This window comes from Chitinophaga qingshengii (assembly GCF_014529935.1).
In the GTDB taxonomy this organism is placed as follows: Bacteria; Bacteroidota; Bacteroidia; order Chitinophagales; family Chitinophagaceae; genus Chitinophaga; species Chitinophaga qingshengii.
On sequence record NZ_JACVFC010000001.1, the window covers coordinates 3748645 to 3806315 of the forward strand.

The 57671-nt window shown below is 47.4% G+C and carries 43 protein-coding genes (2 of these 43 only partly in view); 27 read left to right on the top strand and 16 right to left on the bottom strand.

What is annotated here, in order from left to right; genetic code table 11:
• The 6 genes from ICL07_RS14675 to ICL07_RS14700 form a co-directional block, all read left to right on the top strand.
• Nucleotides 1-330, top strand: partial view of a retropepsin-like aspartic protease gene (locus ICL07_RS14675; protein ID WP_188088640.1) — the end only. It extends 456 nt beyond the left edge of the window; the window shows 330 of its 786 coding nt (coding positions 457-786); its start codon lies off the left edge, out of view; its stop codon occupies nt 328-330.
• A gap of 148 nt (nt 331-478) precedes the next feature.
• Nucleotides 479-1723, top strand: coding sequence for a M16 family metallopeptidase (locus tag ICL07_RS14680; protein ID WP_188088641.1), 1245 nt, complete (start codon nt 479-481; stop codon nt 1721-1723).
• Nucleotides 1724-1759: 36 nt separating this feature from the next.
• Nucleotides 1760-3040: a M16 family metallopeptidase gene (locus ICL07_RS14685; protein WP_188088642.1), complete on the top strand. Its 1281-nt coding sequence runs from the start codon at nt 1760-1762 to the stop codon at nt 3038-3040.
• Between the two features lie 11 nt (nt 3041-3051).
• A complete protein-coding gene (locus ICL07_RS14690) occupies nt 3052-3870 on the top strand; it encodes a class I SAM-dependent methyltransferase (protein WP_188088643.1) in 819 nt (272 codons plus the stop codon).
• Nucleotides 3867-4265 carry a lysozyme inhibitor LprI family protein gene (locus ICL07_RS14695; RefSeq protein WP_188088644.1) on the top strand — a complete coding sequence of 133 codons (399 nt, stop codon included), beginning with the start codon at nt 3867-3869 and terminating at the stop codon, nt 4263-4265. Before ICL07_RS14690 ends, ICL07_RS14695 begins: the two co-directional genes overlap by 4 nt.
• A gap of 95 nt (nt 4266-4360) precedes the next feature.
• On the top strand, nt 4361-4771 hold the full coding sequence (locus ICL07_RS14700; RefSeq protein WP_188088645.1) for a hypothetical protein: 411 nt from the start codon (nt 4361-4363) through the stop codon (nt 4769-4771).
• Nucleotides 4772-4894: 123 nt separating this feature from the next.
• Here the strand turns inward: ICL07_RS14700 and ICL07_RS14705 are convergent, their stop codons facing one another.
• The gene (locus tag ICL07_RS14705) at nt 4895-6034 is read right to left on the bottom strand and encodes a formimidoylglutamase (protein ID WP_188088646.1); all 1140 of its coding nucleotides are present in this window, start codon (nt 6032-6034) and stop codon (nt 4895-4897) included.
• Nucleotides 6035-6150: 116 nt separating this feature from the next.
• On the bottom strand, nt 6151-6399 hold the full coding sequence (locus tag ICL07_RS14710) for a hypothetical protein (RefSeq protein WP_078669652.1): 249 nt from the start codon (nt 6397-6399) through the stop codon (nt 6151-6153).
• A gap of 377 nt (nt 6400-6776) precedes the next feature.
• Between ICL07_RS14710 and ICL07_RS14715 the strand changes: the two genes are divergently transcribed.
• Nucleotides 6777-7847 carry a glycosyltransferase gene (locus tag ICL07_RS14715; RefSeq protein ID WP_188088647.1) on the top strand — a complete coding sequence of 357 codons (1071 nt, stop codon included), beginning with the start codon at nt 6777-6779 and terminating at the stop codon, nt 7845-7847.
• Nucleotides 7848-7905: 58 nt separating this feature from the next.
• Here ICL07_RS14715 and ICL07_RS14720 read toward each other — a convergent pair whose 3' ends face one another.
• Nucleotides 7906-8235, bottom strand: a complete 330-nt coding sequence (locus ICL07_RS14720) for an arsenate reductase family protein (protein WP_188088648.1) — start codon at nt 8233-8235, stop codon at nt 7906-7908.
• A 97-nt stretch (nt 8236-8332) separates the two neighbouring features.
• Between ICL07_RS14720 and polA the strand changes: the two genes are divergently transcribed.
• The 3 genes from polA to ICL07_RS14735 all read left to right on the top strand — a co-directional run bounded on the left by polA (nt 8333) and on the right by ICL07_RS14735 (nt 13069).
• Nucleotides 8333-11152, top strand: a complete 2820-nt coding sequence (polA, locus tag ICL07_RS14725; RefSeq protein WP_188088649.1) for a DNA polymerase I — start codon at nt 8333-8335, stop codon at nt 11150-11152.
• A 145-nt stretch (nt 11153-11297) separates the two neighbouring features.
• On the top strand, nt 11298-11843 hold the full coding sequence (locus ICL07_RS14730) for a GNAT family N-acetyltransferase (protein ID WP_188088650.1): 546 nt from the start codon (nt 11298-11300) through the stop codon (nt 11841-11843).
• 83 nt (nt 11844-11926) lie between these two features.
• The gene (locus ICL07_RS14735; RefSeq protein WP_188088651.1) at nt 11927-13069 is read left to right on the top strand and encodes a C1 family peptidase; all 1143 of its coding nucleotides are present in this window, start codon (nt 11927-11929) and stop codon (nt 13067-13069) included.
• 192 nt (nt 13070-13261) lie between these two features.
• On the opposite strand, the gene ICL07_RS14740 is transcribed toward ICL07_RS14735, so the two are convergent.
• The gene (locus ICL07_RS14740; protein WP_188088652.1) at nt 13262-13657 is read right to left on the bottom strand and encodes a hypothetical protein; all 396 of its coding nucleotides are present in this window, start codon (nt 13655-13657) and stop codon (nt 13262-13264) included.
• Nucleotides 13658-13671: 14 nt separating this feature from the next.
• Nucleotides 13672-14289, bottom strand: a complete 618-nt coding sequence (locus tag ICL07_RS14745) for an L-threonylcarbamoyladenylate synthase (RefSeq protein ID WP_188088653.1) — start codon at nt 14287-14289, stop codon at nt 13672-13674.
• A 157-nt stretch (nt 14290-14446) separates the two neighbouring features.
• On the opposite strand from ICL07_RS14745, the gene mtgA reads away from it, so the two are divergent.
• The gene (gene mtgA, locus ICL07_RS14750; RefSeq protein ID WP_188088654.1) at nt 14447-15214 is read left to right on the top strand and encodes a monofunctional biosynthetic peptidoglycan transglycosylase; all 768 of its coding nucleotides are present in this window, start codon (nt 14447-14449) and stop codon (nt 15212-15214) included.
• Here mtgA and ICL07_RS14755 read toward each other — a convergent pair.
• The 4 genes from ICL07_RS14755 to ICL07_RS14770 form a co-directional block, all read right to left on the bottom strand.
• Entirely contained in the window at nt 15180-15701 is a 522-nt protein-coding gene (locus ICL07_RS14755) for an AAA family ATPase (protein WP_188088655.1), read from the bottom strand. The genes mtgA and ICL07_RS14755 overlap by 35 nt on opposite strands.
• The gene (gene pnuC / locus ICL07_RS14760) at nt 15698-16321 is read right to left on the bottom strand and encodes a nicotinamide riboside transporter PnuC (protein ID WP_188088656.1); all 624 of its coding nucleotides are present in this window, start codon (nt 16319-16321) and stop codon (nt 15698-15700) included. The genes ICL07_RS14755 and pnuC overlap by 4 nt, the downstream gene beginning before the upstream one ends.
• An 18-nt stretch (nt 16322-16339) precedes the next feature.
• Nucleotides 16340-18037: a PNGase F N-terminal domain-containing protein gene (locus ICL07_RS14765; RefSeq protein WP_188088657.1), complete on the bottom strand. Its 1698-nt coding sequence runs from the start codon at nt 18035-18037 to the stop codon at nt 16340-16342.
• A gap of 86 nt (nt 18038-18123) precedes the next feature.
• The gene (locus ICL07_RS14770; protein WP_188088658.1) at nt 18124-18720 is read right to left on the bottom strand and encodes a NifU family protein; all 597 of its coding nucleotides are present in this window, start codon (nt 18718-18720) and stop codon (nt 18124-18126) included.
• A 151-nt stretch (nt 18721-18871) separates the two neighbouring features.
• On the opposite strand from ICL07_RS14770, the gene ICL07_RS14775 reads away from it, so the two are divergent.
• From ICL07_RS14775 to ICL07_RS14790, 4 genes are all read left to right on the top strand, one after another.
• Complete coding sequence (locus ICL07_RS14775) at nt 18872-19387, top strand: ferritin (protein WP_188088659.1); 516 nt, start codon at nt 18872-18874, stop codon at nt 19385-19387.
• 54 nt (nt 19388-19441) lie between these two features.
• A complete protein-coding gene (locus tag ICL07_RS14780) occupies nt 19442-19894 on the top strand; it encodes a methylglyoxal synthase (RefSeq protein WP_188088660.1) in 453 nt (150 codons plus the stop codon).
• An 84-nt stretch (nt 19895-19978) separates the two neighbouring features.
• Entirely contained in the window at nt 19979-21838 is a 1860-nt protein-coding gene (locus ICL07_RS14785; RefSeq protein WP_188088661.1) for a mechanosensitive ion channel family protein, read from the top strand.
• 72 nt (nt 21839-21910) lie between these two features.
• Nucleotides 21911-23452, top strand: coding sequence for a glycoside hydrolase family 10-like protein (locus ICL07_RS14790; RefSeq protein ID WP_188088662.1), 1542 nt, complete (start codon nt 21911-21913; stop codon nt 23450-23452).
• A 102-nt stretch (nt 23453-23554) separates the two neighbouring features.
• On the opposite strand, the gene ICL07_RS14795 is transcribed toward ICL07_RS14790, so the two are convergent.
• Nucleotides 23555-23842 carry a hypothetical protein gene (locus ICL07_RS14795; protein ID WP_188088663.1) on the bottom strand — a complete coding sequence of 96 codons (288 nt, stop codon included), beginning with the start codon at nt 23840-23842 and terminating at the stop codon, nt 23555-23557.
• Nucleotides 23843-24474: 632 nt separating this feature from the next.
• Here ICL07_RS14795 and gltB point away from each other — a divergent pair.
• The 5 genes from gltB (at nt 24475) to tamL (ending at nt 39292) form a co-directional block, all read left to right on the top strand.
• The gene (gltB, locus tag ICL07_RS14800) at nt 24475-29004 is read left to right on the top strand and encodes a glutamate synthase large subunit (protein WP_188088664.1); all 4530 of its coding nucleotides are present in this window, start codon (nt 24475-24477) and stop codon (nt 29002-29004) included.
• Nucleotides 29005-29110: 106 nt separating this feature from the next.
• Nucleotides 29111-30586 (top strand): glutamate synthase subunit beta, encoded by a 1476-nt coding sequence (locus ICL07_RS14805; protein WP_188088665.1) that lies wholly within the window; start codon nt 29111-29113, stop codon nt 30584-30586.
• Nucleotides 30587-30888: 302 nt separating this feature from the next.
• Entirely contained in the window at nt 30889-31506 is a 618-nt protein-coding gene (locus ICL07_RS14810) for a hypothetical protein (RefSeq protein WP_188088666.1), read from the top strand.
• A gap of 260 nt (nt 31507-31766) precedes the next feature.
• The gene (locus tag ICL07_RS32705) at nt 31767-36833 is read left to right on the top strand and encodes a translocation/assembly module TamB domain-containing protein (RefSeq protein ID WP_188088667.1); all 5067 of its coding nucleotides are present in this window, start codon (nt 31767-31769) and stop codon (nt 36831-36833) included.
• A complete protein-coding gene (gene tamL / locus ICL07_RS14820) occupies nt 36833-39292 on the top strand; it encodes a translocation and assembly module lipoprotein TamL (RefSeq protein WP_188088668.1) in 2460 nt (819 codons plus the stop codon). Before ICL07_RS32705 ends, tamL begins: the two co-directional genes overlap by 1 nt.
• A 42-nt stretch (nt 39293-39334) precedes the next feature.
• On the opposite strand, the gene ICL07_RS14825 is transcribed toward tamL, so the two are convergent.
• Nucleotides 39335-41071 (bottom strand): thiamine pyrophosphate-dependent enzyme, encoded by a 1737-nt coding sequence (locus ICL07_RS14825; RefSeq protein WP_188088669.1) that lies wholly within the window; start codon nt 41069-41071, stop codon nt 39335-39337.
• Nucleotides 41072-41190: 119 nt separating this feature from the next.
• Between ICL07_RS14825 and ICL07_RS14830 the strand changes: the two genes are divergently transcribed.
• A complete protein-coding gene (locus ICL07_RS14830; RefSeq protein WP_188088670.1) occupies nt 41191-41556 on the top strand; it encodes a septal ring lytic transglycosylase RlpA family protein in 366 nt (121 codons plus the stop codon).
• Nucleotides 41557-41595: 39 nt separating this feature from the next.
• Here the strand turns inward: ICL07_RS14830 and ICL07_RS14835 are convergent, their stop codons facing one another.
• Nucleotides 41596-42150 (bottom strand): type 1 glutamine amidotransferase domain-containing protein, encoded by a 555-nt coding sequence (locus ICL07_RS14835; protein WP_188088671.1) that lies wholly within the window; start codon nt 42148-42150, stop codon nt 41596-41598.
• 287 nt (nt 42151-42437) lie between these two features.
• On the opposite strand from ICL07_RS14835, the gene ICL07_RS14840 reads away from it, so the two are divergent.
• Nucleotides 42438-43697: a DUF3472 domain-containing protein gene (locus tag ICL07_RS14840; RefSeq protein ID WP_188088672.1), complete on the top strand. Its 1260-nt coding sequence runs from the start codon at nt 42438-42440 to the stop codon at nt 43695-43697.
• A 241-nt stretch (nt 43698-43938) separates the two neighbouring features.
• A complete protein-coding gene (corA, locus tag ICL07_RS14845; protein ID WP_343071032.1) occupies nt 43939-45054 on the top strand; it encodes a magnesium/cobalt transporter CorA in 1116 nt (371 codons plus the stop codon).
• Here corA and ICL07_RS14850 read toward each other — a convergent pair.
• The gene (locus ICL07_RS14850) at nt 45051-45557 is read right to left on the bottom strand and encodes a DUF2480 family protein (protein ID WP_188088674.1); all 507 of its coding nucleotides are present in this window, start codon (nt 45555-45557) and stop codon (nt 45051-45053) included. The two genes, corA and ICL07_RS14850, sit on opposite strands and share 4 nt — an antisense overlap.
• 104 nt (nt 45558-45661) lie before the next feature.
• The gene (locus ICL07_RS14855) at nt 45662-47758 is read right to left on the bottom strand and encodes a peptidylprolyl isomerase (protein ID WP_188088675.1); all 2097 of its coding nucleotides are present in this window, start codon (nt 47756-47758) and stop codon (nt 45662-45664) included.
• Between the two features lie 765 nt (nt 47759-48523).
• Here ICL07_RS14855 and nadA point away from each other — a divergent pair.
• The gene (gene nadA / locus ICL07_RS14860) at nt 48524-49531 is read left to right on the top strand and encodes a quinolinate synthase NadA (protein WP_188088676.1); all 1008 of its coding nucleotides are present in this window, start codon (nt 48524-48526) and stop codon (nt 49529-49531) included.
• A gap of 1246 nt (nt 49532-50777) precedes the next feature.
• Here the strand turns inward: nadA and ICL07_RS14865 are convergent.
• Nucleotides 50778-51104 carry a hypothetical protein gene (locus ICL07_RS14865; protein WP_188088677.1) on the bottom strand — a complete coding sequence of 109 codons (327 nt, stop codon included), beginning with the start codon at nt 51102-51104 and terminating at the stop codon, nt 50778-50780.
• Between the two features lie 343 nt (nt 51105-51447).
• Nucleotides 51448-51684 carry a FeoA family protein gene (locus ICL07_RS14870; protein WP_078669684.1) on the bottom strand — a complete coding sequence of 79 codons (237 nt, stop codon included), beginning with the start codon at nt 51682-51684 and terminating at the stop codon, nt 51448-51450.
• Nucleotides 51685-51848: 164 nt separating this feature from the next.
• On the opposite strand from ICL07_RS14870, the gene ybeY reads away from it, so the two are divergent.
• From ybeY to ICL07_RS14885, 3 genes are all read left to right on the top strand, one after another.
• Nucleotides 51849-52280, top strand: coding sequence for an rRNA maturation RNase YbeY (gene ybeY / locus ICL07_RS14875; protein ID WP_188088678.1), 432 nt, complete (start codon nt 51849-51851; stop codon nt 52278-52280).
• 2498 nt (nt 52281-54778) lie between these two features.
• A complete protein-coding gene (gene mnmG / locus ICL07_RS14880) occupies nt 54779-56647 on the top strand; it encodes a tRNA uridine-5-carboxymethylaminomethyl(34) synthesis enzyme MnmG (protein ID WP_188088679.1) in 1869 nt (622 codons plus the stop codon).
• A gap of 558 nt (nt 56648-57205) precedes the next feature.
• On the top strand, nt 57206-57671 hold the 5' portion of the coding sequence (locus ICL07_RS14885; protein WP_188088680.1) for a sigma-70 family RNA polymerase sigma factor. 134 nt of this gene lie beyond the right edge of the window; only the first 466 of its 600 coding nucleotides appear in the window; it begins with the start codon at nt 57206-57208; its stop codon lies off the right edge, out of view.

A 57671-nucleotide genomic window follows, 5' to 3' on the forward strand; every position in this document is an offset into this window, starting at 1 on the left:
ACCCTGCCGGGACATTACCATATTACCACCGGCGGCGATTACGGTATCCTTTTCAACTGGCCCTATGTAGATTCCAACCGCATCAACAGTCTGCCTACGATCAATACCGACAGGGTACAGGACATGGTGCGGGTATTGTATTACATCAATGCCACTATTCCTGCGCTGCAACTCGGCGGGCAAACCATTCCCAATGTGCCCGTGAGCTATTGTAAGGATATCAATGACGTAGGCGTATTCACCCAGATTGCCGGGTCTATCGGTTATGAAATATGGAAACAGTTCACCCTCACGATCAATTATGAGCGAAAGGAACTATACCTCGAATGACGGCCCAAATTCATACTGATAGCACCCCGCAGCCCTTATACGCCCTCAAAATGCTTCCCGGTCATGGAAAACCCGTACCCTAATTCTTAATTCCTACTACGTTATTAGTCCATTTACCCTATTTTTACTCTTATACGAATATTATATTATGATTCATTATAATAAATTTACATTAGCTAATGGGTTACGGGTAGTGGTACATGAAGACCATACCACGCCCATGGCTGTATTAAACGTACTGTACGACGTAGGCGCCAGAGATGAGAACCCGGCACAAACCGGTTTTGCGCATTTGTTTGAACACCTGATGTTTGGCGGGTCCATCAACATCCCCGAATATGATGAACCGCTGCAGATGGCAGGAGGGGAGAACAACGCCTATACGACCAGTGATCTCACCAACTACTATATACAACTGCCCGCAGAAAACATCGAAACGGCTTTCTGGCTGGAAAGCGACCGTATGTTGTCGCTCGCTTTCAGTGAAAAAAGCCTGGATGTACAACGGAAAGTAGTATCCGAAGAATTTAAGGAACATTACATCAACAAGCCTTATGGCGATGTATGGCATAAGATGCGGGAGCTGGCCTACAGTACGCATCCCTACCGCTGGATGACCATCGGCAAGGAACTGTCGCATATCGAAAATGCGCAGCTGGAAGATGTAAAAGCTTTCTTTTTCAAATTCTACCGCCCGGTGAATGCCATCCTTTCCGTAGCCGGTAATGTTACCGTAGAACAGGTGAAAACACTGGCGGAAAAATGGTTCGGCGATATTCCTTCCGGTGAAAAATACACCCGTCAACTCCCGGTAGAACCGCCGCAGACGGCAGCACACAAGCTGGAAGTAAAAGCCAACGTACCGCTGGACGCACTGTACAAATGTTATCATATGTACGCCCGTTCAGACAAACGTTATTATGCAGCAGACCTGATCTCCGATATCCTCGGTGGTGGCAGCTCTTCCCGTTTGCATCAGGTGCTCGTAAAAGAGAAAAAGCTCTTCAGTAACATCGACTGTTATCATTTCGGCAGCCTGGATGCTGGTTTGCTTACCATTGAAGGCAAGCTGGTAAAGGGTGTTAAGATGAAGGACGCCGAAAAAGCCATCCAGATCGAACTGGAAAAACTCCAGGGCGAGATCATTGCCGACAGGGAACTGCAGAAGGTGAAAAACCGCGTGGAAAGCCTGCTGGCGTTTGAAGATATGAGCCTCCTCAACCGCGCCAACAACCTGGCTTTTTATGAGCTGCTGGGCGATGCCGGCCTGATGAACAAAGAGTTTGAAAACTATGAAGTAGTTACCGCCGAAGATATTCACCGCGAAGCCAAACTGATCTTTGACGAAAAGAACGCCAATACCATTTACTATTACGCCGAAAACCAGGGATAAACATCATCTCCGTCACACGGTATAAATGAGCTATGTATGAACAGAACAATTCCCCCTCCCATTAAAGATGCTGTGGAGTTTGATATAAAGCTGAAGCCCTACGAAAAATTCACCCTGGACAACGGTATCCCCGTATATGTGATCAAATCGGAAGAGCAGGATACCCTTCAGCTGGAACTGGTGTTCCCCGCGGGTTCGTGGTATGAAAGCGAAAGCCTGGAAGCCGCCGCTACCAACTTTCTCATGAAAAACGGTACCAGCAAACGTACTGCGCTGGAAATCAACGAAAGTGTTGATTATCATGGCGCCTACCTTAACCGGAACGCATATCATGAAAATGCTACCTTCACCCTGCACTGCCTCACCAAACACACCGAGGTGCTATTGCCCGTATTGCAGGATGTGATACAGGACCCTTCTTTCCCGGAAGAAGAACTGGCCCTTTACAAACAAAACCAGAAACAAAAGCTGGCCGTGAATCTGCAGAAATGCGATTTTGTGGCCAATCGTTTCATCGATAAATACCTGTTTGGAGATTTCCATCCCTATGGCCGCGTGAGCAGCATGATGGCTTATGATGCCCTGCAAACAGAAACGCTGCGCGCATTTTATCAGAAACATTATACATACAACAACTGCCGCATTTTCGTAGCAGGCAATATGCCCGCCAATATGCTGGCGCTGTTGAACAAACATTTCGGTACCACCCGCTGGAACGGCGAATCCAGCCTCATCAGGCCGGAACTGCCTATACAGCCCGCAGAAGAAAAGAAATTCCGCATCTTTAATGATGAAAACGGCGTACAGGGCGCGGTCCGCATCGCGAGGCCTTTCCCGAACCGTTATCACCCGGACTTCCCGAAGATGCTGGTACTCAACACCATCTTCGGCGGCTATTTCGGCTCCAGGCTGATGAGCAATATCCGGGAAGACAAAGGATACACTTATGGTATCTATTCCCAGCTGTACAACTTCCGGCAGGTAAGCGCCATCAATATCCAAACCGAAGCCGGCAGGGATGTGTGTGAAGCGACCATCGAAGAAGTGTACAAAGAACTACAGCAGTTGCAGAACGTACCGGTACCCCAGGAAGAACTGGACCTGGTACGCAACTATATGATCGGTTCCATCCTGGGCGACCTGGACGGCGCTTTCCAGGTAATACAGCGCTGGAAAAACCTGATATTGAACGATCTGGACGAAAACTATTTCTACAATAACATTCAAACCATCAAGAACATCACTGCGGAAGAATTGCAGCAACTCGCCAAACAGTATTATAATCCCGGCGATTTCTACGAACTCGTAGTGATCTGATGTGATTTATCATGCAAGACGAACAACAATACCTGGCAGCAAATAAGGCACTCTGGAATAAACGTACAGCCGTGCACGTTAACTCATCCTTTTATGACGTGCCGGCCTTTCTCGAAGGCCGCAATTCGCTGAATAGTATTGAACTGGCATTGTTGAGCGATGTCAAAGGAAAACGTATCCTGCACCTGCAATGCCATTTCGGGCAGGATACGCTTTCCCTGGCACGCATGGGTGCTGAAGTGACTGGTATTGACCTGTCTGATGCAGCCATAGACCAGGCCCGCACACTTACGGCCCAACTGGGCCTGGAGCAGCAGGCGCGGTTTATCTGCTGCGATGTGTACAGTCTTCCTGAACAGTTGAAGGACAGCTTCGACATCGTTTTCACTTCCTATGGCACGATCGGCTGGCTGCCGGACCTGGACAAATGGGCCGCTGTAGTACGGCATTTCCTGAAGCCCGGCGGTGCCTTTATCATGGCTGAATTCCATCCGGTAGTATGGATGTTTGACGATCAGTTTACCCGCGTGCAGTACGATTATTTCAATACTGAAACGATCGTGGAAAATAACAACGACACTTATACCGATGCTGAAACCGGCGCTGATGTAAAAGGTGTCGCCTATTCCTGGAACCATCCACTGAGTGAGGTAATCGGCTCCCTGTTGGCACAGGGACTGCAACTACAACTGTTGCAGGAGTTTGACTATTCTCCGTATAACTGTTTCCAGCATACCACCGGCGAAAACGGGCATTATCAGATCAAAGGCATGGAAGGCAAACTGCCGATGGTATATGCATTCAAGTTCCTTAAACCTTTACATACATGAAATCGGTTCTTATCACACTGTTATTCGTAGCGGGCAGTTTTGCCGGCATGGCCCAATCCCAGTCGGAGATGAACAAACAAGCCGGTCTGGAATACAAGGAAGCAGATAAAAAGCTGAATACCATCTACCAGGAGATCCTCAAAAAATACGCGGCCAATAAAACGTTTATCAACAATTTTAAGGACGCACAGCGGCTATGGGTACAACTCCGCGATGCCCAGCTGAAGGCCATGTATCCTGAATCCGCCAAAAGCTACGGCAGTATGTTTCCCGTGTGCAAAGCCAATTACCTGACAGAGTTGACCAATCAGCGTACCGATGCGATCCGCGTATGGCTTAACGGGCTGCCTCCCGGCGAAACCTGTACCGGCTCGGTAGGCGCTACCACAGAGTAACGGCATAGATTTAATGCCGGCTTAACACCGTAGAACACTTATATCACAAATTAAGTATATTAGTTTTTGTATATTTGGCGTACAACACAGCGCCTATGAAATTTCCTATGCTTATCCTGGCGGTTTTTCTGTGTGGTAATGTTTACTGCCAATCCTCCCGCCAAACGGCGCTGGACACACTGGAAAACCGATATCAGCGTTGCTTGTCAGCCGGCAGCAACAGCTACAACTGTGCACTTGTTTATTACAAGCAGCTCGACAGTCTCCTGTACACCACCTTACAGCACCTTTACAGTCACATCAATCCTAACAGGCTACTGACGCTTCGGGTGGAACAGGGCACCTGGGAAGAGAAAAAAGAAGCCTATTTCCGCAAGATAGATGAGCGGGTGGAGAAGATGCACAAAAGCACCATGAACGGGCTGGACGATGATATGATTTCTACCGACAACAAAGCGGCTTATGTAAAAGACCGTGTTACCGCGTTACTGGACATGGAAATATAATTTACGGATTTTTTGATTTACGGATTTTGGTATTTTATGCCTCTTTGCCTTAGCAAGAAAGCATTTAGGACAGCTATGTCTACTCAAAATCAAAAAATCCGTAAATCAAAAAATCACTAAATGCTATAGTCTTTCCTGGTGTCGTAACCAGCGCTCCGGCATTTCATTGTTGCTGGCCAGGAGGTAATCATTGTACGCGCAGGGTACAAATTCCCGGTCGGGTAGTTGCATCCACCAGCGTCCGGTACGTTTACTTTTCAGGAAAACGGTTTCTATATCGGAGAAGGCTATATGAAATTCCCAGAAGGCATCGCGGTCATCCAGCATGGCTTCCTTGTTTTTAACGGAGCGCCCATCCATGAAATACCACATCATCTGCGCAATCTGGCGGGCGGTCAGCTGTTCCTTGTCTTTTTCCGGGCGGTAACCATAGATACCAAAAGAAGACAGGCGGCTGCTCATACCGGCGTAGCGGGCCAGGGAGCAGGCTTCTTCACCACTGAAACCATTAGGGGAGAGCGTATTGGCCGGCGCGTCGGTATGCCGGATAATATTGATATCGAGACTGAATAAGTCGGAGTGACGCAGCACAGGTTCCGCTTCTTCCATATTCTCACGGATACGGCCTAAACGAAAACAATCGAAACGCAGTTTATCGAGCGTTTCCAACATGCGCGGGTGTACGAAATAACTCTGGAAACCAAGGTGGTTATAGTGACGCAGATAGTTGGGCTGTTCGGTGAGGATATCCATCAGGTACCGCTCGTTACGGTGCGAAGATTCCTCCTGTAAGTCTATCAAAGCATCGGCGACCGTAGCTTCAATGATCAACTGATGCGCTGCATAGGCTTTGTATTGCGGATAGGTGAGGTCATGGGACCCGCCCAGTATCAATACCGTTTTGTTGGCCTGCACCAGTTCTCCTACCACTGTTTTCATAGCAGCGTAGGCATCGGCCAGGAATGCGCCGGAGCGCAGGTTTCCTGCATCGGCCAACCGGATATCCCGATGCCAGTTGTAAAGTTTAAAAAACTCCCGCCGGATAGCATCCGGGCCACCGGTACCGGTTTTCCCGCTAACGCTGCCCCTTTCTTCTCCCACACCCAGCAATACGATATCAGCAGCATCCAGGTCGGGATGATGTTCTTCCTCATAAGCGTCGATAACACCTCCTATCTGGAAAGCGTCATACTCCTGATCGTCATTCAGTAATGCCTTGGAAACAGGTTGCAAAAAATCCTGCAGGTGCGAAAAATCTGCCATCGCTTAGTTGAGTTTGTTTGACGGCAAACGTACAACAAGAATTTAAAAAAAATACACAATGATGCAGATAAGCAGCGGGTTATGCTACTGTAACGGAAATGCCGGAAGTGCTACTCTTAGTTGCGGTGAATAATAAACTCGAAAGGCTTATGTGCTTTACGTGAAATGGCTTTCTCCAGCACCGATCGTTTGCTGGTAATTCTGCTTTTGTTACAATCTACTACTTCCATAACTGCGCACAGATAATCCATTGTTTCAATTAAAGACAACATCTCACTGATTTGCCTTACAGCAGACTGGATCTGCTGCTCTGTGTACCTATCTTCATGTAGCAGGATCAATAAATCTCTATCTACCGGTTTCATGAAAAAAATTTTGACTGTTCCCCGAATAATTGTTTGGCCAGGTTTTCATGGGATAATTCAAAAAAAGATAAGGTAAAAATCGTTCAATGTTGTGTTAGATGTGCCTTTAGTGCATTCGTTTTTTGTTCATAGTGGGACAACCGCAATCATTTTTCTTAAACACCTTGCAACCTGTCATCGTTAAACTTCCACAAAGAAAAAAGATCACCATCCATTTAATCCTTTTCATAATGCTAATTAAATACTTCCGGTTAAATATAAGTCCTTCCTAAATTAGTTTACCTTTTCTTAACAATCACCCTTTGTAATTTAAGCTAAATTCGCAAAAAAATTCAATTTATTTGTCCACAATCCTGCCTCCCGTAAAAATTTTAACAGTGCCTCTGGACTGGGGCCTGGGACACGCCACCCGCGACATTCCGCTGATCCATGAAATGCTAAACGCAGGCGCACAGGTTTTTATTGCCGCGGAAGGAAAACATGCCGCACTGCTGAAACAGGAATTCCCGGAAATTACCATTTTACCACTGCCAGGATACCGCATCCAGTACGCTCAAAAAGGTAAGTTCTTCGGAATGAAGATCATACAACAAATTCCGAAAATATATAAGGCGGTGAAATACGAGCAACGATGGCTCAAAAAGATCGTGAAAGAATATCAGATCAACGCGGTGGTCTCTGATAACCGCTTCGGCCTGTATCATAAAGACATACCTACCGTGTTCATCACCCACCAGCTCCTCATCAAAACACCTTTCGGCGGCTGGATAGAGCGGACACTGCAGAAAATCAATTATAATTTCATCCGTAAATACAGCGCCTGCTGGATTCCGGATTTCGACGGTAAGAATAACCTCTCAGGCGAACTGGCCCATCCGGCCAAATTGCCGCCACACACCACCTACATAGGCTGCCTGAGCCGTTTTGAACCACAACAGGCGCCTGCTAAAAAGTACGACCTGCTGGTACTCATCTCCGGCCCGGAACCCCAGCGTACCAACCTGGAAAAACTGGTGCTGGACCAGGTAAAGGACCTTTCACTGAAAGCACTGATAGTGAGCGGCAAACCCGGCACTCCGTTCAATGAAGCCGTGGCCCCTGGTGTAACACATGTTAACCATCTGGATGCCAGAGCTTTAAACGAAGCCATGCTGGCCTCTGACATGGTACTGAGCCGCTCCGGCTACACCACCCTGATGGACCTGGTGAAGCTGCACAAAAAAGCGATCCTCGTACCTACGCCCGGGCAATCTGAACAGGTATACCTGGGCGAATACCTCATGGAAAAAGGCTATTTCTACTCCCTGCCGCAGGAACAATTTGAACTGAAAAAAGCATTGGACGAAGCCGCACGCTTCCCTTTCAAATCGTTCCAGCACGAACAGGATATGTCGCTTTATAAAGAAGTAGTCAGACAGTTTGTCCAAAATCTTCAAAAAAAGCAGTAAAAAAAACAACACCACACTCTTCTCCGCTCATCAGCGAAATCAGCGAAAATCTCAGCTATCAGAGGTTCCTGACTTCCGCGCCAATATAAATCCGGTCGCCGGCAATGCCTACCGGCCTTTTCAGGAAAGAATATTCCTGTAATATCAGGTCGCGGTAATCCTGTTCCTTCAGGGTTTTCTCATGCAACCCCATGGGCCTGTATTTCTGCGACCTGCGGCTGAAAAGGGCTTCGTAGCTGCCTGCCAGGGTATGCATCTCGTCCAGTTGCTCCGGCGTGATCTTTTCCGTTTTGATATCCTGCAGGGTAATACCCCGCTCTTTCGCTTTTATTTCTTCCAGAATCTTCTTGCAGGTATTGCAGGTCGACAGATGATATATCTTATTCATACGCTATTTTTATTTCCGGGTTAAAAATACATTCTGAACGTATATTGTGCTACTATCTTAATTTTGTGCATTCAAATTAATTCTTGTAGGTTTAGTGATGCAAAAGAAATTATTTTTACTCGACGCTATGGCCTTGATTTACAGGGCTTATTATGCGCTGATCAGAAATCCCAGGTTAACCAGCACCGGCCGGAATACCAACGCGCAGTTTGGATTCACCACCACCTTGCTGGATCTTATCAATAAGGAAAAACCTACCCATCTGGCCGTTGCATTTGATACGCATGCTCCTACCGAACGTCATACAACTTTCACCGACTATAAAGCCAATCGTGAAGATGCCCCGGAAGACCTGCTGGAAGCTCTCCCTGATATAAAACGGATCATCGAAGGGTTTAATATACCAGTGGTAGAATTAGATGGTTACGAAGCCGATGATGTGATTGGGACCCTTGCCTGGCAGGCTGCTGACGCCGGTTATACCGTGTATATGGTAACGCCCGACAAAGACTACGGCCAGCTGGTGAAAGAGAATGTATTTATCTACAAACCACCATACATGGGCAGCAAGGAAGAAATTATGGGCCCTAAGGAGGTGTGTGAAAAATGGCAGATCAAAGACGTACATCAGGTGATCGATATCCTCGGCCTGATGGGTGACGCGGTGGATAATATACCCGGTATTGCCGGTGTCGGTGAAAAAACAGCCATGAAACTGCTGGCTCAGTATGAAACACTGGAAAATGTACTGGCTAATGCAGACGCCATTGGCGGTAAAATGGGAGAGAAGATCAAAGCGGGCCACGATAACGCCCTGCTATCCAAAGAACTGGCTACTATCATCACCAATGTGCCGGTTACCTTCCATGAAGAAGATTTCAGTCTGACGGAGATTCATAAAGAAAAACTGACGGAGATTTTTACCGAACTGGAGTTTAAATCCCTCGGTAAAAGAGTATTGGGTGACAGTTTCGCCTTCGGCGGCAGTGCTGCCGAACCGGCTAAACCCAAAGTGGTGCAAACCGACCTTTTCGGCCAGGCGGTGGAAACAGCCGTGGCAGAAGAACCGGCAGTCTCCGAAGCCACCAGCTTCCTGGCGCCGGATAAAAACATTCACAATACACCTCACGAATACCAGCTGATAGACACGCCTGAAAAACGGGCCGCACTGCTGGCCGATCTCCTGCAACAAAAGGAAGTCGCCTTCGATACCGAAACAACCGGTACTGATGCCAATGAAGCCGATATCGTGGGTATGAGCTTCGCCTATAAAAACGCGGAAGCCTATTACATTCCCCTGCCGGCCGATTACGCCACCGCCCGCGCTATTATGCACGAGTTCAAACCGCTGTTTGAACATCCGTCCATCACGCTGGTAGGCCAGAATATCAAATACGATATGCTGGTGCTGAAATGGTATGGACTGGAACTGACAGCGCAGCTTTTTGATACCATGCTGGCCCATTACCTCATTGAGCCGGAAGGCCGCAGAAGTATGGACGCACTGAGTGCGCAATACCTGCAATACGAGCCGGTAGCCATCGAAAGCCTGATCGGCAAAAAAGGCAAAGGACAGGGTACCATGCGGGATGTGGAAGTAGAAAAAATCAAGGAATATGCTGCTGAAGATGCCGACATCACCCTGCAGCTGAAACATACTTTTGTGCCGATGTTGCCCGAAAAGGCCGTGGAGAAAGTGTTTTATGAAGTGGAAAACCCACTTGTGAAAGTACTGACCGATATGGAGTTTGAAGGCATCGCTATTGATACGCAGGCACTGGCCGACTATTCCCGTGAACTGGAAACAGAAATCAAACGGGCGGAAGAAAGTGTATACGAACAAGCCGGCGTAAGGTTTAAACTGGCATCCCCCAAACAACTGGGTGAAGTGCTGTTTGAAAAATTACAGCTGGACCCGAAAGCGAAAAAAACCAGGACCGGGCAATATGCTACCGGTGAGGACGTGCTGCAGAAGCTGGCCAACAAACACAAGATCGTGGATGACATTTTGATTTTCCGCGAACTGAGCAAGTTGAAGTCAACTTACGTAGATGCGTTACCGTTAATGATCAACCGGCGTACCGGCCGTGTGCATACTTCCTATAATCAGGCAGTAGCAGTAACAGGCCGTTTGAGCTCTAACAATCCCAATCTTCAGAACATCCCTATCCGGACAGACAGGGGACGGGAAGTGAGAAAAGCATTTGTGCCCCGCAGCGACGAGTTTGTGTTGTTGTCTGCCGACTACTCGCAGATTGAATTGCGTATCATTGCGGCTATTGCGCAGGATGAGCAGATGATGGATGCCTTCCGAAGGAAGATAGATATTCACGCGGCAACCGCCGCCAAAGTGTACAATGTACCGTTGGAAGAAGTGACGTCAGATATGCGCCGGAATGCCAAGAGTGTCAACTTCGGTATTATCTATGGTGTAAGCGCCTTCGGTTTGTCTGAAAACCTGGGCATTGCCAGAAGTGAGGCTAAAACCCTTATCGACAACTACTTCGCACAATACCCGTCCATTAAAAAATATATGGACGACCAGGTACGGTTTGCACAAACTAACGGCTACGTACAAACGATGTTGGGCCGTAAAAGATGGCTGAAAGACATCAACTCTTCCAATGCAGTAGTACGTGGCTATGCGGAAAGGAATGCGATCAACATGCCTATACAGGGCACCGCAGCGGATATGATTAAGCTGGCGATGATCGCTATTCACAAGGCGTTTAAGGAAAGGGACCTGAAATCCAGGATGATCCTGCAGGTGCATGACGAATTGGTGTTTGACGCTCATCGTTCAGAACTCGACATTATTAAACCCCTCATATTGGATTGTATGCGTAATGCACTACCGTTGGCCGTTCCCGTTGAAGCTGAAATGGGACTCGGTGAAAACTGGCTGCAGGCGCACTAACTTTATTTGCTCATTTTTTCATGTTGTTATTTAATTATTGGGATCGGAAGAAGCCGATACCCCAGGCCTCTCCAATAGCCAAATAACCCAATGAAAAAATGAGCAAATGGTTGTATTTCCCAAAACAGTTTACTAGTTTCAAAACATGATCCAAACTCCTCGACTACAACTGTTGCCATGCACATTGCAGCATTTTGAGTCGCTATTACAGGGCAATGATACACTGGCCGAACTCCTTGGAATTTCAGTTCCGGAAGGATGGACCGAATATCCTGAAATGGTGCTGGTAGCATATGATAAATTACGCAACGATCCTGCTATGCTCGGCTGGTTCTTTTACCTCGTTATTCACCGGGAAGACAAACGCCTGATTGGCGCCGGTGGCTTTAAAGGTAAGCCCACCCACCAGGGATTCGTTGAAATGGGCTATGAAATTACAGCTGGTTACCGGGAACAGGGACTGGGCTCGGAAATGGCGCAAGCCCTGGTGCGCTTCGCTTTCGGGCATTCCTACGTCAAAAAAGTACTTGCCCATACCGAAGAGGAATACAATGCCTCAGTTAAAATATTACAAAAAGCAGGAATGCGATTTGTCGGCACTGTCAAAAACAAGGAAAACGAAGACCTCTGGGAGTGGGAAATTACCAGGGAACAATACCAGGAACAACAAAAAGCCTTCGAAAAGCTGTAGCAAGCTCCGTTCATCCATCTTTTTAAAGATGGAATACCCCGATTCCCTTATTTTTGGCCCTTGTCTAAAACCTGTCTTAACACATGAAGAAATGGATGATCAGTGCTGCCATGCTGTGCAGTACTGCAGTATTTGCGCAAACTAGCAGCAATGTGGAAGGTAGCCGCTACCAGTTTACCGTTATCAAAAATATGGACGCAGGAGATGTACAGAACCAGGGCCGCACCGGCACCTGCTGGTCTTTTTCCGGTCTGTCCTTTTTTGAATCTGAACTGCTCCGCAACGGAAAAGGTAAAGGTCTGAACCTCAGCGAAATGTTCGTTGTCCGCAAAATGTACCCGCTGAAAGCGGCCAACTATGTCAGAATGCATGGTAAAGCCAACTTCGGCGAAGGCGGCGGATTCCCCGACGACCTGCTGTGCCTGCGCGAATATGGTCTGGTGCCACAGAGCGTTTATGATGGCAACAAAGGCAAAATGTACAACCACGCCGAAATGGAAGGCCTGCTGGAAGGTATGGCAAAAACCATCGGTAACGCCAACGGTACCATCAACCCCGACTGGCAGAAAGCGTTCGACGGTGTACTGAACGCCTACATGGGCGAAGCTCCGGAGAAATTCCAGTATAACGGTAAATCCTATACGCCACAGTCCTTCGCTAAAGAACTGGGCCTCAGCGCCGACGATTATGTACTGATCTCCTCCTTCACCCACCATCCGTACAACAGCCAGTTCGTACTGGAAGTACCGGATAACTGGAACTGGGAAAAAGTATACAACGTAAACCTCGATGACTTTAACCGTATCGCGGAAACTGCCGTTACCAACGGCTACACCCTCGCATGGGCCGCAGACGTAAGCGAAAAAGGCTTCAACTTTAAAGAAGGCCTCGCTATCGTACCGGAAAAAGACTGGACTGATATGTCTGCCGAAGAAAGGAAAAACGCATTCCTCGAACCAGGAAAAGAAAAAACCATTACCCCCGAAGTTCGCCAGCTCGCCTTCGATAACTACGAAACGCAGGACGACCATGGTATGCATATCGTTGGTATCGTGAAAGACCAGAACGGTAATAAATACTTCCGCGTGAAAAACTCCTGGGGCACCGATAACTTCGGCCAGGGCTATTTCTACGCTTCCCTGCCATATTTCGCTTATAAAACCACCTGCTTTATGGTGAATAAAAAAGCTCTGCCGGCGGATATCGCAAAGAAATTAAAACTGTAATGGACATGATGAATGCTGATTTCGCTGATGAGCGAAGAACAGCGTGAAGATATAAGCGAAGGCTGACCATCAGGTCAGCCTTCCTTTTTTTTGATAAATACTGTTCTTTTATTTAGTTGACTTTGTCAACTAAATAAATTTGATTAAGTCAAATGGTTATTTATAATAATTTGATTGATAGATAATTGATTATTATTTTCCCTCCTGGCGCTGGGTGAGATCATAACTGCCCAGCCTTATTTTCACCGGTATCCCGGTCTGTTTCTGCCAGCTCCATTCCTGTTTACAGAAAAAACCGAAATGCTGGTCATAATAACTGTGAGGCGTCATTAAATATACCGGAGGGGGTGGGATTTGTTTTGGGCTCCCGGCAACTGTTGCCGATGCCAGATGAACTAAAGGAAAGCGATTCGAAGTTCCCTTTATGGATAACAAACCGGGAAAAGACAATACAGGTTTCCCGGCCTGCGCCGGAAACGCCAGCGAAACCCGCTGAGGCGGCACCTCCATCATCTTAGCCGCTGAAACCTGCGCCTGTACATATACAGGCCCGGACAGCAGCCAGCAACCCAATATCCACCTGTTCATCTTTCTGCAATATTTCAGGTAATGGCTTCAAAACTACCGATACCTTCACGTATCAGTTCCGGCTCAGCACCGGTACAATCTATCACTGTAGAAAATCCCATCCCGCCAGGACCACCATCCACCACGATATCCACTACTTTACCGAATTTCTCATAAATGATTTCCGGGTCCGTATATTCTTCTACGTAGTGATCAACAGGCAACGTGGTACTCATTAGCGGGTTGTCCAGTTCTTTCACAATCGTACGACAGATATTATTATCCGGTACCCTGATACCCACCGTGTCTTTTTTGGTCTTCAACAGTTTAGGCACCATCTTACTGGCAGGCAAAATAAAGGTGTAAGGCCCCGGCAACGCTTTCTTCAGCATTCTGAAGATAGGCGTGTCCACACTCTTGGCGTAATCAGATAAATGGCTCAGATCATAACAAATGAAGGAAAAATTCGCCTTCTTTGGATCAATCTGTTTAATCCGTGCAATACGTTCTATGGCTTTATGCTGGGTGATATCACACCCTAACCCATATACGGTATCCGTTGGATAGATGATAATACCTCCATCCTTCAGACATTCGATGATCGTTTTTATGTTACGGGGATTCGGATTCTCCGGATGTACGTTCAACAGCATAGTATCATGAATTAAGTAAAAACAGGGGCGCAACAACCGTGCTGCTATTGTAAATTTACCAAATAATATGCTCACAATAGAGGAATGACTAATTCGTAATTCATAATTCCACAATAACTTCCTACCTTTCAAGCCGATTTTTGTAAACCTACGCGGAATGAAGTTAAAAGGCATTGTCCCCAGAACGTGGAGGAGATTGAAGCGGATATTGCTGGTCCTGTTTGTCACACAATTTGTATATATCATCCTCTTACGATGGGTCAATCCACCGATCACCCTGACGATGTTATCCAGCTGGTTCAGCCTCTGGGGCACTGATAAACATCTGCAAAAATCCTGGGTAAGCTACGATGAAATATCCCAACATGCCAAACTGGCCGTCATCGCCAGTGAGGACCAACTATTCCCCGACCATGACGGCTTCGATTACAAGTCCATCGAAAAAGCCATGAAACACAATGAAACCAGCAAAAAGATAAGAGGAGCCAGCACTATCAGTCAGCAGGTAGCGAAAAACGTATTCCTCTGGCAGGGCCGCAGCTGGGTTCGCAAAGGATTGGAAGTATACTTCACCTTTATGATCGAGAAAATCTGGGGGAAACAACGTATCCTGGAAATGTACCTGAATGTGGCCCAGATGGGCGATGGCATCTTCGGCATAGAAGCGGCCTCCCAGGCTTACTACAAAAAAAAGGCCGCCAGTCTGAACCGGGAAGAAGCCGCTATGATAGCTGCCTGTCTTCCTAACCCGGTTAAATACACCGTAAATCCGCCAGCCCAAATCACCGCCTGGCGTCAGCGGAAAATCCTGGTACAAATGCGCAACCTGGCGCCGGACCCGGATATTATAGAACTCGTTTCGGGCGTAAAAAAGACTGTTGATAAAGAAACTACTCCGCCAGCAACCGGTTCACAGCCTCAATAGCCAGCGCTTCCCGCTGCTCATAACTACCTCGTATATCCGTCCAGGTTACCCCTGACTGCATCACGATATCGCGGTATACCTGGTAAAAATAAGTGCGCATATGGGGATCGGGATACTCGCGCTGAGGATCTTCTTCCCACGGTAAATCAACATAGGTAAGCAGATAATGATCACATTCCTGGGCCGCAATGGCAGTAAGGATACGGGGATCGCATTCCTGGTATTTATGCTCGCTCCATACTTTAATCACATACAGATCGGTATCGCATACCAGCAGCCCGTTTGCTTTGGCCGCCATTTTCTGTTCCAGCCGCTGCTGGCCTTCGGCAATTGAAAGCAGATCGGGTTGTTCATAGGCCCGCCCCAGTCCGTCCAGGTATTCCCGGGCATACTCGGGTGTCCAGACGGTATTAAAATGCGCAGCCAGCTTGGCGCTGAGCGTACTTTTGCCTGTAGACTCAGGCCCTATGACTACTACTTTTTTCATGAATGGGAAATTTCCTGTTCCAGCACGGCCTTACGCCAGCTGAAATAGCCGAAGACAGCAATGATAAATAAAAAGATGGTCAGCAGCGCGGTGAGGTAAAGGTGTTTGTAAAACAACAAAGGCACCGCTACAAAATTGGAGATATTGAGCAATATCCAGTTTTCCATCTTACGTTTGGCGAGCAACCACATACCCCCGCAGGCCATGGCGGAAATAAAGGCGTCCATGACAGGCACATTGGAATCGGAGAAATTCACCAGCAGCACATAAAAGACAGCCCATCCTGCCAGGGCGATGAAGATCGCCGTAGTCAGCTCCCGGGGGCTGCTACGGCTGATCTTCACGGCAGGTTGGGCCGGGCCCTGACGGGCCCAGTATATCCATCCATAAACACTCATCACCAGGTAATAAGCGTTGAGCGTGGCATCTGCATACAGTTTAAAATGCTCCCTTGACAGGAGATAGGTATAAATACCGGTACTGACAATACCGGTGGGATATACCAGTATGTTGTTTTTTTTCTGGAAGATGACCGACAATACTGCAAACAGCACAGCTATCGCTTCCAGCCAGGTCATGCCATGCAAACCGTTTTGCAGTCCGGTGATGAATTCATTCATACAACAAATGTAAATGGATTATTTTTTCCGGGTACCGATCAGTGTTCCGGATACATCCCAGAAACTTTGGCTGGTACCTGCCGGAGCGCCTTGCGGAATCGCCACTTTGATAGTGTGCTGTCCCGGTCCGAGATCCGGCAGGGAAATGAATACCGGCGAAGTAAGCGTACCGGGGCACCAGTTGGAACGGCTCAGATCTGAAGAAGACAATCCGTTACCAAAATTACCGGATGCCGGATTAGACAGGCGGTAAGTGCCGCAGTCTGTACGCCAGGGAATAAAATGATATACCCTTTTGCCATCGGCAAAAATTTCATTCTGTTTCGGGTTGAACTCATCGCCGCCACCCCAGCCACCATGGCCGGTAGTAATGTAACGCAGCTGCAGGTTTTTAATCCCTTCAGGAATGTTGACGGTTACGGTCAGGGAATCCTTATCAAAAAGGGTAGGATATTCCTGTCCGGCCATTTCCATGAGATTAGTGGTATTAAACAGCGGGTAACTCCAGTTGGGTTTATTGCTGTTCTCATCTTCATCATCACCCGGGTAATATTTAAAGCGCAGGCTTACCTTATGACCGCCCTTGTCATAGTTACCGATATACACACCCAGCCATACTTCGCCCTGTAAGCGGTGTTGCAGCTCCGTGATATCCTGTTTATACAATACCGAATCAGCCCAGTGGTATCCTTTTATTTTCACCTGGTCGTTGAAGTGATGCACGCCGAAAGGAGTGAAGAAGCGGAGGACTTCCAGCGCAGGCAGGTAGTTGTCGGTAGCCACCATGCCCTGATACTGTTTACCGTTTTTCGCGGTAAATACCGGCAATGCACCGGCGCCTTTGCGGAGACCATCCAGGAAGGAAGCGGCTTTGTCGGTAGGCACCATAAACACGGAACCGGTGCGGTCGTACGCGTCGCCATTGGAATACTGTACCAGTTCAGCGAACATGGTTTCGCCCTTTTTAGGAGCCGGCAGTTTCACTTTTTTAAGGATTACGGTGCCACCGGCGTAGCGGTAGGTAACACCGGTTTGTTCGGCTGCCGGATTGTTGATCGTATTTCCCCAGCTGATCTGCTCCTGGTCAAAAACCGGCAGCGTGGTATAACGGCTCTCTATCACTTCCCGCATATAGGCGGCATCATCTACCTGTTGACCCATTTGTACCGGCCACGCCAGTTCTGCCGGAGTAATTTTACGGTAGTCGATTTTTTTAGCGATGGTTTCGCTGTTGCCGTTACGGACTATTTTCAGCACCAGTCCCAGTCCCGGCGTGATGGTCAGGTTAGGTGTGCCTTTGAGGGCCATTTGTTTGGTATACCACACTTCAATGGTGTTGGAGCGGATAAAGAGCTTTGCTTTCTGGCAAACGATGCCGAGGATGGTGTCTGTACCGGGTAACAGTTCCGGCTGTACGTATTCTCCGAAGGGTTTCTTTAACGTATAGATGTTCCCGTTAGGAGTGCCAAGCACCTGGTAGGTGGCGTTTTCGGCCTGGTCCAGGTATTGTTGTTCTTTAGCTGCCGGTCCGCCCGGAACGATGTGCGCCCTGTTATGATCGATGAACAGTTGAAGGCTGTTGCCCACCTCTTTTCCGTTGCTGCGCATGCCGTAGGTAATAACGGCGGCGGCACTGTCGATGTTTTTTTTCTTCTGTGCCAATACCGGCTGGGCGGAGATAGCCATGCCGGTCAACAAAACCAGTAATCCTTTCATTGTCGCTATATCTATCTTAAAAAATAAAAAAGCACAGCCACTAAGACTGTGCTTTCATTTAACACTATCATTCACTCAACTATGGCTTATTCGGCTTCTGCCACCACTTCTTTCACTTCCGGGATCATACGCTTCATCATGCCTTCGATACCGGCTTTCAGCGTAATCATGGAAGAGGGGCAGCCAGAGCAGGAACCTTGCAGCATCAATGTTACAGTGCCAGCTTCGTAGTTTTTGAACTGAATGGCGCCGCCATCCATTTCTACGGCTGGTTTCACATAGTTTTCCAGCAGTTCCTTGATCCTTTTTACCACATCGCTGTCATCAGCGCTCACGGTGTTGCTGGCAGTATCTTTGGTTACTACCACTTCATCTTCGTTGATAACAGGGCGGTTATCCTCCAGGTACTCCTTCAGGAAGGATTTGATGGTAGGAATTATATCGTTCCAGTCTGTTTCGCTGGTTTTGGTAAGCGTAATGAAGTTGGCCATAATGAACACGCCCCTGATGAAAGGGAAGCTGAACAATTCTATCGCCAAAGGAGATGGTTTAGCACTGGCCTCATCCGGAAAATCGATGCTTTTACCTGGATACAACAGTTTGTTGGCTACAAACTTCATTGTTTCCGGGTTAGGCGTCATTTCCGTATATATGCTGATGATCGGATTTCCTGTTTTAATCATTTTATCCTAATTTACCTGACAAAGGTAGCACTTTCCGGGCAGAATTTCAGCCCGGGAAAAGCGAAACCTCATCGAATTTTACAATAACGTTATAAGCGGCAGCAATATCCTCCCTAACGCCGTCCCCTACATCAAATTAAAAATTAAGGTCATGTTATTGAAAGAATTATCTCCCAAAATTCTGGCTGCACTCAACCAACAGGTAGAAATGGAAGCCGCCTCCTCCCAGTATTATCTCGCCATGGCTTCCTGGGCCGAGGTCCAGGGCTATAACGGCACAGCCCAGTTTCTCTACCGCCATTCCGACGAAGAGCGGATACATATGCTGAAACTACTGAAATACATCAACGAAAGAGGCGCTCATGGCCTGGTGCCGGCACTAAAGCAGCCTGACCATCAATTCAAAAACATACAGGCCGTTTTTGAGCTGGTATTTAAACATGAACTGGCAGTATCCAAGGAAATCAATAACCTGGTAGATCTCTGTCTGCATGAGAAAGACTACGCCACACACAACTTCATGCAATGGTATGTAACCGAACAAATCGAGGAAGAACGGATGGCCCGGCATATCCTCGATAAACTGAAACTCATCGGGGAAGACAAGGGCGGTCTCTATATCTTCGACCGCGACCTGGCCACCCTGGATACGGCCGACAAGTACTGATATTAATAAATTTTACATTTATTTTTTTCCGGCGGCTTAGTACTTTTGCAGCATATGCAGACAATCAAAACGCTGAAAGCACGCAAAAGGATAGCCCTCATCGCACACGACCACAAAAAGGCCGAGCTGATTGAATGGGCTACCTACAACAAAACGGTACTGAGCCGCCATGAACTGTATGCTACCGGCACCACCGGCAAACTGATCGAGGAAGCCCTCGACGTTTCTGTGCGGAAACTGCTGAGCGGTCCGCTTGGCGGCGACCAACAGATAGGCGCCCTCGTTGCCGAAGGAGCACTGGATGTGATCATCTTCTTCTGGGACCCCATGGAAGCCTTGCCGCATGATCCGGATATCAAAGCCCTGCTGCGCCTGGGCGTTGTATGGAACATCCCTGTGGCCTGTAACCGCGCTTCTGCCGACTTCCTGCTGACATCACCGCTGATGCACCAGGACTATGAAGTGATCCTCCCTGACTATTCCCAGTATCTCCGGCGGAAAGTCTAGTCCTGCCTTTAAATTCCCCGTTTTTACGCCCTGCGGCTATGCTGCACGCGGAAATTTCCGTACTTTAATAAAAAAGCTTCGGGAATGAGATCCTTATTGTCCATTTTATTAACCATCCTTACTTTCCACGTCCAGAGCCACGCACAGGACAGTAGCAAAGTTTCACAAGATTCCACCACCAACGCACAACTCATTGCCACCACCCGGCTGCTACGGGAAAGCGACTCGCTCATCAAAGCAGATGCCGCCGCCAAAGCCGCACTGGAAGAGCAAATCCTGCAACTCAGCAATAGCAATAACCAGCGGAAAAAAGAACTGGAACAAAAACTGGCGGATATCATACAGACCGACTCCCTGAAAAAAGCACGTCAACTGGAACGTATCAACCAGATGAAAGCCATCTCACAAGGCATACCGATAGCGCCTTTCGGCGATACGCTCTTTCGCGTATACTATAAACTGGGCCCTTTTAAACCCATTGAACGCGCCGCCAGCATCACTAAAAAGCTACAGCTGATCGAAAAAGATCCGTTCTTTTCCCCGGACTCTATCCGGGTAACGCCCAACGAAAACACGGTAGACATAGTATACAACGACCTGATTGTCCAAACCATCACTGATGACGATGCCCTTTGGCTGAACCAGGACAAGGCACAGGTGGCCAACGACTATGCCGCTATCATCCGTAAAGCAATACAACAACAGAAGGCACAGCACAGCATGCAATACATCCTGGTGCGCCTCGGCTGGCTGGCATTGATACTGGCCGTTTTGAGCATTATCATCTTCGGTATTAACCGCCTGTTCAAGTCTCTCAGGAAAAGGCTCATCCGGGAAAAAGACCGTTACCTGAAAGGAGTAAAAGTGAAAAACTATGCCCTGCTCAACCAGCAAAAACAACTGGGCATTATTTATAGCACCCTCGGTGTGGCGCGTATTGTATTGATCCTGCTGGTATTGTACCTCACGTTGCCCCTTGTTTTTGGTATATTTCCCTGGACGAAAGGCATTGCCGATAAATTGATTGAGTGGACCTTATCACCTGTAAAAGCCATCCTGACGGGTATATTCAGTTATCTGCCCAAACTATTGACCATCATCGTGATATATGTAGTCACCCGGCTGCTGGTAAGGCTGGTCAATTATCTCGCCAGTGAAATCGCCAGCGGCAACCTGAAAATCAATGGTTTTTATACAGACTGGGCTTTGCCAACAGCCAGTGGTATCAAGTTCCTGCTGTATGCTTTTATGTTTGTGGTGATCTTCCCTTATCTGCCCGGGTCAGACTCCAAAATATTCCAGGGCGTGTCCGTTTTCCTGGGCATCCTTTTTTCTTTGGGCTCTTCCTCTGCTATTTCCAATGTAGTAGCCGGTTTCGTGATCACTTACATGCGGCCTTTTAAAATCGGCGACCGTATCAGGCTGGGGGAAATTACCGGCGATGTCATAGAAAAAAACCTGCTGGTAACGCGGCTGCGCACTGTCAAAAATGAAGAAATCACCGTGCCCAATGCCAGTATACTCAATGGTCATACCGTCAATTTTACTTCTTCCAGTAAAGATCTGGGCCTGATACTGCATACCACCGTCACCATTGGTTATGATGTTCCTTGGAGACAGGTGCATGAGCTGCTGATCCGTGCCGCCCTCGCCACAGATGGTCTCCAGAAAGACCGGAAGCCGTTTGTATTACAGAAAGCGCTCAACGACTTTTCCGTGGCCTATGAAATCAATGCCTATACGGAATCATCGCACCAGATGGGCGAAATCTATTCCCGGCTGAATCAACACATCCAGGATATATTTAACGAAGCGGGCGTGGAAATCATGTCGCCGCAATATCATGCCCATCGCGACGGAAATGGCACCACCACACCCCGTTCCTACATGCCCGATAATTACGAGCCGCCCGCCTTTAAAATAAAAGTGGACCATAAGCCATAAGAATCATATAATTAGCAAGAAAACAGGCTTCCTTTTTGCTATTTTCGCATCTTACGGTTTAAAGTAAGGCAGATGTTGAAGCAAATATTAGCTGGTGTGGCCCTTTGTGTAGGCCTCACGCAACAGGCATGGGCACAGTTGCCGCCCAAAAGGGAAATGCGCGGGGTATGGATCGCTACAGTGGAAAATATTGACTGGCCTTCCAAACGGGGACTTCCTACAGAACAACAGAAACAGGAGTTTATCGATTTGCTCAACCAAATGCAGCGTAATGGCATGAATGCCGTTGTAGCCCAGGTACGTCCCGCTACCGATGCGTTCTACAACTCACCCTATGAGCCATGGTCCGAATACCTGACCGGCGTACAGGGACAAGCGCCTAATCCGTATTACGACCCGCTGCAGTTTATGATCGAAGAAACACATAAACGGGGCATGGAATTTCACGCCTGGTTCAACCCTTACAGGGCTGTGTTTAATGCAACCCGCAGCAGTGTTGCCGCCAATCATATTACCCGCCTGAAACCACAATGGTTCCTCACCTACGACAATAAAAAATATTTCGATCCGGGTATCCCCGAAGTGCGGGATTATGTGACCATGATTGTTCGTGACGTGGTAAAAAGATATGACATCGATGCGGTACACTTTGATGACTACTTTTATCCCTACCGCGTACCCGGTAAAGAATTTCCGGACAACGTTTCCTACCGCCTGTATGGTCATGGAATAATGAAGGACGACTGGCGCCGGTCCAACGTAGACGCCATTATCGAAATGCTGAGTGTGGCCATCAAAGCAGAAAAGCCCTGGGTGAAATTTGGTATCAGTCCCTTTGGTGTATGGCGCGACCGTAGCAAGGACCCCGAAGGCTCCTACACCCGCGGTGGCATGACCAACTACGACGACCTCTACGCCGATATTCTGAAATGGCTGAAGAAAGGCTGGATAGATTATGCCGCTCCGCAACTATACTGGGAACGCGGTCACCGCCTGGCAGACTATGAAGTATTACTCAACTGGTGGAGCCAGCATGGCTATGGCCGGCAGATTTTTATCGGTCACGGCGTATACCGTCTCGGCAGCAACCCTGCCTGGAAAAACCCCAGAGAACTGCCTATGCAAATTGAGGAAGCCCGGACACTCAATACCATCCAGGGCAGCATCTTTTATAGCGCCAAATCTTTCCGTGGCAACCCGCTGGGTATAGAAGATTCTCTCCGTAATCATTATTATAAATACCCGGCCTTGCGTCCGGTGATGTCCTGGCTGCCCAATACCACGCCGGACCCTCCCTATTTCATTGACGCCTTCGAAAGGCCCGGTGGATTGGAAATTCACTGGACCGACGACGATACCAGCGGTCGCACCAAACAATATGTATTGTATCGTTTTGAAGCTCATGAGCCTATTAACGCTGCCGACCCTACGAAAATCCTGGCGATCTTGCCACAGACATCCGATCCTGAATACAAAGACCGGACTTATGTAAAAGGGAAGACCTACACCTATGTAGTCACCGCGCTGGACCGGCTTCAGAACGAAAGCCTACTGAGTGAACCGCTACGGATGGAAATTAAAAACGGAAAGACGACTTTTATTTTTGAACCTTAGTGATACCGGGACCAGGCGCATTTATCTTATGATTCATGCGCCTGGTCTCCGCAATAGCATGACATAAATATCGATTAGTAGATCTCCACTGTTCATGTGCCATCACCGGCTTTTCCCATCGATAATCCAAACACCTTTCCATTTACTAAATTCTGAAGGTGTCACCTGATATTTTGCAAAATTTCCATCATGAACGGAAAGCAGGTCATTTTCAACATAATTCAGGAACCTCTCCTGGTCCTGAGGAGAAATGTTTGTCACGGCTGTTGCTATTATATGTTTTGCATTTTCCGGATCCACTGCATCTTTAATTATTTCAGAGATAACGGCGGCAATCTCTTTCCGATACTGCATTCTAAATTTATCCGGCTGGCCAATCTCCTTGACCACCGCCGCATAACGGTTGGCCGAACGCTTGTAAATCTTCTTGATCTGGTATTCCCAGTTGCCTCCACAATACCCTGACTGATCAAATCTGCTAAGCGCCTTTTTAAGGTACTGAGGCTAATAGTAATCTCCCCGGTCTTAAATATATCTTCAATAGCTGCGCCTTCCCGAAATTTCTTTAAAACAGCTATTATTTGTTGTATTGCGTTATCGGTTCGCATCTTTTAATCTTTTTTGAGGTCATTCACGATGTTTTAGCTCAATAATAATCCAATCGTTAAAGCTCAAAACCGTCCTTTAAGCTCAAAAATATTAATTAAAGCTCAACCCTCCATTCATTAAGCTCAATTGCTCCCATTAAGCTCAAATTGCCCCTGACGAATTCCATTACCTGATAACATTCTTTTCCGGCCGCTGCCGGTAATCCCCACCCGCACAGCAGTCATTTTTCCATAAATTCTAACAATAAGGGACATATTTTTATTTTTTTCTAAATTTTTGGCGTCTATCAAAAATTTATATAAAAAATACAGCATTCCTTTAGTATCTTTAAACCGTTCCCGAATTATATCGTACACCACCCATCGACGAAAGTCAGAAGGGGGAAGTGTATCAAAGCAAAAAATCTAAACCAAATGGATGAAGTGAAGCAAACGCAAGGTTTATACCGTCCGGAATTTGAACATGACGCCTGCGGAACAGGTTTTACGGCCCATATTAAGGGGCGTAAATCCCACCATATTATTCGTGATGCCCTCACCATGCTGGAAAACATGGAACACCGCGGAGCCTGCGGTTGTGAGCAAAACACGGGTGATGGTGCAGGAATTCTGTTTCAGGTCCCCCATGAATTTTTGTATGATGAATGCCTGCGATTAGGCATCAGCTTACCTGAATTTGGTAAGTATGGCGTGGGCATGATCTTTTTCCCGAAAGAACCCCGCTGGCGTGAAGAGTGCCGGGAAATCCTGCAGCGCAGCGCTGAAAAGCTGGGCCTCGATATCCTGGGTTACCGTAAAGTACCCGTTCGCCCCGATGGCATCGGTGAATCCGCCCTCTCTGTAGAACCGGAAATTGAACAGGTATTTATCGCCTGTCCTTATCATATCAGCGACCCGGAAGTTTTTGAGCGCAAACTGTTTGTACTCCGTAACTACGTGTCCAAAACCGTTCGCAATACCGTTCCCAAAGAGAAAGCGCTGTTTTACATCGCTTCCCTCTCTGCTAAAACCATCGTGTATAAAGGTCAGCTGACGACCTACCAGGTACGTCATTATTATCCGGACCTGAGTGATGAGAAGATGGTATCCGCCTTCGCCCTCATCCACTCCCGTTTTGCAACCAATACTTTCCCCAGCTGGCGATTGGCCCACCCTTACCGCTATATCGCCCATAACGGTGAAATCAATACGCTCAAAGGCAACCTCAACTGGCTGCGGGCCGGTGAGCGCGACTTTGTATCCAAATACTTTACGCCGGAAGAAATGGACATGCTGCTGCCTATCGTAGAAGAAGGACAGTCAGACTCCGCCAGCCTCGACAACGTGATCGAGCTGCTGACCCTCACCGGCCGCTCCCTGCCACATGTAATGATGATGCTGATCCCCGAAGCATGGGACGGCAACGAAGACATGGCACCCGAAAAGAAAGCCTTCTACGAATATCACGCCTCCCTCATGGAACCATGGGATGGCCCGGCCTCTATCTCCTTCACCGATGGTAAAATCATCGGCGCTACCCTGGACCGTAACGGTCTACGCCCCAGCCGCTTCGTGGTAACCAAAGATGACCGCGTGATCATGGCTTCAGAAGCCGGTGTATTGCCGATCGATCCTAAAAATGTGAAGGAAAAAGGCCGCCTGCAACCCGGGAAAATGTTCATCGTAGACATGGACCAGGGCCGTATTATCGGCGACGAAGAACTGAAACAACAGATCTGCAATCAGCAACCATACGGCGAATGGCTCAATAAATACAAGATCCGTCTGGAAGAACTGCCTGAGCCGCGGGTTACCTTTACCCACCTCGAGCATGATCAGATCTTCAAATACCAAAGAGCCTTCGGTTACAGCACCGAAGACCTGGACCAGATCATAGCACCCATGGCCATCGATGGTAAAGAGCCGGTAGGATCTATGGGTACAGATACGCCGCTGGCCGCTCTCAGCAACCAGCCGCAACACCTGGCCAACTATTTCAAACAGCTGTTCGCACAGGTAACCAACCCGCCCATCGACCCTATCCGGGAACGGCTGGTGATGTCGCTCGCCACCTTCGTAGGCGGCAACGGTAACCTGCTGGATGAAGATCCGCTGCACTGCCACAGCCTGGCACTGCGCCATCCCATCCTCAATAACCACGAACTGGAAAAAATACGCAGTATCGATACCGGCCTGTTTCAGGCTAAAACACTGCATACCTACTTCAAAGCCGATGGTAAACCAGGCTCCCTCGAAAAAGGACTGGCCCGCCTTTGCCGCTACGCGGTAGATGCTGTGGAAGACGGATTTGAAGTAATCATCCTGTCAGACCGCGCCATCGACTCCGAGCACGCTGCCATTCCGTCTCTGCTGGCCGCTTCTGCCGTGCATCACCACCTGATCCGTAAAGGCATTCGTGGTTCTGTAGGCCTGATCGTGGAAGCCGGCGACGTGTGGGAAGTACATCACTTCGCTTGCCTGCTGGGCTTCGGCGCTACTGCTGTCAACCCTTACCTGGCACTCAGCACCATCCGCGACCTGAAGCTGTCCAATAAACTGGAGACCTCTCTCGATGTAGACAAACTGAAGAAAAATTATATCAAAGCCGTTTGTGACGGTCTGCTCAAAGTATTCTCCAAAATGGGCATCTCCACCCTGCAATCTTACCAGGGTGCCCAAATATTCGAGATACTGGGTATCAACCAGCAAGTGGTGGATAAATATTTCGCCGGCGCCGTATCCCGTATTCAGGGCCTCGGTCTGGACGAAATTGCCCGCGAAACGCTGGCTAAACACTGGATGGGCTACGGTCGTAAGGAAACACCGGTACAACGTCTTACTGAAGGCGGGGTATACCAGTGGAAACGCAAAGGGGAATACCACCTCTTCAATCCTACCACCATCCACCTGCTGCAGTATTCCACCCGTATGGGCGATTACAGCGTGTTTAAAAAATATTCCAAAGCCGTCAACGACCAAAGCGAAAAAGCCTGCACCCTGCGTAGCCTCTTTTCGTTTAAACGTAACCGTGCTTCCATCTCCATTGATGAGGTAGAACCAGCTTCCAGCATCTTCAAACGTTTTGCTACCGGCGCTATGAGCTTCGGCTCCATCTCTCACGAGGCGCACTCCACCCTCGCGATAGCTATGAACCGCATCGGTGCCAAAAGTAATACCGGCGAAGGGGGAGAAGATGAAATCCGCTATGAACAGCTGCCTAACGGCGACTCTATGCGTTCTGCCATCAAACAGGTAGCCAGCGCCCGTTTCGGCGTAACCAGCTACTACCTGACCAATGCCGACGAACTGCAGATTAAAATGGCCCAGGGCGCTAAACCCGGTGAAGGTGGACAACTGCCCGGCCATAAAGTGGATGACTGGATCGCAAAAGTAAGACACTCCACCCCCGGTGTAGGGCTTATTTCTCCGCCACCCCACCACGATATCTATTCCATCGAGGACCTGGCACAGCTCATCTATGACCTGAAAAATGCCAACCGCGCCGCCCGTATCAGCGTAAAACTGGTATCCAAAGCAGGCGTAGGAACCATCGCCGCCGGTGTGGCCAAAGCACATGCCGACGTAGTACTGGTGTCCGGCTTTGATGGCGGTACAGGCGCTTCTCCGGTAAGCTCTATCAAACACGCCGGTCTGCCGTGGGAACTGGGTCTTGCTGAATCGCACCAGACACTCGTGAAAAATAAACTTCGCAGCAGGGTAGTACTGCAAACCGATGGCCAGCTGAAAACAGGCCGCGACATTGCTATCGCTACATTGCTCGGCGCAGAAGAATGGGGCGTCGCTACCGCTGCCCTCGTGGTGGAAGGTTGTATCATGATGCGTAAATGCCATGTGAACACCTGCCCGGTAGGCGTTGCCACACAAGATCCGGAACTGCGCAAACGCTTCACCGGCGATGCTCAGCACGTAGTGAACCTCTTCACCTACCTGGTGGAAGAATTCCGTGAAATCATGGCCGACCTGGGCTTCCGCACTGTAAATGAAATGGTGGGACAGGTAGATTGCCTCCAGATGCGTGAAGGCATCACACACTGGAAAACCAAAAAACTGGATCTTTCCCCGATTCTGTATAAAGAACCCGCTGCTCCTGAAACCGGCCTGTACAAACAGGAAGAACAGGACCACGGTATCGCGGAAGTGCTCGACTGGCAACTGCTCAAAGCAGCACAGCCGGCACTTGAAAAGAAAACAAGGGTTTATCAACAGTATACCGTTAAAAACACGGATCGTACAGTAGGTACCATTCTCTCCAACGAAGTATCCAAACTTTACAAGAGCGAAGGCCTGCCGGAAGATACCCTGCACTTTAAATTCATCGGTTCTGCCGGCCAGAGCTTCGGCGCCTTCACCACCAAAGGGCTTACCCTGGAACTGGAAGGCGAAGCCAACGACTACTTCGGTAAAGGGCTGTCAGGTTCCAAACTGATCCTCTATCCTCATGGGGAAGCTGGTTTCAAGGCGGAAGAAAACATCATCGCAGGCAACGTATGTTTCTACGGCGCCACCTCCGGGGAAGCCTATATCCGCGGTAAAGCCGGCGAACGTTTCTGTGTACGTAACTCCGGCGCTACCATCGTAGCAGAAGGCGTGGGTGACCACGGTTGCGAATACATGACCGGCGGCCGCGCTGTCATCCTCGGTGAAACCGGCCGCAACTTCGGCGCCGGTATGAGCGGCGGTATCGCTTATGTATACGATGTGAAAGGCGCTTTCGCCAATCATTGCAACCGTGATATGATCGATCTTGATCCGCTGGACCAAAGCGATGTAACTGTCCTGCATGACCTGATCACTAAACATCACGCCTACACGAACAGCACCGTGGCCAAATTCATCCTGAAAGACTGGGAAAATCAGCTGCGCCACTTCGTGAAAGTATTCCCGAAAGAATACAAGGCGGCGCTGAAAGCAGGCGTAGCACGGGAACAGAAGATAAACCGTTAATATTTAGCTATTGGGTTATTTGATTATTTGACTATTGAGGAAGCGAGTGAACAGCGCGATTAAACAGTCAAAATAAATAACCAAATGATAAAATGAGAAAATAGTTATGGGTAAACCTACAGGATTCCTGGAATTTACACGAGAGCTGCCCGGAAAAACAGATCCCCGGGAAAGGGTAAATCACTACAATGAGTTTGTGGCGCGTTTCCCTGACAATAAACTGAATCAGCAGGCTGCCCGCTGTATGAACTGCGGCGTGCCTTTCTGCCACAGCGGATGCCCGCTCGGCAACGTCATCCCGGAATTCAACGATGCAGTGTACCGTCAGGACTGGCAGGAAGCATACGATATTCTGACATCTACCAATAATTTCCCCGAATTCACAGGCCGTATTTGTCCGGCTCCCTGTGAAAGCGCCTGTGTACTGGGTATCAACCAGCCGCCGGTAGCCATCGAGGAAATTGAAAGACATATCATCGAAATTGCATTCGACAAAGGCCTGGTACAGGCAAAAGCTCCCCGCATACGTACGGGTAAAAAAGTAGCGGTAATCGGTTCCGGCCCGGCCGGAATGGCAGCCGCTGCCCAGCTGAACTATGCCGGTCATACCGTTACCGTATTTGAACGCGACGACAAACCCGGAGGCCTGCTCCGCTACGGCATTCCTGACTTCAAACTGGAAAAGTGGACCATCGACCGCAGGATTAAACTGATGGAAGAAGAAGGTATTACTTTCCAATGCAATGCCAACGTAGGCGTTAACGTTAGTACCAATGACCTGTTGAGAGAGTTCAATGCCATTGTACTGGCTGGCGGTTCCACCATTCCGCGCGACCTGGGCATTACCGGCCGCGAACTGAAGGGCGTGCACTATGCAATGGACTTCCTCAAACAACAGAATAAAAGAGTCGGCAACCTCCCGGTTGACGGGCACGATATCCTGGCCACCGGTAAAAACGTGGTGGTAATAGGTGGTGGTGATACCGGTTCCGACTGTGTGGGTACCAGCAACCGTCACGGTGCGGTAAGCGTTACCCAGCTGGAACTGCTGCCCAAACCACCGGGCGAACGCACTGATTACATGCCATGGCCTACTTACCCGATGGTACTGAAAACATCTTCTTCCCATGAAGAAGGCGCCGACCGTCAATGGGCCATTGCCACCAAAGCCTTTATAGGAGACGATAACGGGCACCTGAAAGCCCTCCGTATAGTGGATCTTCAATGGACGCTGGGCGCCGACGGCAAACCAGCCCGGTTCGCCGAAGTTCCCGGATCTGAAAGAGATATCCCCTGCGAGCTGGCACTGCTGGCCATGGGCTTCGTACATCCGCAACATACCGGTATGCTCGAACAGCTCGAAGTGGAAAAAGACGAAAGAGGAAATGTGAAAGCCACTGAAAAAGATTACCTGACATCCATCCCTAAAGTGTTTACCGCCGGCGACATGCGCCGTGGTCAGTCACTGGTGGTGTGGGCTATCAGCGAAGGCCGCGAGTGCGCCAGAAAAGTAGATGAATTCCTGATGGGCAGCTCCCAGCTGGAAAGCAAGGACCATTCCCTGCAGGCAATGGCACTGTAATAATAGCGTACACTTTTAGCCTGTTGCTTAACAGGCTGAAGGCAACACGTTCAAAATATGATAGAACAGCTAACGGCTAAAAGCTAGTAGCTATTTATTAACGCTTTTCTCATAAGCAGGTTTAGATTTTGTTGTAACCTTCAGCCGGGCCGGGTTTTTACCCGGCCTTTTATTTTTTTAAGGCAGATGCCAGTCCTCCTCCTGATAACTTTACAGACAGAAATAACAAATCAGCAGAAACAATTCCTCCATTCAGCTATTTCCCGGTACCAGCGTATCTATTCCAGATACATTTGTACCCTATGAAACACTGGTGCTGCCTCTGGATACTTGTTTGCTGCTGCGGAACAGCTATGGCGCAGGATACCCTGATCTTACAGGCGACTGCGCTCAAAAAAGGACTGTATAAATCCTTCCGGGAATTTAAATATAACAACCCCTCCGAAGCAGGTGACCTGGTGGTCAAAAACCGAAGCTCCGCCGCACAGATATACCTGCTCGCCAGCCGGAATGAGCTCGTACTCCGCGATGGAGCAGGGCAGGAGCATAAAGTGAAAAATTACTGGGGCTTCTGTGATGGCTCCCATGTCTATATCCGGGATAATGGGCTCAACCGGGTACAGGTCGATGGCTACTATTGTTCCTATGAACTACAGGGCGTACAACCTTCCCGGAGTATTTACAATCCTGCCGACATGACGGTGAATGCGCTTAATACGCCTGTCCGCCTGAAGAAAGTGATTAACATCGTAACCGGTGAAATACTCGAACTATCCCTGTATAACCTCAAAAAATATATCCTGCCGCAAGATCCCGAATTACTGGCCGAATTCCGGGACGATAAATCCAAAAAAAACCGGCTCGATTATTATATCGTCCGTTTTAATGAACGCAACAAACCGCCTCAAAGCGGGCAATAATCTACCCGGCTACTCTTGTTTCCCCCTGTAATATTTCTATGTTATCTCCGGCTATTTCGGGGCGCCGCCTCAATTTTCAGTATGTCCGTTCCCGTATTTTGGTGTATCCTTGCAGTACTGTTTATCCCCATTACCTGCGGGTATGGATTTTGTACTTCCCGCCAGGAAAGCGGGCGGAACACGTGATCTTTGCCCCTGAGTAAACCATTGGAACGCTCATGCGTTTTTATTCAGTAAATTACTAGTAGTAATCAATCATAGTGACAGAACCAACAGAAACAATAGAAAGACCAAGGCGCCCCTGGTGGCGGTGGCTTTTATGGATAGTCGTTGCGGTGCTTCTTTTGCCCGTGATGGCGGTGTTATTATTACAGCTGGACGGTGTACAGAACTACCTTCGTCAACAAGGCGAAATATATCTCCAGAAAAAACTGAAAACAAAAGTACAGATAGGCTATCTCCGGGCAAGAGGGTGGAAATACCTGGAGCTGAGAAATGTTTTTGTGGCAGATACCTCCCATGAAGCCCTCCTGTATTCCGGCTCCCTGAAAGTACGTTACAACCTGCTGGCTTTTCTCAACAATGAATTACAGATAGATAAACTGGAGTGGGATACCCTGCTGGTCAATGTTTACCGCCATCCGAATGACAGTACTTTTAACTTCCAGTTTGCGATTGATGCCTTTGTAAGTCCTTCGCCGAAAAAAGATACCATTGCTCCGGCTACCGGCACCACGCTTCAATTCCGCATAAAAGACGTTTCCCTTCGGCATGTTAAACTGAGCTTTAACGACGAATTTGGCGGTATGCATGCTGTAGCTACCTGGGATACCCTGCATGCCAACCCCGATGATCTGATCCCCGAAGACGGGATATACGCCTTCAGGGGTATTGAACTGGCCGGCCTGAAAGGATTTTTCAAACAACAATATATTCCTTCTCCCGATAAAACCGCTGCACCTCCGCCACCGCCGGCAGATACCAGCAGTCCGGGTTTGCACCTGTTACTGAAACAGCTTCGTATCAACCGGAGCAATTTCCTCTACAGCAGCGATGGCATCGGCATCACCACCGGCTGGAAGATAGGAGAGCTGGTATTGCGCAACAGCGGCCTCGATCAGGACTCTACCCGCATCCAGGTAGGTGATCTCTCCATTCACCACACCACCGGTATTTTAGCCCTGGTGCCGGGAAAAGATACCACTCCGGCGCCACCGGATACGGTGCCCAACACCTGGCAGGTGTTTGCCACACAAGTTACGCTGGACAGGCTGGCTATGCGTTATGATAATGGCAGCCCGGCGCCCAAAGCTGCCGGCCCCGATCCGGATTATAACCACCTGTTCCTGTCCAATGTCAACTCAAAAATTACCGGCGTCCGGTACTCACCCGATAGCATACAAGCCAGTCTGAAAAGCCTCACAGCCCGCGACTGGTCCGGCTTTACACTCCGGAAGGCCAATATGGACGTGACCTTCACACCCAAAAGCCTCGAGCTGCGGAACTTCTTCGTTCAAACAAATAAAAGCGTGTTCCGTAAACATATAGCCGTTACCGTTCCTTCCTGGTCCGGTATCGCGGATCATATGGACCAAATGGGTATCGATGCCAATCTCGACTCCGTACAGGTTGCCCTGGCGGAGTGGCTGCCTTTTGTGCCCGATGCCCGCAAAAACAAATCTTTTGCACCGCTATGGAATAAGGAGCTAACGTTATCGGCTATATTAAAAGGAAACCTCGGATTACTGAATATCAAACAGCTATACCTGAACGATCATAACGGTAATCTCATCAAAACCGCCAATGCACAGGTAGAACATGTTACGGATGTAGACAAGCTCAATGCGAATCTGCCAGAGCTATATATCCAGTCCGGTAACAAGGCCCTGCGGTCCTGGCTGCCGTCCGGCACTTTGCCGGACACTCCCAGGCTGCCGGAAAATATGCTGATCACCGGCCTCTTCAAAGGTGGTATGAAAAATATGCTGGCACAGCTGCAGCTGAAAAGTGACTACGCCAATGCCACTGTCAACGCTCAGCTCAGCAACATCACCGATAGCATCCGGGGCACCTACAATATCAACGTGCCGTCTTTCCGGGTACACCCCGGCATTATGCTCTATGATACCACCTACGGATGGATGAGCGGTAATCTGAAAGCTACCGGACAGGGCTATACGTTGAAACAAATGGCCGCACAAGCAGCCATCACGCTACAGGAAGCCACCTATAAACACTATACTTATCAGGATATTAACCTGAATGCCAATATCAGCAAAGGCGCTTTTGAAGCCAACGGAGAAACCGGCGATACCAGCCTGAATACCCGTTTCGCCATCAGTGGCCACCTCAGTGATACCGCCCTGCAATCACTGAAGGCGGATGTGGAGATAGAACAGGCCGACCTGTTTGCTACCCACTGGTATACCGAACCAATGAGCCTCAAAGGCAACCTGAACGCCGATTTCAGCAGTCTGGAACCCCAGCGGCTGGAAGGCAGTGCGCTTCTCTCCAAATGGCAGATCACTACCAAAGACCAGGTAGTACCTTTGGATACCATTTCGCTGGCCGCCCATTACACCGATCAGCAATATCTGGTGATGAAAAGCCCCTTCGGCCCCCTCACCGCCCAGGGTCGTATGGACTACACGAAAATCAGCAGCGCCTTTAGTGAGATTATCTACAAACCGCTGATGCCTGCGGACTCCGGCCGGATCGTTATCGTTCCGCCAGGCCAGTACCTGGAGTTTGCAGCGGCCTTACAGATACCGCATAACCTGGAACCATTGATACCAGGTATCCGCATGGAAGTACCCGTAGACATCGCCGGTCGCCTCAACAGCGATAGCAGCCTCCTGTTCGTAAAAGCCAATCTGCCTAAAGTCAACTACGATTCCATCCAGGTGGACAGCCTCCGGCTGTATGCCCGTATCGTAGATACTTCGCTGCAAATGAATGCGTCTATCGCCGGCATGAGACATCCGTCTTTCCCGCTTTATCATACGGTATTTTCTGCCCATGCCAATACCGGTGTGGTAGATTTCGGCCTGCTGCTCGACGATATCAAACGGCGGCCCAAATACCGGCTGGGTGGCATCTTTACGTTCCTGCCGGACAATGTCATGCAACTCGTGCTCAAACCAGACCTGCTGCTGAACAAACAATCCTGGAACGTGGCAGAGAACAATATCTTCCGTATCAAACATGGTGCGCCGGACACAGCTAATATCAAACTGTCTTACGGCGATCAGTCTATACAAATCAATACCCTCGCAGATACTTCCGGTGTCCCTGCACTCAGGGCGCAGGTAAACAACTTCCAGCTGGCCACCATCACCGGTATGCTCGCTACAGATACGTTGCTGGCCAACGGCCTGCTCAATGCAGACGCCACCGTGCGGAACTGGAACGCCCAGCCACTGGTACATGCGCAACTGAAGGTGGATAGCCTCGTGGTAAAAACATCACCGCTCGGAACGCTCAACGCTACTGTAGATAATAACACCCCCGGCGCCTACAAGCTGGACGCCACGCTCCGCGGCGACAACAACGATGTAAGCGTAACCGGTACCTACGATAGCACCATCAATGCGCAGGTGAACATTGCCAATCTTCAGATGGCCTCCCTGGAACCTTTTACCATGGGCAGCCTCACGCATATGTATGGCAGCGCTTCCGGCAAGTTCGATATTTCCGGTACTGCCAGTCAACCTGATGTGAAAGGCAATATGCATTTCAACAATGCCGGCGGTATCGTCAGCTTCATCGGCAGTAATCTTCACCTGCCGGATGAAGACATCGTGATTGACGACAAAGGTATTTTGCTCAATAACCTCGTGGTGGCCGACAGTCTCAATAACGAACTGGTGGTAAATGGCCGTATCAATACCAACGATTTTATCAAGTACGGCTTCAACCTGAATATTACTGCTGATAACTTCATGGCGCTGGGTAAACAGCAAAACAGTGAGCAGTGGATTTACGGTCCCGCTTTTATAGACAGCAAGGTTACCGTACGCGGTACACTGGATCTGCCGCGTGTAGACGCCACCGTTAAACTGCGGGATAAATCCAGCGTAACCGTAATGTTGCCACAGGAAGAGCCCGGACTGGCCGACAGAGAGGGCATCGTGGAATTTATTGACCGCGATAACCCGGTTGACAGCGCCAAGCTGGCCAGGCTGGATAGCGCTAAATACAGTAATCCCCGGCTCAAGGGTATGTTTTTCTCCGGTAACGTGGAAATCACGCCCGAGTCAGTGCTGAAAATCATCATCGATCAGGCCAATGGCGATTATGTACAAGCGAAAGGTACCGCCAACCTGAATGCTACCCTGGATCCCAGCAGTAAAATGAGCATCACCGGCCGTTATGAAATTTCGGAAGGTAAATATGAGATGTCGCTCAACCAGCTCATCAAACGTTCTTTCGATATCCAGAAAGGCAGCTTCATATCCTTCAATGGAGATGCCATGGCGGCTGACCTGGACATTACGGCAAAATACACCGTCAACGCGCCGGCTATTGACCTGGTTCAGGACCAGCTCGGCGGCATGACCGCTGAACAGCGGAATACCTATAAACAACGTATTCCATTTGAGGTATATCTCAACATCAAGGGCAGTCTGCTGAAGCCGGACATCAGCTTCCAGCTGGATATGCCGGAAAGGGAAAGAAACGCCTTCAATGGCGCTCCGTATAACCGTATCAAACAAATTAACCAGGTACCTTCCGAACTCAACAAACAGGTAATGGGTCTCCTGGTATTGAATACATTTATCCCGGACGATCCGATGTCTACGCTGGATGCCGGCGGTAATGCTGTGGGTCAGGCAGCCCGTAACAGTGTGAGCAAGATCCTCTCTCAACAACTGAATAACCTGGCCGGCAACCTGATCAAAGGGGTAGACCTCAACTTCGATCTGCAAAGCAAAGAAGATTACTCTTCCGGTTCCGCACAGGAAACGACCAACCTGAATATCGGCGCCTCCAAAAAATTATTCAATGATCGTTTAACCGTTTCCGTTGGTTCCAATATCATGCTCACCGGCAATACCCAAAACGCCAGCTCGCTGGTAGGGGATATCTCCATCGAATACAAACTTAGCCGCGATGGCAGATACCGGTTACGGGTATACCAGCGTAATGATAACCAAACCGTTATACAGGGCCAGTTCACCGAAACCGGAGTGGCCTTTATGCTGGTAATGGACTACGACGATTTCAAGGAAATATTCCAGCGTTCCAAATCAGCAGCAACAAAAGAACGCCTGCGCCAGGAGAAAGCTGAAAAAAAGGCAAGGGAAGCATCAAACAATAACAAGTAATGCAGAAGGGAAATAGCTATATCATCTGTTGTATCATATTATGCCTGGGATTCCTGGCTATCAGCTCCTGCAGCACTACCCGTACCGTGCCCGAAGGCGACCGCCTGTATACCGGCAGCAAGGTAACGTGGAAAGGAAAACAGCCGAAAGATTACAGCACACTAAGCGAAGGCATGGAGAAAAAAATACGGCCTAATACCAACCGGAAATTTCTCGGCATGCCCATTAAATTATGGCTCTATAACATGGGGCATGAACCCAAAGGGAAAGGTCTCAACTATCTTCTCCGTAAAAAATGGGGAGAACCGCCGGTGCTGCTGAGCCAGGCCAAGCCAGACTATACCAGCAAAGTGCTGGAAGGCTACCTGGTTGATCATGGTTATTTCCAGGCAGAGATGTCTTCCGCCGTCAAAAATTCCGGCAGCAAAAAAGCATCCATTCACTATGAAGCAACGCCGCATCATCGATACACTATCAAAAGCGTCACTTACCTGACAGACAGCAGCGCTATCGGCCGCACCGTTACCCAAACATACAATGAGAGCTCGCTCATAGTAGGTAAACCCTATTCCCTCGATTCTATCAAGGCTGAACGGGAACGGATACACGCTTATCTGAAAGAATTGGGCTACTATTACTTTACGCCCGACTACCTGCTGGTACAGGCCGATACGACCAACAACGGCACCGTAGATCTTTTCGTGAAAATCAAGGATAATACCCCGCTGGTAGCGCTGCGCCCTTACCGGATGCATGATGTCAGCCTGTTCCCCGATTACTCGCTGGACAACGAAGCACAGTCTACTACGGGCACACCGGTATATTACCATGGTATGTATATCGTTGATTCCTCCAAACGCTTTAAACCTATTGTATTTGAACGGTCGGTGTTTCTCCGCCCTGATAGCCTTTACCGCTTAAGTTCCCATAACATCACGCTGCAACGCCTGATCAACCTGGGGGTGTTTAAGTTTGTAAAAGGAACTTTCCGGCCGGTAAGAGACACTTCCCGGCATAATATTATTGGTGGTAGTCCCAATGCACCGGCCACAGCCCGCGATACATCCTCACCCCGTTTTGTTCAACGTGCAGCCATTGCCAATAGTAACTACCGCCGTGATACATCGCTGGCAGGTACTTATCGCGCTATGGTCAATAACCGGGTGTCGCTGGACAGCGGCTGGCTCGATGCCAAATTCTACCTCACCCCTTACAAACGACGCTCCCTGCAAACGGAGCTGAGAGGTACTTCCAAATCAAACGGATTTATTGGTTCAGAAGCCCGGATCACAGCAAAAAACCGCAACTGGCTGCACGCTGCCACAGCCCTGGAAATAGGGCTCCACGGCGGTATGGAATGGCAAACCGGTAACAATACCGGCGGAGGGTCCAACTCCTACAGCGTGGGCGCGGAAGTAGCCGTTACCTTCCCCCGCTTTATGACTCCCTTCCGGCTTAATATCCGCACTCCTTATGTACCCCGTACACGTATGAGTGCCAGCTATGAATTGTACAGCCGGGCGGCCCTGTACAACCTCAACGCATATACGTTACAGTTGCAATATCTGTGGCAAAAAACCGCTTACCTGAATCATGCTTTTGCACCCATTGCCGTTACTTACGTATTGCCTACCAAAACAACCGCGGCATACGACAGCATCCTGGCGAATGATCCCAGTCAGCGGGCATCTATCGAAAAACAGTTTATACTGGGTGGTAACTATACCATCACCTTCAATAACCAAACGGCTAACCGCATACACAGCTTCTACCTGAGTGGTAACCTGGACGTTTCCGGTAATATCGCGGGACTTATCATTCCAAAAAGTGATTCCACCAAAAACATCCTGAAAAATCCGTTCGCCCAATATGAACGTCTTTCCCTGGAAGGCCGCCACTACTGGAGCATTGGTAAGGGAAAACAGTGGGTCAACCGCCTCTTTATTGGCTACGGACTCCCTTATGGCAACTCTACCACATTGCCGTTTGTTAAACAGTTTTTCACCGGTGGTAGCAGCAGTATCCGTGCATTCAGGGCACGTACCCTCGGTCCGGGCTCCTACTACAATAAAGCACAGGATACCGCAGCATTGTTAGCCAACGAAGCCGGTGATATCAAACTGGAATTTAACACGGAAGTACGGTTACACATCGCCAGCGTATTTAATTTTGCGGCGTTTGTAGATGCCGGCAACGTATGGCTGCAAAAGGAAGTGCCGGATAAACCGGGCAGCCAGTTCAAATTCGATTCCTTCGCTAAACAAATAGCAGTCGGCGGCGGCATCGGTCTGCGTATAGATGCCTCTATCGTAGTAGTACGCTTTGACCTCGCCACCCCTTTCCGCGTACCGTATCCGGCGGGGCAGGAACGATGGGTGTTTAAGGAAATGAGATTCGGCGATCCCGACTGGCGAAAGAAAAACCTCATTCTTAATATCGCTATTGGTTATCCGTTCTAACAATAACGCCTGCACGGTTTAAATTCCGTGCAGGCGTTATCGTTATAGTACATCTTTGATATGCTTATAATTTGATTTCACGGCCTCCAGCACATCGTCAAATCTACCGCCTAATATCAGTTTCCCCATCCACAACGCATAGCCTTTCATTTGTTCAAATTCTATTTTGGGCGGCATCGCCAGAGATGCCGGATTCGTAAATATGTTCACCAACACCGGTCCGGAGGTTTGTTGTGCCCTGGTAAGAGTAGACTCCACTTCATCGGGGCTGCGGACTGTAAACGCAGTAAAGCCCATGGCCGTGGCTACCGCCGCAAAATCGGGATTTATCATATCCGTTTGCCAGTCGGGCAAGCCCGCTACTTCCATTTCCAGCTTCACCATTCCCAGCGAGCGGTTGTTAAAAACAATCACTTTTACCGGCAGGTTGTATTGCCGGATGGTCATTAAATCGCCCAGGAGCATGGTAAGACCACCATCGCCGCAGAGGGCGTATACTTCACGGCCCGGCTGGCACAGTGCCGCCCCGATTGCCTGTGGCATAGCATTGGCCATCGACCCGTGATTAAATGATCCTAACAGGCTGCGTTGACCGGTAGCAGCAATATACCGGGCAGTCCATACGTTGGTCATGCCGGTATCTACCGTAAAAATCGCGTCGGATGCAGCCAAACGGCTGATCACGGTGGCTACATATTCCGGGCTGATGGCCTCCTCTTTACCACGGTCATCCACATACGTATTTAGTTTCTGCTTTACTTCTTCATGAAATTCCAGCATAGTGTCCAGGAACTTCCGGTCTTTCTTATCCTGTATCATAGGTAACAACGCCTGAAGGGTAGGAGCCATATCCCCGCAAAGTCCCATTTCCAGCGATGCACGGCGTCCCAGTCGCTCCGGTTGGTTATCTATCTGTATAATCCTCGCTTTATCAGGTATGAAAGGCGTATACGGAAAGTCTGTTCCCAACAGCAGAACGACATCTGCTTCAAACATGCTTTTATAAGCCGATGCCAGTCCCAGTAGCCCGGTCATGCCTACTTCCTGTGGGTTATCGTATTCAATGCCCATTTTTGCACGGAAAGAATAACCTACCGGCGCTTTCAACAGGGTAGCCAGCGTCACTACTTCATCATGCGCTGTGGTAGCCCCCAATCCACAGTAGATGGTCACTTTATCTGCCCCCTGTAATATGGACGCCAACTGCTGCAATTCCGTTTCTGTTGGCCGCAGCACAGATGCAGGCCGGTACAACTTCAGGGCGGTAGGAATGTTCTCCGCATCGGCAGCGGCCACATCGCCCGGAAGCCCGAATACAGCAACGCCTTTTTTATGCACGGCATGCTGCAATGCGGCCTGCAACATCCGCGGGGCCTGCGCCGGCGTTGTAGCAATCTGATTATAGTAACTGCAGTCTGCAAATAACTTGATGGTATTGGTTTCCTGGAAATAATCGCTGCCAAATTCATTGGTGGCGCAGGTAGAGGCAATAGCAATAACGGGAGCGCCTGAACGATGCGCATCGTACAAACCATTTATCAGGTGTACATGCCCGGGGCCACTACTACCGGCGCAACAAGCCAGCCCCTCCAGCTGTGCTTCCGCCCCTGCAGCATAGGCGCCTACTTCTTCATGACGTACATGCACCCACTGAATACGGCCGTCCCTTCGCACAGCATCATTCAGATGATTCAAACTATCTCCTGTAACAGCGTAAATACGTTTAATGCCGGCATCAGCCAGCATTTCCACTAATTGGTCGGCAACTGATTTTCCCATAAATATGTTTTTATTTTTTGCAGGATGTGTTTTCTAAAAACAACCTTGTTGACACATTGTTTAATAAATACCCATCAGGAAATATTGTTATATTTATGCGACTAAACTGCGGCCTATTTATGAGACTTTCAGGATTACTCGTCGGCATAATGCTGATCATCAGTACTACTGCGTGTAGCCGCAAGGTTACCCAAAACGGGAAAGCGTCCTACTATGCGGACTCCTTCGACGGAAAACGTACTGCCAACGGAGAAACATTCCGGCAACGCCATCTTACGGCGGCTCACCGCACGCTTCCTTTTGGTACCAGGGTGAAAGTCATCAACACCGCCAACGGCCGCTCCGTAAAAGTGCGCATCAACGACCGGGGACCTTTTGTTAATGGCAGGATCATCGATCTCTCCAAAAAAGCAGCATCCCGGCTGGGTATGATCAATACCGGCGTGGCTACGGTAGAAATCAAATACAAAAAGCCAAAAAAATAAGAAGGTGAAAGGCGATCGCCCTTCACCTTCTGTCTGTCTTCAGACAACATGCGCCCCCTCTGCAATTTCTTCTACCATTTTCTTACAAAATGCAGGTAGATCTTTTGGCGTACGACTGGTAACCAATCCATTATCGGTCACTACTTCTTCATCCGTCCAGATGGCGCCGGCATTTTCCAGGTCCGTTTTCAGGGAAGGATAGGAGGTGACCCTGCGGCCCTTTATTTCGCCGGTTTCTATTAATGTCCACGGACCATGGCAAATAGCGGCAATCGGTTTACCATCCTCAAAGAATCCACCTACAAAAGTCACTGCCTGCTGATTAATACGCAGCTGATCGGGATTTAATACTCCGCCTGGCAGTACCAGTGCATCATAGTCCTGGGCGTTGGCGTCGCTCAGTGATTTGTCTACCGGATAGTCTTTCCCCCATTCTTTTTCTGCCCATGCCCTTACTTTTCCTTTTTCGGGAGAAATGATATCCACCTTCGCACCAGCTTCTTTTAACGCTTCCAGTGGTGCAGTCATCTCTACCTCTTCAAACCCGTTAGCCACCAGTATTGCGACCTTTTTGTTTTGCAATTGAGTTCCCATAAATCATTGTTTTTTCGTGATTAAACCGGATAATTTTTTGTTCGCCGTCCCTGGCAGGCACAGCTAAATTCCATATCTTGTACTGCTGCTAACGGCACAAAAAAAGTTCCGTTGCCGATACCTGCCACCTGTGGCGGAATCCCCGCGCCAGCGGCCGTATAGACGTTGTATATATTTTTTCCCACACCGTAGAAGACGGGAATCTCATTCCAGTGTAATATTTTGATGCCTCGTGTTGCATTTGGGGAATTGGACTGTTTTATTTGCTGACACTTAATTCCAGAACAATGAAAAAAAATATCCTTTTCTGCGCGTTGTTGGCAGGTTTGCTGGCTACACAACAAACATCCGCGCAATCATCTCCAGTGGTGCTGCCCGGGTTTACCGCCTATGCAGATCCCGAAGAAAAAAATGTAGATATCAGCAGCCGTAATGGAGTAGTTAACTGGACCGGCAATGAAAACACGGTCAACTTCTATTTCCACGCCGCCACTACCGGTAAGCTGAAAATCACTTTGCAGGCTAAATCAGACGCCGGCAGCAAAATACAGGTCAGTTTAAATGGCGCCACTAAAACAGTTAGCATTCCTAATAATAATGATTTCACCAGTATTCCGGTGCTGGAAACCAACATCAAAAAAACAGGGTTCTATTCCATCTCATTAAAAGGCCTGGAAAAATCGGGCAGGGTATACGCCGATGTAAAAGGCATTGCCCTGGAAGGTGCTGCCACCAAGGATATTCAGTTTAATCCCAAATCATGGCGCCGGTCCGCTTCTGTGCATCTCAACTATCCTGTGCCGGAAGGAAAAAATGCAGAATGGTTCTATGGCGAAATAAAAGTTCCTGCCGGGGAAGATAAAACAGGTACCTACTTTATGTCTTGTGGCTTTCACCGTGGTTATTTCGGTATGCAGGTAAATTCCCCTACCGAAAGAAGAATTATTTTCTCCGTATGGGATGCCGGTGGGGAGCCTGACAAACGCGATAAAGTAAAGTATGAAGACCAGGTAGTACTGCTGGCCAAAGGCGACAGCGTGTATGCCAGCGGTTTCGGCGGAGAAGGTACCGGCGGCCATAGCCATTGGATTTATAACTGGAAACCAGGGGAGACCTACCGCTTTTTAATGCACAGCGTTCCCGTGGGCACTACTACCACCTATACCGCTTACTTCTACGTACCCGAGCACCAGGAATGGAAGCTGATAGCCAGTTTTCGTGCACCGAAAGATGGTAAATACATGGGACACCTGTATTCTTTCCTGGAGAATTTCTCTTTTGAAAACGGCCACCTGGGCAGAAAAGGATACTATGGCAATCACTGGATCAAAACCGATACCGGCGAATGGATAGAGCTTACCAAAGCCAAATTCACCAACGATGCCACTGCTAAAGCCAAAGACCGGCTGGATTTCGGCGGCGGCTCGGAAAATGGCTGGTTTTACCTGTGGACCAGTGGTTTTACTCCCGCCAATGCCAAATATGGTGATATTTTTGAACGGCCGGCCGGTGGCAAACATCCGGAAATAACGCTGCCTCGCTTTTAGCAGCTGTTTACCTGTCTGGTAACCGCACCGTACAGGTGCTATAGTTACCTGCTGACGCAGTAAAAGGACTTCCACCATACCAGGGCCGCAAAAATTTTTGCGGCCCTTTTTTGCGTTCATTCTTCCTACTTACCCCATGGGACTTAAGGGACAAATTTACTTTCCGCCTCCTTACCGGATTTTAATTTAAATTCGGTTTGAAAAATCATCGTTTGCAGACACCGTTTTTATGTTTAAATCTGTGAAAAAGAGACTGCCTATTCCCATTCCTGATGTGCTGGATGCACTGGACGCGCTTAACCCGTTTAAAGTGAAGCGCCAGCGTATCATGAACTTCAATCCATCTACCAGCGTGGCTTTGCGGAAGCCGTCAGAAACCAGTAAAATCACAGTTTTTGATTATAGCGGTAACGGCTGTACGGAAGCTACCATGGTATCGCTGGAAGAGGTGTTTGCATATCGTGATAAACCCACTTACACCTGGATTAATGTGGATGGCATCAGAAAAGAAGAGGTACATGCCATTTGTGAGCACTATATGATACACCCGTTGATTGAGGAAGATATTCTGAGTGTAGGGCAACGGGCAAAGATGGATGATATCGGAGAACGGCTGTTTTGTCTGTTACCTATGATGTATTTCAGCAGTGAGAGTTCTACTATAGACCAGGAACAGGTGAGCATTGTGCTGGGAAAAAATTTCGTGATTTCCTTCCAGGAAGATCCCACCCGCGATGTATTTGACCCTGTCCGGGATAAACTGAAAATTGCCGGTTCCCGTATCCGCAACGGCACCATGGACTTCCTTTGTTACGCCTTGCTCGATGTCATTGTGGATAGTTATTTCACCGTGTTGGATAAACTGGGAGAAAGAATTGAGCTGATGGAAGACATTGTGCAACATGAGCCCAGTACCCGGACTTTAGCACGGATCAACTTCCTCCGGCGACAGGTATTTCTTTTCAAAAGGGCCATCGCTCCGGTGCGTGAGCTGGTCAACGGCTACCTCAAAAGTGAAAGCGATCTGCTGGAAGATACCGTGTACAAATACTACAAAGACGTGTATGACCACATCATTCAATGTAATGATCTGGCAGACAACTACCGGGATATGATCCTCAACGTACAGGAGATGTACCATACGCAGCTGAATCTCAAGCTGAATGAGATCATGAAAGTACTTGCCGTGGTAACCACCTTGCTGACCCCGTTGACTTTAATCGCCGGTATTTACGGTATGAACTTCCATAATATGCCGGAGCTGGAATCGCGCAATGGATATTTTTATACCCTCGGCGGCATGGGACTGCTCCTGGTTGTGATGATTCTTATTTTCCGGAAGCGGGGCTGGTTCTAAACCTTTTTCTTATAAACCGGTACGGAAGAGCAGGGTTCTCCATACATGATACTTTTGGCTACCGGGCGCAACAGCCGGGTAATTTCGGCATAAGCCACTTCGCCAACGCGTTTGTCGCCACATCCTTTGATCACAATACGTTTATCTGCGAAAGCAGCCACATCAAGCGTGGATAAATTCTTCAGGTACAGCGTTTTATATATAAATTCTGCGTCTCCGAAAGCGGCATAGGCCGCAACGGGTTCCAGGTTGGTCATCACCAGCATATATGCCCATAATGGAACAACGGCATCTGCGGTACATACCAGGCCTACATTTTTTCCACGAAACTGTTCCCAGTCAAGCGATTGCATAGCAGCACGGAAATCTTTCTCTTTCAGGATCATTCCCATAAAGAGGTAATCCTTCATATCAAAAATAACAGTATCTCCTTTGGGATAGAATTGTTCCAGGTCGATGGTTTCCAAGCCACTCTGCGCTACTTTATTAACGATTTCATCCATATCTGTCTGTTTTTAACCTTACAAATTTACGAAGATATGGGCATGAAAAAAGGGAAGCAGATGGCTTCCCTTTTTCTTATGTCAGTTAAAAATGTATCTGTCTACTAGAAAAATTTACCGCGGGTATCCTTGATATTGCTTTTCTTCTTCAGTATTTCAAACAGCTGTTGATCGAGCAGGGATTTGATACCTTGTTCATAAGCAGCCTGCTGGGTAGCCAGGTCCTGTGCCGGTTGAGCAACAGGCTCATAGCTGTCAGCTTTAATTACATATACTGCAGCGTTACCTTCAATAGGAGTGGATACTTTAGCAGTGCCCCAGCTTTTGTTGAAAGCTGCACCGGCTACGCGAGGCTCAAAGCCCAGAGAAGCGATAAACGGAGAAGCAAAGTTTACTGCTTCCGCTTTCAGCACCGGCTGATTGGTGGATTTAGCAGCAGCATCCAGGCTGGCCGGAGTTTGCAGCTTAGCGATGATCTGTTCAGCTTTTTTATGTTTTTTCACTTCTGCTTCCACCTGAGGTCTTACGTCATCCAGGGGAGCGGTACCTTCCTGGCGGATGCTGGTCAGTACAGCCACTACATATTTATCATCAAAAGTAAACACAGTGCTTACATCGCCTTTTTTAGCTTCGTAAGCCCAACGAACCAGTTCGCGTGACTGTCCGATACCAGGGATAACAAAATCCATCGGACGGAGGTTGTCAGCGATTCTTTTATTCAGTTTACCTTGTTGAACGTTCTTTTCGAAAGTGGCAGCAGAGCGGCTTTTACCTGCAAAATCGCTGGCTGCACCGTAAGCGCTGTTATTGGTTTCTTTGCTGGCATCTACAGATTTACCCAGGTAAGCCACTTTAATAGCAGGACCAATGTTTTTCTGGTCCATGATTTCCATTACATGGTAACCGAACTGGGTTTTTACCACTTTCACCTGGCCTTTTGTGCCTTCGAAAGCGAAATCTTTAAATTCAGGTACAAACTGGGTAGAAGGAGTGATATCGTATTCACCGCCGTTCTGTTTGCTGCCCGGATCATCAGAGAACTGAGTAACCAGTGCTTTAAAGTCGGCGCCACCTTTTACGGCAACAGCGATGCTGTCAGCACGTTTTTTGGCAACGGAATCCGGTAAACCACCCTGAGGACCGGAGGCGATCAGGATGTGGCGTACTTTCACGCTGTCGGGCATGCTTTTACGGTCAACCATTTTCGCATACACAATCAGGTTATTATCATAGTAAGGGCCGTATACAGCACCTACCGGCAGATTTACGATAGAATCTTTCTGCGGAACCTGTGCTGCGTTTTTGGAAACGTAACCGTCATAATACTTAATCTCTGAATTGCGGTTGATGAAACCGGCAATGTCATGAGTGGTATCCAGTTCCGCTTTCAGCGCGAGAATCTGCTGGATAGCAGCGGAAGAGTCCTGGGCAGAAGGAACAGCATCAAAAGACACATATTCTACTTTACGGGATTCTTCTACTTTAAAGAGTTGTTTATGGTCCTGAATGAAACGGTTCAGTTCAGCATCAGTTACTTTAATAGTGGAGTCAGCGATAGAAGCATAAGGAACGCTCACATAAGAGATAGTAGCCGTTTTGCTGTTATCTTCCTGCTGTTGGGCAGCCAACCATTTAGGATAATATACACCTTGTTTAATCAGCGTAACATATTTCAGTTGTTCCTGTGATTTGGCGATATAGGTCTCCATTTGGCTCAGGGCAGCGCGAATCTGCGGGTTCTGAGGCGCCTGTGCGATGGTTTGCTGCAATGCCACGCGGTCAAACTGGCCATCCTTGTTGGTAAACTGTTGTACTACCATCGGATTGGGGTTTTTACCTTTAATCTGGTCTACCACTTCCGCTTCAGTTACGGCAATACCCAGTTTAGCGTATTGGGCCTGCATAATCTGTTCATTCAGAAACTGGTTCCAAACCTGCTCACGGATATATTGACGGGTTTGTTCGTCAATATTACCATTGGGCATCTGCTGGCGTGCGCCTGCTTCGGCATCCTGAATACGGCGCTGGTATTCTCCGAGATCCAGCTCTTCACCGTTTACTTTACCCACAGTAGTGTTACGACGGGCGAGAGAACTTTTGCCAAAAAAGGCATCCTGCAACAGGAAACTAACAATAGCCAGGCAAATCACTACAACGATCACGACGGCATATTTGTCCCTGATTTTCTGAATTACTGACATATATTATATAGTCTACATTTTTAAGGAAAGCAAAAATAGAATAAATAAACTGTAACTGCAAAAGAGTATTTTTTCCCTTCAAACCCAATACTGTAAAGGATTTGAGGGTGTTCTAACACTTTTGTGGACTGCTTATCATTCACAGGTTTTCCACAGGTGTCCCCTTTTTCCAAGTTTCTTTTTTTCAATGTTTTAGTGTTTAAAATGCCAGCAGGAACGGGTATTTTCGTAAAACTGCGGGATAAAGGCACCTAATGGTTTATACACAATTGTGTAAAAGCTCTTTTTCACAATCCACAGGAAAATGTGAATAAAACAGGTCTATTTTCAACAACAGCTCATTCCGGTGGTTTTTGTCGTCCGTCCGGTTTTTTTCCACAATTGGTGTGTAAAACCACCTGTAAAACTGAAAATAAGGTGGGAAAAGGTGCCCTTATACACCGGTAAAACTAATTTTGTTTTTGTCCCAAAAGTTTACCTCAGAAAAAGCGAATGTGAATTGTGGATAGTAAAAGCGTTCTTTTAACATTTTCCCAATATCCCCCAGGTGAAAAAGATTTTCACCAACAACGATATCCACGTATGTGGATGAAATAGGTAAAATCCAGTAACGACGCGGAAAGAGGGTGTTAATTAGATGTGGAAAGCGTAGGAAAAAGGAATAACAACTACATTTGTACAGGTGCCGGAAAATTAATTTCCACATATTCACAGCCCTAATAGTAGTGGGCTTTTCTTTTTAAATAAATAAATAGATATATAGTTATGATTACTGAAATCGCTGTCGCGAAAAAAAATTTGCAGCATAACGGATTTTTGGATATACCGGTTGACCCGGCCCTGGATTTATTTGCAGCGATCGAAAATCTGAAAAAAGAAAAAAATGCGATCGTACTGGCGCACTATTACCAGGAGCCTGATATCCAGGATGTCGCCGATTATATCGGAGACAGTTTGGGACTCAGTCAACAAGCTGCCAAAACGGATGCCGATATCATTGTTTTTGCCGGTGTTCACTTTATGGCCGAAACGGCAAAAATTCTAAGCCCTCAGAAAAAAGTGCTGTTACCCGATCTCAAAGCGGGATGTTCCCTGGCCGACAGTGCCCCGCCGGAACTCTTTAAAAAATTCCGTGATAAGTACCCGGACCATATCGTGATCTCCTACATCAATTGTTCCGCTGGTATCAAAGCACTGAGTGATATCATCTGTACTTCTTCCAATGCTGAAAAAATTATTGAAAGTGTTCCGAAAGATCAGCCTATCATTTTTGCACCGGACCGTAACCTCGGATCCTATCTGATCAAAAAGACCGGTCGGGATATGGTGCTGTGGAATGGTGCCTGCATGGTACATGAAATTTTTTCGCTGGAAAAAATTACCAAACTGAAAACCCAGCATCCGAAAGCAAAAATTATTGCGCACCCGGAATGCGAACCGGCGGTGTTGGCAGTGGCTGACTATATCGGTTCCACAACCGGTTTACTGAACTTCAGCAAAAAAGACGACGCCCAGGAATATATCGTGGTAACCGAAACCGGTATTCTTCATCAGATGCAGAAAGAAAATCCGGGTAAAACTTTTATTCCGGCGCCGCCCAATAATGCATGTGCTTGTAACGATTGTCCACACATGAAATTGAATACGCTGGAAAAGCTGTATCTGTGTATGGAATACGAACAACCGGAAATTACGATGGAAGAAAGTCTGAGAATCGCCGCTAAAAAGCCAATAGAACGAATGCTGGAGATCAGCAAACAAGCTGGACTTTGATTTAACTTTCTGATTTTCAATATTATTCAAATTTAATTTTTTACTTAAGCATCTTTTAAAAGAATGCTGAAAGCCCCGAGGTTGATATAACCCCGGGGCTTTCCTGTTTTTAATCGAACTGTTTAATTCTCAGGCGGTTAGCAAGGCGCTGAGAATGCGATAACCGATGTTTTCCCCACTATTTCCCTTGTTTACGGGCCGCTGGAATCTTAATTACTGTTTTTGAATTGTGAATAACTGCTCAAAACCCTGAATTGAAGGCCGTGAGAATTAATTTTTTTTTCGAACATTGGGTATACCCGAAAAAAAAAATTTTATGCGATTCTCAACGCACTGTTAGTCTGCTGAGAGACCTCTATTTGTTTTTTCACTTTACTCCCTGGCAGAATTTCCTCTTATCGCGCTGTTAGCCGTTATTTTTTGAATACACTGAGAATCGCATAGAAAATTATGATCCGGCATAACCCCACGTTTACTGTTTCCGTGCGATTGTCAGTGCTTTCTTTTTTTGTAGATAAAATCATGTTTCTGCATTAGAGGGCCATATGCCCCGCATGATGTGGGATGATATCCAGGTGTGGAAGTTTCTTTTTGAGGGCAGGCCGGCTTTATGGGTGTGGACTACGGGCAATTTTATGAGTGCTCTGAGAATTGAATATTTATTGAAAACCAAGGGGTACCCCAGTAATTGACTTTTTGTTTTATTCTCAGCGCATTGTCTGTGCGCTGAGAATGAATCCAGTATTGTGGTATCCCCGTAGTTAAAAAAAATATGCGATTCTCAGCGCTCTCCAAGAGCGCTGAGAATCGCATATTTTTTTTGCCAACTGAATTTAATGGATTGGAGAAATTTCATTCAATTCTCAACGGATTATGAGTGCGCTGAGAATCACATATAGCCGGGCTAATTAAATGTTATCAGATAAGGGGAAATTATACTCAATTCTGAGAGCGTTATCAATGCGCTGAGAATCGTTTGTTTCTGGTCAATAGGGAATAAGTTTAGGTTTCGGATAAAGACGGGATTCTCATGGCTTTGTGAAGGCGCTGAGAATAGGATATTTTTTGCGGTGGGCATTATGCATCTGTGTAGTGCATTTAACGAGATTCTCAGCGCATTGCCAGTGCGCTGAGAATCGCATATTTTTTGGGCGATTGATCAATTGGTGTAGAAGGAAAAGGATTACGCGCTGGTGATAGCTTTGAGAATGGGATGAAATTTTATTTCATGGGGTAATGGCGGACTTCAGGAAATCGTGCGTACCTGAGGGCACTGGGAAGATTTTTCAAAATGCTTTGATGGAAGAAAATCAACGAACTTTGAAAGTTTTTTGCTTGTGGCTGATTTGAAAGGAAGCAAAGCCGAAAAAATCATTTTTTCTTTCATTTTCCCCCCAGATTTTCCGTTAAAATGTGGAAAAGCCCCTTTTTTCAAAAAATTTTTTTTGATTTTAATGAGAGAAATGTGGAAAAGGTGGGTTTTATTCCTCATTTTTTTCTGAAGGCAGATATTTTCTAAAAATTTCAGATGGAAATCCCAAAAAATGTGGAGAAAGTGGGCTATTTTTTTCAAAAAAAGGTTTTTCGAGACGCTATTTGTGGAAAAACCTCCAATTTTCTCAAATTTTTTTTGTTTTTGATCTAAAAATGTGGAGAACTGGTGATTTTCAATCGAAAAATCACGCGGCTGGAGTCATTTTTTGTAAAAAACACTAAAAAAAATTTTTTTCTTGGTTTTGGAGTGCAAAAATGTGGGAAAGTAGTATATAGAGAAATTTCAGTTCGGAAGAGAGAAATTTGTGGAAAAAAGGGCTGTTTTTTGGAAAATCTTTTTCTTTTTTAAGAAAGTGGAGAGGATAAGTATTGAACTGGGAGGATAAACTTAAGGGAGGATAAGTGGAGAAAAGTAGAGGAAACTATATTTCCTCTACCCAAATATGATCAGCTTCTGTTTTTCTGAGGGACAGATTGTAGCCTGCTACCATGATTGAAATTGGATCGCCCAGGGGAGCAATTTTTTCAATCTTAACGGTTTCACCTGGTACGCAGCCCATTTCCATTAACTTAATATGTAGATCATCTTTTTCAAATTCTATGATTACTGCGCTTTTGCCTGTTGCCAGGGAAGATAATTTCATTATGCCTTTTTTCATACCTACGTATTAATCTGTTTAAACTTTAGTTTGGCAACGGGGATAGTTCCACCATGAATGACAGGGCAAAGGTACCCCGGTGTACCGAATATGCAAAAAGAATCAGGCACCCAATCCAAAATTTCACTTTACTTTTACATCACTTTTTTAATTCAAAAACAAACATGGCAATTCAGTTTACAGCGCACGAAGTAAAAGTGGACTTAAAGGAAAAGAGAAAATTAAAAATCTTTTTAAAGGATTTGTTTGCCGGTGAAGGGCAGGGGTTAAAAGACCTGCATTATGTTTTTTGTTCAGATGCCTATTTGTTGGAGATCAATAAGCAGTTTTTGCAGCACGATACCTATACAGACATTGTTACTTTTGAAATGGGAGAAGATCCTGATGTTACAGAAGGGGAAATTTACATTAGCGTGGATAGGGTAAAGGAGAATGCGGAGAAATTCCACGTTTCGCTAAACCAGGAGCTGCACAGGGTGATTTTCCATGGCGCTTTGCACTTATGTGGATTTAAAGACAAGAGTAAAGCAGAAAACGCGCGCATGCATGAAAAAGAAGATGAGTACCTTATTAAATATTTTGGTGCGTTGGAATAACAGATGTTCCACGTGGAACATTTTGAAAAAAAATGAAATTAGGAATGTTCCACGTGGAACATTCTTTTTTTTGGGAATAGCCTCAAGGCGAATGCTAACGGTAAAGCCCGGTTAGGAATCATAACAAATGAGGCCTATTGGGGCTGGAAATCCTCCTGATAGTAAAGGCGTCCCTGAAAAGCCATCGGCCTCTGGCACTCGCCCTAACGCCTGGATATATCTCCTTCATTTCAGGCTTGTTTTCACTTGTGTTCATCATTCGTTTTGAACGCCGCTTTTGGCGGGCTTGGGCGCATTATTTTCCGGCCGAAGGTAGTGGCAGTAGGTACGGTTTACGCAGGATGCGTAAACAATGTGGAATCATGAGTAACCAAATGCTCCAGTACTATGGCACCTGGTAATATATCTAACACCGGGATCGGCGTTAGATATATTACCGGCCACTAAACCACCTTCCTGCTCTAACCATACTCGTTTACAATGGGGCTAAATGTATCGGGGAATAATTTCTTCGTGTATTTGTTCCCTGAAACATTGGGGCCGTAAGGAAGTATGTCTGTTATTACATACCAGGTAATTTCCGGGCTCTTTTTTAATTGGATTGACCCGGGCTCATTACGAAGTCCAGCTGTTTGACAGAAATCACCTTCCCGCAATAAATTAATCCTGAATGAACAGTCGTCTCTTTTGGTAAGGGGAGCCCGGAGAAAAGAAAAACGATTTGCTGCACATCCAGGTGAAGGTACCGGGCTTCCTTTATTCAGGATACGGTCAAACTTTGAAATAAAATAGTTTTCCGGGTAAAGCGAAAGCCTGCTTCAGGATGATGTAAGATTGTATGGATCTTTAACAGCGGAAGAGGTCTTTCTCTGGTGCAGTTTAATTTTTGGAAGGGACCCGGCTTTGAGGTTGAACTTTTTGTCTGTTGAATTGGTGATACCTGAATGGGGGAACTTTCAGGATAGTATTTCTTCCCGTGGAAAAAATATGGTGCTGATCCGGGTTTTTCAGCACGTTGCATTACATGGTTGGAGCCACTTCTTTTATCACCTGGTGAATGAAGGGGACTTCATTTTTTATACGCGTTTAATTCCGGGAACCCGAGATGTAATAATTTCCTTCGCTTTGGAAAATGATTCATTTGATTCCGGTTTTATGAGTGGAGCTTTTTGTCTTTTTTCGTTTTGAACCGGATATACTTACCAGGTACCTTTTAATGCATATGGTGAGATAAACGATCGGCATTTTGATGGGTACCTGAGAAAATCTAAGTTGTTTGAAACTGAAACCTAAAAAGATGGTGGTATTTCCTTAGGTGTCATTTTTTAAACCTGCATACATGTGATGATACCTACCAGTTTCTGTTATGCTGGATAGATAATGGGATTTCGGGGATGCTGTTCAAAGGGGAATATGAATCCCCATATCGGATAATTGGAAATGTTTTATGCTACCCTTTTAATCGCTGTGTGAGATTATTTTGTGTTCCAAAAGGTGGAGTATTGATCCTTTGCCAGATGCTGTCCACATAGTACTTATAAGGTCCTTGTACCTGGTTGCCGGGACAATACAGTAATAGAAGCTGCAGAACGCCGTTAAAGGCCCTTATTAGGCTTATTTAGGGGCTTTAACATATGGGTTGGATCCTTATGAGGTAAACCGTCTGTTAAAGAGGAGAGAGGCCTGGAAAAGTCATAAATGTTTCTTCATCAGAAAGAATAAATTACAAGTGGGTGCTCTGTGTAATATAGGGAGAGCTGCAGGAACAGATGTATATTTTCAGGAGGACACAGTCAAAGAAAATAGACTGAAAGAGCATAAATAGCAGTGTTGAAATGTTGGTATCCATTCCTTCATATCTTCCTTTCAAGAACGCACGTACATTTTTGGGGATGAGTACCTGGCAGGGTGAGTGATCGGTATAAATACCCATGTAAGGAAAAGAAGGTGGTGATATAGGTTGATTTATACTTTCTGTCCGAATCTATTTTTCCAGGAAACAGGGTGGTCGATATTACTGCTCTTTTTTTGGGTGTAGGGATAGGGGAGATAAGCAGTATCCTATAATTACTTTGTATGTCTCATCCCATCGCAGGATAAATTCATCTCGTGTTACTGTTACCTCAAATCTCGTCATGGTTGTAAACGGTTAATTTGAAGGTGGGTTAGTGAGAAATGAGGGAATCCTCTGAGGTGAACCCGGTAATAAGGAAGCGTTTTCGGGAATAGTTAAATCCAATTCAGGAGTATTGATACTGATGCATTGGTACACCGATCATACGCCGGATATAAAGAGCAAATTCAACGGGGAAGTAGCCAATAACCTCGTAGCGTACAATCTCAACCTGGTATCCAATAAGTGCTTCAACTATGCAACATCTGGATACCTAACTGCGAAACCTTTCCAGGATTTTATGTAAATGTTCCACGTGGAACATTTCAGTTTATCGCCACAATGTGCCGTCTTCTCCGTAATTTTGCACTTTCTTAATTTATTTATGTTTCCATCATACGATATTATTGTGGTAGGCGCTGGCCATGCGGGGTGTGAAGCTGCCGCAGCTGCTGCCAATATGGGCTCCAAAGTTTTACTGGTGACCATGAACATGCAAACCATCGCTCAGATGAGTTGCAACCCTGCTATGGGGGGAATTGCCAAAGGACAAATAGTACGAGAAATAGATGCGCTCGGAGGATATTCCGGGATCGTAACGGATCAATCCATGATTCAGTTCCGGATGTTGAACCGTTCTAAAGGTCCGGCTATGTGGAGCCCTCGTACTCAAAACGACCGCATGCTCTTTGCCGCAAAATGGCGGGAAGCATTGGAGAAAACTCCCAACGTGGATTTCTACCAGGATATGGTAAAAGGCCTCCTGGTGAAAGACGGTCGCTGTTACGGGGTAGTAACCGGACTGGGACATGAAATTAAAGCGAAGGCGGTGGTACTGACAAACGGTACCTTCCTCAACGGTGTCATCCACATCGGAGATAAACAGTTTGGTGGTGGCCGCGTAGCGGAAAAAGCTGCGACCGGCATTACTGAACAACTGGTTTCCCTCGGTTTTGAAAGCGACCGGCTGAAAACAGGGACACCTCCCCGTATCGACGGCAGAAGCCTGGACTATTCCAAAATGGAAGAGCAACTGGGTGATGAAGACATTGTTGGCTTCTCCTTCCTGGACGTTGAAAAAATAAAACCAGCTCAACAAAGAAGTTGCTGGATCACTTATACCAGTGAAGCAGTACACGAAATGCTGCGTACCGGGTTTGACAGATCTCCGATGTTCCAGGGACGTATACAGGGAACAGGTCCCCGTTATTGCCCCAGCATTGAGGATAAGATTAACCGCTTCGCAGAAAGGGAAAGACACCAGCTGTTCGTTGAACCTGAAGGCTGGGACACCGTGGAAATATATGTGAACGGATTCTCTACCTCACTGCCGGAAGAGGTGCAAATGAAAGCACTCCGACTGGTACCCGGATTTGAAAATTGCCGGATGTTCCGCCCGGGATATGCCATTGAATATGACTTTTTCCCGCCTACACAATTGCAGTTTTCACTGGAGACCAAACAGGTACAGAACCTTTTCTTTGCCGGTCAGATCAATGGAACAACCGGTTACGAAGAGGCTGCCTGCCAGGGATTAATGGCCGGCATCAATGCTCATCTGAAAGCCACCGAGCAGGATCCGTTTATTCTGAAAAGAAGCGAAGCCTATATCGGAGTACTCATTGATGACCTCATCAACAAAGGCACGGAAGAACCTTACCGGATGTTTACCTCCAGAGCTGAATTCCGGACCCTGCTCAGACAGGATAATGCTGATCTGCGCCTGACAGAAAAAAGCTACAAATTGGGCCTCGCAAAAGAAGACCGCATGGCTAAAGTGCAGCAGAAAAAAGAACAGGTGGAACAAATTAAAACCATCCTGAAAGAACTGTCGGTTGAACCGGAAGAAATCGGTGCCCTGCTGGAATCAAAATCATCTGCCGCCCTTACCCAAAAACAAAGGGCTCACCAGATATTACTGCGTCCTAACCTGGATATCTTCTCCATGAAAAATGCAGTTCCTAAAATAGAACAGGCGCTTTCCGGATTCGGCAGGGAAGCACTGGAACAAGCAGAGATCCAGATTAAATACGATGTGTATATCGAAAAAGAAAATGAACTGGTGAAGAAGATGAGTCAACTCGAAGACCTCATTATCCCGGAGAACTTTGATTACACAAAACTGGTATCCCTGTCGGCCGAAGCAAAACAGAAGTTTACCAAGATACGTCCGCATACTTTAGGACAAGCCAGCAGGATCAGCGGCGTAAATCCGAGCGATGTACAAATCCTCATGGTATATATGGGACGATAAAAATCAAATGAAAAATAGAAAGGGAGTATCGGGGAGATACTCCCTTTTCTATTTTCAGGCTTCCTTATTTTAGAAAGCAGGTTCAAAAATATGCGCCATATGGCAGAAAAAATTTTGTAAAAAAACAGCTGGAAAAAATGATCCCCTGAAACGAAAAATCGCAGCAGGAAATTTTCGGTGAAAAGGGCACCGCTTTTTCTGATTGTTTTCATCACCTCTCAAAAATTCTTTCCCGGAAAAATCACTAACCCACCTTCAACTTTTTATCTCAAAAAAGGCGTTTTTTTGATAAAATGTCAAAAAAACGGCCTTCAGAAAGGGGGTAAAATTGGCAAAACGAGTGATGGTTAATACCATTTATTCAAAAGAGGATAAAATGTGTAAATGGGCTTAAAAAGGGCCAAAAAAGAGATTTGATGTTTTTTGAGAGAAAAGCAACCAATTTTGAAATGCTTTCGTATGCATAGAAACGTCAACCTTCTTTTTTTATGGAACGAACCCAAAAAATCGGGGAAAGATCGTTATAAGGTTTTTAGCTGAGACTGGTAACAATCATTTGTGGAAGACCTGAACCAAATTCATACAATCATATCCGGTTGCTGTGATAAAAATCGCAGCAGCCAGGAATTGCTATACCGTCACTTTTTTGGATATGCATTGAGCATTTGTTTGCGCTATGCTCCAAACAGAGAAGAAGCGATCGAAATTATGAATGATGGTTTTCTGAAAGTTTTTCAACGGATCTCTACTTTTGATAGCAGCCGCCCCTTTAAAGCGTGGTTAAGTAAAATCATGGTCAACACCGCCATCGATTTTCTACGCAGTAAAAAGAAGCTGGTATTTACGAACCAGATAGAACACCATCATGAGCCGGGAAAAGAAAATAATGTCGTGGAAAAACTGTCGTACGACGAATTACTGGTGCATGTGCAATCCCTGTCGCCCGCCTATCGTACTGTGTTTAATCTTTATGTCATGGAAGGATATCAGCATCATGAAATAGCAGTGCTGCTGGGCATTTCAC

Bases quoted from the DNA above. Each gene is read 5' to 3' on its own strand.
- ICL07_RS14680 (WP_188088641.1), top strand. From the start codon at position 479: ATGATTCATTATAATAAATTTACATTAGCTAATGGGTTACGGGTAGTG.
- ICL07_RS14685 (WP_188088642.1), top strand. From the start codon at position 1,760: ATGAACAGAACAATTCCCCCTCCCATTAAAGATGCTGTGGAGTTTGAT.
- ICL07_RS14690 (WP_188088643.1), top strand. From the start codon at position 3,052: ATGCAAGACGAACAACAATACCTGGCAGCAAATAAGGCACTCTGGAAT.
- ICL07_RS14695 (WP_188088644.1), top strand. From the start codon at position 3,867: ATGAAATCGGTTCTTATCACACTGTTATTCGTAGCGGGCAGTTTTGCC.
- ICL07_RS14700 (WP_188088645.1), top strand. From the start codon at position 4,361: ATGAAATTTCCTATGCTTATCCTGGCGGTTTTTCTGTGTGGTAATGTT.
- ICL07_RS14705 (WP_188088646.1), bottom strand. From the start codon at position 6,034: ATGGCAGATTTTTCGCACCTGCAGGATTTTTTGCAACCTGTTTCCAAG.
- ICL07_RS14710 (WP_078669652.1), bottom strand. From the start codon at position 6,399: ATGAAACCGGTAGATAGAGATTTATTGATCCTGCTACATGAAGATAGG.
- ICL07_RS14720 (WP_188088648.1), bottom strand. From the start codon at position 8,235: ATGAATAAGATATATCATCTGTCGACCTGCAATACCTGCAAGAAGATT.
- polA (WP_188088649.1), top strand. From the start codon at position 8,333: ATGCAAAAGAAATTATTTTTACTCGACGCTATGGCCTTGATTTACAGG.
- ICL07_RS14730 (WP_188088650.1), top strand. From the start codon at position 11,298: ATGATCCAAACTCCTCGACTACAACTGTTGCCATGCACATTGCAGCAT.
- ICL07_RS14735 (WP_188088651.1), top strand. From the start codon at position 11,927: ATGAAGAAATGGATGATCAGTGCTGCCATGCTGTGCAGTACTGCAGTA.
- ICL07_RS14740 (WP_188088652.1), bottom strand. From the start codon at position 13,657: ATGAACAGGTGGATATTGGGTTGCTGGCTGCTGTCCGGGCCTGTATAT.
- ICL07_RS14745 (WP_188088653.1), bottom strand. From the start codon at position 14,289: ATGCTGTTGAACGTACATCCGGAGAATCCGAATCCCCGTAACATAAAA.
- mtgA (WP_188088654.1), top strand. From the start codon at position 14,447: ATGAAGTTAAAAGGCATTGTCCCCAGAACGTGGAGGAGATTGAAGCGG.
- ICL07_RS14755 (WP_188088655.1), bottom strand. From the start codon at position 15,701: ATGAAAAAAGTAGTAGTCATAGGGCCTGAGTCTACAGGCAAAAGTACG.
- pnuC (WP_188088656.1), bottom strand. From the start codon at position 16,321: ATGAATGAATTCATCACCGGACTGCAAAACGGTTTGCATGGCATGACC.
- ICL07_RS14765 (WP_188088657.1), bottom strand. From the start codon at position 18,037: ATGAAAGGATTACTGGTTTTGTTGACCGGCATGGCTATCTCCGCCCAG.
- ICL07_RS14770 (WP_188088658.1), bottom strand. From the start codon at position 18,720: ATGATTAAAACAGGAAATCCGATCATCAGCATATATACGGAAATGACG.
- ICL07_RS14775 (WP_188088659.1), top strand. From the start codon at position 18,872: ATGTTATTGAAAGAATTATCTCCCAAAATTCTGGCTGCACTCAACCAA.
- ICL07_RS14780 (WP_188088660.1), top strand. From the start codon at position 19,442: ATGCAGACAATCAAAACGCTGAAAGCACGCAAAAGGATAGCCCTCATC.
- ICL07_RS14785 (WP_188088661.1), top strand. From the start codon at position 19,979: ATGAGATCCTTATTGTCCATTTTATTAACCATCCTTACTTTCCACGTC.
- ICL07_RS14790 (WP_188088662.1), top strand. From the start codon at position 21,911: ATGTTGAAGCAAATATTAGCTGGTGTGGCCCTTTGTGTAGGCCTCACG.
- gltB (WP_188088664.1), top strand. From the start codon at position 24,475: ATGGATGAAGTGAAGCAAACGCAAGGTTTATACCGTCCGGAATTTGAA.
- ICL07_RS14805 (WP_188088665.1), top strand. From the start codon at position 29,111: ATGGGTAAACCTACAGGATTCCTGGAATTTACACGAGAGCTGCCCGGA.
- ICL07_RS14810 (WP_188088666.1), top strand. From the start codon at position 30,889: ATGAAACACTGGTGCTGCCTCTGGATACTTGTTTGCTGCTGCGGAACA.
- tamL (WP_188088668.1), top strand. From the start codon at position 36,833: ATGCAGAAGGGAAATAGCTATATCATCTGTTGTATCATATTATGCCTG.
- ICL07_RS14825 (WP_188088669.1), bottom strand. From the start codon at position 41,071: ATGGGAAAATCAGTTGCCGACCAATTAGTGGAAATGCTGGCTGATGCC.
- ICL07_RS14830 (WP_188088670.1), top strand. From the start codon at position 41,191: ATGAGACTTTCAGGATTACTCGTCGGCATAATGCTGATCATCAGTACT.
- ICL07_RS14835 (WP_188088671.1), bottom strand. From the start codon at position 42,150: ATGGGAACTCAATTGCAAAACAAAAAGGTCGCAATACTGGTGGCTAAC.
- ICL07_RS14840 (WP_188088672.1), top strand. From the start codon at position 42,438: ATGAAAAAAAATATCCTTTTCTGCGCGTTGTTGGCAGGTTTGCTGGCT.
- ICL07_RS14850 (WP_188088674.1), bottom strand. From the start codon at position 45,557: ATGGATGAAATCGTTAATAAAGTAGCGCAGAGTGGCTTGGAAACCATC.
- ICL07_RS14855 (WP_188088675.1), bottom strand. From the start codon at position 47,758: ATGTCAGTAATTCAGAAAATCAGGGACAAATATGCCGTCGTGATCGTT.
- nadA (WP_188088676.1), top strand. From the start codon at position 48,524: ATGATTACTGAAATCGCTGTCGCGAAAAAAAATTTGCAGCATAACGGA.
- ICL07_RS14870 (WP_078669684.1), bottom strand. From the start codon at position 51,684: ATGAAAAAAGGCATAATGAAATTATCTTCCCTGGCAACAGGCAAAAGC.
- ybeY (WP_188088678.1), top strand. From the start codon at position 51,849: ATGGCAATTCAGTTTACAGCGCACGAAGTAAAAGTGGACTTAAAGGAA.
- mnmG (WP_188088679.1), top strand. From the start codon at position 54,779: ATGTTTCCATCATACGATATTATTGTGGTAGGCGCTGGCCATGCGGGG.